Genomic DNA, 56159 nt, shown 5'->3' with positions numbered 1-56159 from the left:
CGCCGCAAGCGCCGCGCGTCGTTCATCGAAACCTTCGGCTGCGTGCAGATACGCGATGCCTTCCTCGGTGACGACGTGCGTGACATCGTCGCCGTAGATCATCACGGGCGCGATGGGCATGCCGCTCTTCGCCCCGACCGCGATGGCATCCAGCGACTCGACGATGGTCGGCTCGCCGCCTTTCTTGTAAGTCTCGGCGGTCTGCACGACGAGCTTGTGGCCGCGCGCGATCTGTGGATTCGGGCCGTCGTTCTTCAGCAGCTTGAGCCAGGCTTCGCTCGAATGGCGCCGGCCGCGCGGATCGTGTCCCATGTTCGGCGCGCCGCCGAAGCCCGCCAGGCGGCCGAGCGTGACGGTGGAGGAATTGGCGTCGGCGTCCATCTGCAAGGTCGAGCCGATGAACAGGTCCACGCCATACTGGCCCGCGAGCTGGCAGAACACGCGGTTCGAACGCAGGCTGCCGTCGCGACCGGTGAAGAATACGTCCGGGCGCGCCGCGATGTAATCCTCCATGCCCACTTCGCTGCCGAAGCAATGCACGCTCTGCACCCAGCCGGATTCGATCGCGGGGATCAGCGTCGGATGCGGGTTGAGCGCCCAGTGCGTGCAGATCTTGCCCTTCAGGCCGAGCGCTTCCCCATAAGTGGGCAGCAGCAGTTCGATCGCCGCGGTATCGAAGCCGATGCCGTGATTGAGCGCCGTCACGCCGTAGCGGTCGTAGATGCCGCGGATCGACATCATCGCCATCAGGATCTGCAATTCGCCGATATGACGCGGATCGCGCGTGAAGAGCGGCTCCACGGCAAAGGGCCGGTCCGCCTGCACGACGACATCCACCCACGAACCGGGAATATCGACGCGCGGCAGTTCATCGACGATTTCGTTCACCTGCGCCACCACGATGCCGTGCCGGAACGCGGCGGCCTCGACGATGGTCGGGGTGTCCTCGGTGTTCGCGCCCGTGTAGAGATTGCCGTGGCGGTCGGCCTGCACCGCGCACACCAGCGCGACCTGCGGCGTAAGGTCGATGAACATGCGCGCGTACAGCTCGATGTACGTATAGATCGCGCCGATCTCCAGCATGCCGTCCTCGAGCAATTGCGCCACGCGCAGGCTTTGCGGTCCGGCGAAGGCGAAGTCCACCTTGTGCGCGATGCCTTGCTCGAACAGCGCGAGATGTTCCGGACGGCTGATGCTCGAAATCAGGAGATGGATGTCGTGCACGCGCGCCGGGTCCAGTTTTGCAAAGGCGCGCGACAGGAAATCCGCCTGCTTCTGGTTGTTGCCTTCCAGCGCCACGCGGTCGCCGGTCACGATCAGCGCGCCCAGCGCATCGACGATATGCGCCGGATCGAGCACCGCGCCGTCCAGCCAGGGCTCGATCAGTTTCAGGCGGCGCGCCTTTTCCTGCGCGCGCGTGTTCCAGTTGCGGCTGTCGCGGGGAGCGTCAGCGGGGAGGGACGAATTCATCGGTCGGCCTTCGGAGTGAGCGTTCGGGAAGAGGCGCGGCGCTTTTTCTTCTTGTGGCTCAAGTGAGCGAGCGCTTGCGCATCGGCGAGAAAGCGGTAGATCAGGTCGCCCGTCGCGAGCAGATGGCGCGCGACCAGCGTCTGCGCCTGTTCGGTATCGCGGGCGGCGAGCGCGGCGAAGATCGCGCGATGTTCGGCATCCGACGCGTCCTTGTGGATCGGCAAGCCAAGCTTCAGGCGCAAGTAGCGTTCGCCGCGCCGGTGCATCTGCCCGATCAGCTCCATCAGCCGCGGCCGGTTGGCGGGCGCGTACAGGCTCATGTGGAACTGCTCGTTGCGCACCACGTAGAGCGCCGGGTCGGGCTCGCGTTCGGCGGCCTCCAGCAGACGCTGCGCTTCGGCCAGCGTCTCGGGCGTGTGATGTTCGATGGCAATGCCGATCGCCAGACTCTCCAGCGACGCCCTTATCTCATAGATCTCGCGCGCCTCGTCGGCGGATTGCAGGCTGACGGCCGCGCCGCGATTCGGCTCGATGGTCACCCAGCCCTCGCTTTCGAGCTGGCGGAACGCTTCGCGCACGGGAATTGCACTGACCGAGAACTGCCGCGCGATGGCGTCCTGACGCAGCGGTTCGCCCGGCAGCAACGCACCCTCGACGATGGCCGAACGCAGCGCATCCGCAATGTAGCGCGACGTGCTCTGGCGCGGTTCGAACTGCGCATCGCGGAACGACGCGGCAGGCTGGGAGCTTCCGGAAGCAGCGAGGTCGTTGGGCATGGCTAGGTGAAAGTGCGGACTTGTCGGAGGTCGATGTTCAAATATTATATATAAAAACGCGCACCGGTCTTCGGTGCTTTCCCTAGACGCCATAACAAGATTGCAAGATTGCGAAAGCGCGCGTCGTTCATCCTCGCTTGAGTTTCATCGGAGAGACATGGCCATGCCGACTACGCTGGATCGTGAGATAGGCGCCACGCGCGCCGCGAAGACACCGCTCAACCGTTCGCAGATCACGGGCTTCTGGGGCGCCTGGGCCGGCTGGACGCTCGACGGCATGGACTCGTTCATCTATGCGCTCGTGCTCGCGCCCGCGCTCACCGAACTGCTGCCGCGCTCGGGCTATGCCGCGACGCCGGCGAACGTCGGTCTCGCAGGCTCGATCCTGTTCGCGCTGTTCCTGGTGGGATGGGGACTGTCGTTCATCTGGGGGCCGCTCGCGGATCGCTTCGGACGCACCAAGGTGCTTGCCGCGACCATCTTCACGTTCGCGATCTTCACCGGGCTCGCCGCGACCGCGCACAACGTGTGGGAACTCGGCATCTATCGCTTCTTCGCGGGCGTGGGGATCGGCGGGGAGTGGGCGCTTGCCGGCACGTATGTCGCCGAGGCCTGGCCGGAAGATCGCCGCAAGATGGGCGCGGGCTATCTGCAAACCGGCTATTACGCGGGCTTCTTCCTCGCGGCGGCGCTGAACTATACGATCGGCGCGGCGTTCGGCTGGCGCGCGATGTTCCTGGTCGGCCTGTTCCCGGTGGTGATCTCGATCCTCGTGTTGCTGCGCGTGAAGGAAACCGACAAGTGGCAACACGCCGAAACGGCCCAGCCGCATGTGAAGCACGAGAGTTCGTTGAAGGCGATCTTCAACGCGCAGTACCGCAAGCGCACGATCGTCGCGGCGGTGCTGCTCACGGTGGCGATCATCGGCTTGTGGGCGGGCGCGGTGTATGAGCCGTCGGCGGTCATCCAGCTGGCGACGAAGGCCGGCATGGACAAACATGACGCGGCGCGCATGGCATCGATCGCGACGGGGCTGCTCTCCATCGGCACTATCGTCGGCTGTCTCGCGCTGCCGCCGATGGCCGAGAAGATCGGCCGCCGCAAGACGCTCGCGGTGTATTTCATCGGCATGGCGGCATCGATTGCGCTGGCCTTCGGCTGGGCGTTCTATCTGCCGAACGGACTGGTGCCGTTCATTGCGCTGCTGGTCGTGCTGGGCTTCTTCGGCGGCAATTTCGCGCTGTTTTCGCTGTGGCTGCCGGAGCAGTTCGAAACCCGCGTGCGGGCGACCGCCTTTGCGTTCTGCACATCGGTCGGACGCTTCATCGGCGCGATCGTCAACTTCGGCATTGGTGCGATGGTGCTCAACATGAAGACGCTCGGCGTGCCGATCGCGCTGACCGGCATCGTCTTCCTTGTCGGACTCGCCGTCATTCCGTTCGCGCCGGAAACAAAAGGGCAGGAACTGCCGAACTGAGAGAGCCGCGCTTCTGTGTCGAACGGCGGCCTGCCGATGCAGGGCCGCCGTTTTTTTCATCCCGCGCGCGTTTTTTCTTTCGTAAGGTTTTCGGCGGTAATAGGAGGTTACCAAGTCGAACACTTGCGTCGGCATCCGTCCGATATAGTCCGGTCAACACTACAAACAACTCGTCGAGGTAGGCTTCACATGAACAAGGTTTTGAAGGCTTCCGCGCTGGCCGGCGCCGTGTTGATCGGTGGCGTGACGTTGTCCGGCGCAGCCATGGCAGGGGTGTCCGTGGGCGTGAACATCGGGGTGCCCGCGCCTGTCTATGTCGCACCCGCGCCGGTCTATGCGCCGCCGCCGCCGCCGGTGGTCTACGCGCCGCCTCCGCCGCCCGTGTATGCGCAGCCGGCCATCGTGATCGGCTGGCATGGCGACCGTTACTGGGATGGCCGCCGCTACTGGAATCGAGGCGATTACTACCGCAACCACGGGCATGGATATGGCCACGGCTATGACCATGGCCATCACGGCTGGCACTGACCGGCTGGCGGGTCCCCGAGGAAGCCACCCCGCGCGGGTGGCTTTTTCATTTCTGTCAATGCCCGAAAGGGGGAAACGCTGTCAGTTGTTTGTTTGAAAGCAATTTTCACCCACGTGCAATGTAACAAAAGGTAAGCTTTCTCCTGACATTACGCCGGGACGCGCAACAACTTACAAAGCTGAAATATTGCATTGAAAGCCTTCCGTTATATTTCCCGGCAAGCGAACAAGCACAACAGCGAGGTCCGTTTGCACATGAAGATCAACTCGAAAACATTCTGGACGGGCGTGATGGCCGTCGCGGCCGTCGGCCTGATGAGCACGCATGCCGCGCGCGCGGATGTGCATGTCGGCGTGAACGTCGGCATTCCGGCGCCGGTGTATGTCGCGCCCACGCCGGTGTACGCGCCGCCGCCGCCTCCGGTCGTGTATCGGCCCGCTCCCGTGTATGCGCCGCCCGTGGTGATCGGCTGGCACGGCAGCCGCTACTGGGACGGCCGTCGCTACTGGAGCCGCAACGATTACTACCGCCATCATGGGCATGGCCGCGGGCCGCATCGTGGTCCGCCGCCGGGACATGGCTACGGACATGGGCACGGACATGGCGGGCCGCACGGACGGCATTAACATTAAGGCAGGTCGGACAGGCCACGGCCGTCCAAACAAAAAGCGCCGCCCGAATCTCCGGGCGGCGCTTTCGTTTGTACGGCACGCGTTGCGAGGGGAGCGCGTTACTCCGCGTCGGCGCCCATGCCGCCTACTACCGCATGGAAGCCCGCATCGACGTGCACGACTTCCGCGCTCACGCCCGCCGACAAATCCGACAGCAGGAATGCCGCGACATTGCCCACTTGCTCGGTCGTGACATTGCGCTTGAGCGGCGCATTTTCTTCGACGAAGTTCAGGATCTTGCCGAAGCCCTTGATGCCGCTTGCAGCGAGCGTCTTGATCGGGCCGGCCGAAATCGCGTTCACACGCACGCCCTTGCCGCCGAGCGACGGCGACGCCGCCATGTAGCGCACGCTCGCTTCGAGCGAGGCCTTCGCGAGACCCATCGTGTTGTAGTTCGGCAGCGCGCGCTCGGCGCCGAGGTACGACAGCGTGAGCAGCGACGAGCCGTCTTTCAGCAGCGGCAGCGCGGCCTTGGCGAGCGCCGGGAAGCTGTACGCGGAGATGTCGTGCGCGACGCGGAAGTTCTCGCGCGTGATGCCGTCGAGGAAGTCGCCGGCGATGGCCTCGCGCGGTGCAAAGCCGATGGAGTGCACGAGACCGTCGAGCGAGTCCCAGCGTTCCTTGAGCGCGCCGAACAGCGCGTCGATTTGCGCGTCGTCGCCGACGTCGCACGGGTAGATCATGTCGCTGCCGAACTCGGCGGCGAATTCAGTGATGCGCTCCTTGAAGCGCTCGCCGACGTAGGTGAACGCGAGTTCGGCGCCTTCGCGCTTGCAGGCCTCGGCGATGCCGTAGGCAATCGACCGGTTCGACAGCAGGCCTGTGAGCAGAATCCGTTTTCCAGCGAGAAAGCCCATGAATGCTCCTTCTATGAAGTCAGTGTCGCGCGGGCGGGCAGGCAGGGCCGCGCGCAGTCGCCGGCGGGCAGCCTTCGGGAGGACCCGATAAGGCAAGCCGGACGGCGCGTGATTTTGGGTAGAATTCTCTCACATCGCAACGCCCCGCCGAGGATTCCTGCGCCTGCGCGGAGTCGTCGGGCAGAGCGTTCAACTCCATCATCCATCGCGCCCAGAGACAACCCAGGCACATGACGACTCGCCCGACGATCCGCTCATCCAGCGTCTCACGCCTGGTTCTATCCGGGTGGCTGGCCGGATCGATTGCACTGGCGGCGAGTCCGGCCTTCGCGGTGCATGCCATCGCGCAATATGGCGAGCCCAAATATCCGGCGGGCTTCACGCATTTCGACTACGTCAACCCCGACGCCCCGCGCGACGGCACGCTGGTGCTCGCCAATCCGAACCGCCTGACGAGCTTCGACAAGTTCAATCCGTTCACGCTGCGCGGCAATCCCGCGCCGGGTCTGTCGCTGATGTTCGAAAGCCTGACAACAGGCAGTTCCGATGAAGTCGCGACCGCCTACGGCCTGCTCGCCGACGACATCTCGGTGGCGCCGGACGGCATGTCGACCACCTTCCACATCAATCCGAAGGCGCGCTTCTCGAACGGCGATCCGGTCACCGCCGAAGACGTCAAATTCTCGTTCGAGACGCTGAAGAGCCCGCTGGCTGCGCCGCAGTTCGCGGTGTATTTCGGGCAGATCGCGCGCGCGGTGATCGTCGATCCATTGACCATCCGCTTCGAGTTCAAGGCCGCGACGCGCGAAATGCCGCTGCTCGCGGGCGGCATTCCGGTGTTCTCGCGCAAGTGGGCGATGAAGCACGACGGCACGCGCGTTCCGTTCGACCAGATCGCGTTCCAGAAGCCGATCGGCAGCGGCCCGTATCTGATCGACCATTACGACAACGGCCGCACCATCTCGTACCGGCGCAATCCGGACTACTGGGGCGCGGCGCTGCCGGTGCGGGTCGGCACGAACAACTTCGCGCACATCGACTACAAGCTCTACGGCGATCCCACCGCGCGCCTCGAAGCCTTCAAGGCCGGCGAGTACGACGTGCTGGTCGAGTACATCGCGCGCAGCTGGGTGCGGCGCGACATCGGCAAGCGCTTCGACAACGGCGAACTGATCAAGCGCGAATTCCCGCAGCACAACGGCACCGGCATGCAAGGCTTCTTCATGAACACGCGCCGGCCGCTGTTCAAGGACGTGCGCGTGCGTCAGGCGCTGGATCTCGCGCTCGACTTCGAATGGCTCAACCGGCAACTCTTCTTCAACCAGTACCGGCGCATCGACAGCTTCTTCGTCAACACGGACCTGCAGGCGAAAGGCCTGCCGAGCGAAGGCGAGCTCGTCATCCTGAATCCGTTGAAGGCGCAACTGGACCCGTCGGTGTTCGGCCCGATGCCGCGCCAGCCGGACACCGATCCGCCCGGTTCGCTGCGCGCCAATCTCATCAAGGCGCGCGAGCTGCTGGCGCAGGCGGGCTGGACCTATCGCGACGGCGCGCTGCGCAACGCGAAAGGCGAGCCCTTCGTCTTCGAGATCCTCGACGATACCGGCGGCGGCGCGTCGATGGAGCCGGTCGCGGCCGCGTTCGGGCGCAATCTGCAGAAGCTCGGCATCACGATGAACTTCCGCACCGTGGATTACGCGCTGATCCAGAAGCGCCTCGATGCCTTCGACTTCGACATGACGAGCGTGCGCATGCCCGACGTGCAGGTGCCGGGCACGGAACAGGTGTCGCGCTTCGGCAGCCAGTCGGCGAACGAGCAGGGTTCGGACAATCTGGCGGGCGTGAAGTCGCCGGCCGTCGATGCCATCCTGCAGAAGGTGGTGTCCGCGCAGACGCGCGAGCAGCTGGTCGACGCCACCCACGCGCTCGATCGCGTGCTGATGAACGGCTACTATGTGGTGCCGCACTGGTACTCGGCGACGCATCGCGTGGCGTATCGCAACACGCTGGCGTATCCGTCGACCTTGCCGCTGTACTACAGCGCCGAGGAATGGATCATCTCGACGTGGTGGGCGCAGCACGCGCCCGCGGCGCCAACCCAATAGCCGATCTAGCCGAATAGGGCGCGCCATGTGGAGCTACATCCTTAAACGCATTCTGTTGATGATCCCGACGCTGCTTGGCGTGCTGACGCTGACCTTCGTCGTGATCCAGTTCGTGCCGGGCGGTCCGGTCGAGCAGGCAGTGCACGACCTGCGGCGCGGACAGTCCGAAGGGGGCGGCGGTGGTTTCGGATTGCGCACGCACACGGGCGTCGATGCGCAGCAGGTCGAGCAGTTGAAGAAGCTCTACGGCTTCGACAAGCCGCCGCTGCAGCGCTATGTGCTGATGCTCGGCAAGTTCGCGCGCTTCGATCTCGGCGACAGTTATTTCAGGCATCAGAGCGTGTGGTCGCTGATCGTGTCGAAGCTGCCGGTGTCGATCAGCATCGGCCTGTGGACCTTCTTCATCACCTATCTGATATCGGTGCCGCTCGGCATCGCGAAGGCGGTCAGGAACGGCTCGAAGTTCGATGTCGCGACGAGCCTGATCGTGCTGATCGGCTTTGCGATTCCAGGCTTCGTGCTCGGCGTGCTGCTGCTCGTGCTGTTCGGCGGAGGCACCTTCTGGCAGCTGTTCCCGCTGCGCAATCTCACCTCCGACAACTGGGCCACGCTGTCGCTCGGCGGCAAGATTCTCGATTATCTGTGGCACATCACGCTGCCGGTGACGGCCTCGGTGGTGGGCAGCTTCGCCATCGTCACGATGCTCACCAAGAACGCCTTCCTCGACGAGATCCGCAAGCAATACGTGCTGACCGCGCGCGCGAAGGGCCTTTCCGAGCGCCGCGTGCTGTGGAAGCACGTGTTCCGCAATGCGCTGCTGCCGTTGATCGTCGGCTTTCCAGCGGCGTTCATCGGCGCGTTCTTCACCGGCAGCCTGCTGATCGAGACGCTGTTCTCGCTCGACGGGCTCGGCCTGCTGTCCTATGAATCCGTGGTGCGGCGCGACTATCCGGTGGTGCTCGGCACGCTCTATCTCTTCACGCTGATCGGCCTCGCCACGAAGCTCATCTCGGACCTGTGCTACGTCTGGGTCGATCCACGCATTCAATTCGAACAACTGGAGCGCTGATTTGAATCGAGCCGCTTCATCCCGCTCCTCACGGCGCGACGCACACGGCAGCGACGCCCGGCCGCTCAGCTTCGAAAAATCCATTCCGCCCGGACGGCGCGTGTGGCAGCGCTTCAAGCGCAACCGGCTGGGCTACTGGAGCCTCGTCGTGTTCGTCGTGGCGTTCGTCATCAGCCTCGCCGGGCCGCTGTGGTCAAACGACAAGCCGCTCGTCGTGCGCTATCAGGGGCATCTGTACTTTCCGCTCGTAAAGACCTATGCGGAGACCACGTTCGGCGGCGACTTCCCCACGCCCGCCGATTATCTCGATCCCTACGTGCGCGACCGTTTCAGCGCGCCGGGCAACTTCGCGATCTATCCGCCGAATCACTACTACTACGACACGCTCAACTACTTCTCGAAGGGCTCGAATCCGGCGCCGCCGTCGCGCGAGAACTGGCTCGGCACCGACGACCGCGGCCGCGACGTGTTCGCGCGGCTCGTGTACGGCTTTCGCGTGTCGGTGCTGTTCGCGCTCGTGCTGACGGCGATCGGCACGCTGCTGGGCGTTGTCGCCGGCGCGGTGCAGGGGTATTTCGGCGGGCGGATCGACATCACGGGGCAGCGGCTCATCGAAGTCTGGAGCGCGTTGCCCGAGCTATACCTGCTCATCATCTTTGCGTCGATCTTCGAGCCGAGCCTGATCCTTTTGATCATCCTCTTGTCGCTGTTCGGCTGGATCGGTTTGTCGGACTACGTGCGCGCCGAGTTCCTGCGCAACCGCACGCAGGATTACGTGCGCGCCGCCCGCGCGATGGGCCTCTCGAACTGGCAGATCATCTGGCGCCACGTCTTGCCCAACAGTCTCACGCCGGTCATCACGTTCCTGCCGTTCCGCATGAGCGGCGCCATTCTCGCGCTGACGAGCCTCGACTTTCTCGGGCTGGGCGTGCCGTCGCCGACGCCATCGCTCGGTGAGTTGCTCGCGCAAGGCAAGGCCAATCTCGATGCCTGGTGGATCTCACTGTCCACCTTCGGCGTGCTGGTCGCGACGCTGCTCCTGCTGACCTTCATGGGCGATGCGCTGCGCAACGCGCTCGACACGCGTATCGCCGATGCCGTGAAAGCCGGAGGCGGGCAGTGAACGAACCGCTGTTGTCCATCAAAGACCTGCGCGTGCGTTTCGGCGACACGCTGGCCGTCGACGGCGTCAATCTCGAGATCCACGCGGGCGAACGCGTGGCGCTGGTCGGCGAATCGGGTTCGGGCAAGAGCGTCACGGCGCTGTCCATCCTGCGGCTGCTGCGCGAAGCCGAACTGTCCGGCTCGATCCGCTTCGCCGGCGAAGAGCTGCTCGACAAGAGCGAGCGCGCGATGCGCGGCCTGCGCGGCTCCGACATCGCGATGATCTTCCAGGAGCCGATGACGGCGCTCAATCCGCTCTACACGGTGGGCGACCAGATCGGCGAGACGATCCAGCTGCACGACGGCACCACGCCGCGCGAGGCGCGCCGCCGCGCGATCGCACTGCTCGCGCGCACCGGCATCACGGAGCCCGAGCGGCGCGTGGACAGCTATCCGCATCAGTTGTCGGGCGGCCAGCGCCAGCGGGTGATGATCGCGATGGCGCTCGCGTGCCGTCCACGCCTCCTGCTCGCCGACGAACCCACGACGGCCCTCGACGTGACGATTCGCGCGCAGATCGTTGAACTGCTGCTCGAACTGCAACGCGACGAAGCCCAGCAGCGCGGCATGGCGGTGCTGCTGATCACGCACGACCTGAATCTCGTCAGGCGCTTCGCGGAGCGTGTCGCGGTGATGGAGAAGGGCGTGCTGGTGGAGAGCGGCACGGTGGAAAGCATCTTCGCGTCGCCGCAGCATCCGTACACCCAGCGGCTGCTGGCCAGCAAGCCGAAGCGCAGCGTGCTGCCGGTGCTGCCGATCGCGCCCGTCCTGCTCGACGCGAAAAACGTCTCCGTCGCTTACCCGACGCGCCTGCCGGGCTTGCAAGGCTGGTTCCGGCGCGGCCGCTTCAAGGCCGTCGACGACGTCACGCTGACGGTGCGGCAGGGCGAGACGCTCGGGATCGTCGGGGAATCGGGCTCCGGCAAGTCCACCCTGGCGATGGCGCTGCTCGGCCTGCAACGCATCTCGCACGGCGCGGTGCAGTTCCAGGGCCGCGCGCTCAGCGAGTTCCAGGGGCGCGAGCAAACCGCGCTGCGCTCCAATCTGCAAGTGGTGTTTCAGGATCCGTTCAGCTCGCTGTCGCCGCGGCAGACCGTCGAGCGGATCGTCGGCGAGGGGCTGGCGCTGCATCGCCCGGAACTGGATGCCGCCGCGCGCCAGGCACGGGTGGTGGCGGTGTTGCGGGAAGTCGGAATGGAACGCTCGGCGCTCACGCGCTATCCGCACGAGTTCTCGGGTGGCCAGCGGCAGCGCATCGCGATCGCCCGCGCGCTGGTGCTCGAACCGAGCATCCTGATCCTCGACGAACCCACCAGCGCGCTCGACGTGTCGATCCAGACTCAAGTCCTGGCGCTGCTCGCCGACATTCAGAAGAAGCACAACCTGGGCTACGTCTTTATTAGCCACGACTTACAGGTGATCGGCGCGATGGCACATCGCGTCGCGGTGATGCGAAATGGTTTTATCGTGGAGTCGGGCGAGGTAGAGAAGATTTTTTCAAACCCCTCCGACGAATACACGCGAAAGCTTCTGAGCGCGGCCCTCGAATCCTAAAATCTTTCTTTTTCACCAATTGGGTGCCCGTCTCAATTGTATTTTTCTATTTCTTTTGACAGGTAAATACTTTGTGGCTAGTATCCTTCCAAACTTTCTGCTATCTCCCTGATTTAACAGCTTTTAATTGTAAAACCTACCGACCGATGCAGCCACTATCGTTGACTCAGACATGCGCGCGCGCCGCCGCGGGCATGTTGATCGGCCTCCTGATGACAGCAACTTCCGGCGCGTTCGCCGACGAAGTCAGCAGTAGCAGCCAGAATGCCGGCAACGGCCTTTTCTCCTCCAGATCCATCGATACCGCAAACACCGACGCCGCCAGCAGCCAGGGCGGCGCAAAGTCGTTTCTGTCGGGCATGGCGAGCAAGGCGGGCGACGTCGTCGTAGGCGCGCTCAACATGATCGGCGTGCGTTATCGCTGGGGCGGCAATTCGCCGGATTCCGGTCTCGATTGCAGCGGCTTCGTCCGCTACGTGTTTCAGGACACGCTCGGCATGACGCTGCCGCGCCGCGCCGAGGAAATGAGCCGCGTCGGCGAGAAGGTCCGCGTGTCGGATCTGAAACCCGGCGATCTCGTGTTCTTCAACACGATGCGCCGCTCGTTCTCGCACGTGGGTATCTACATCGGTGACAACAAGTTCGTGCACTCGCCGTCCACCGGCAGCACGATCCGCGTCGACGACATGGAAGACGGCTACTGGGAGAAGCGTTTCCAGGGCGCGCGCCGGATCGACAACGCGCAAATCGGCGACGGTTCCGAATTGCGCCAGCGCGTGAGCGCGAGCATCGGCGGATATTGATTGCCGCTGTGAAGGAAAATCGAAAGCCTGCCTCCTGACCGGACGCAGGCTTTTTGTTTTTGGCGGCCTTGAGATTCAGCGAACGGAACGCCTGATTGCACGCGCTTCGGAAAGCCGTTATAGTTTTTGAATGCGTTTTTTCCTGTTCCCCTTCCTGTCGGTCCAAGCTGGTGCGTCGCTACGCGCACTATCGCTACTAGCGCGCCTACCGCGCTGATCTTTCTCGCCTCCCGTCTGCTCGTCCTGTCAGGTTTTCGACGCCAGCGGTGGCGCGAACACCCGAATTCCCTTTTGCATTTCCGCGCGTCATTTCCAACACTTGAACACTCTCCCCACTGGAGCCCAACATGGCAGCAGACAAGTTGATCATCTTCGACACCACCTTGCGTGATGGCGAGCAGTCCCCCGGCGCGTCGATGACGAAGGAAGAGAAGATCCGCATCGCGAAGCAGCTGGAGCGCATGAAGGTGGACATCATCGAGGCGGGCTTCGCGGCCAGCTCGAACGGCGATTTCGACGCCATCCACACCATCGCCTCGCTCGTGAAGGACAGCACGGTCTGCTCGCTGGCCCGGGCCAACGACAAGGACATCCAGCGCGCCGCCGACGCCCTCAAGCCCGCCGGCCAGTTCCGCATTCACACGTTCATTGCCACGTCGGCGCTGCACATGGAGAAGAAGCTGCGCATGACGCCGGAGCAGGTCTACGACCAGGCGCGTCTCGCCGTGCGCTTCGCCCGCAAGTTCACCGACGACGTCGAGTTCTCGCCGGAAGACGGCAGCCGCTCGGACATCGACTATCTTTGCCGCGTCCTTGAAGCGGTCATCGATGAAGGCGCGCGCACCATCAACATCGCGGACACGGTCGGTTACGGCGTGCCCGAGCTCTACGGCAATCTCGTGAAGACGCTGCGCGAGCGCGTGCCCAATTCCGACAAGGCGGTCTGGTCGGTGCACTGCCACGACGACCTCGGCATGGCCGTCGCCAATTCGCTGGCCGGCGTGCAGATCGGCGGCGCGCGTCAGGTGGAATGCACGATAAACGGTCTCGGCGAGCGCGCGGGCAATACGTCGCTGGAAGAGATCGTGATGTCGGTCAAGACGCGCAAGGATTACTTCGGTCTGGATCTCGGCATCGACACGTCGCAGATCGTGCCGACCTCGAAGCTCGTTTCCCAGATCACCGGCTTCGTCGTGCAGCCGAACAAGGCGGTGGTCGGCGCGAACGCGTTCGCGCACGCGTCGGGCATCCACCAGGACGGCGTGCTGAAGGCGCGCGACACCTACGAAATCATGCGCGCGGAAGACGTGGGCTGGGCCGCGAACAAGATCGTGCTCGGCAAGCTCTCGGGCCGCAACGCGTTCAAGCAGCGTCTCGAAGAACTGGGCGTGCAGCTGGAGTCCGAAGGCGAAGTGAACGCCGCGTTCGCGCGCTTCAAGGAACTCGCGGACCGCAAGGCCGAGATCTTCGACGAAGACATCATGCAGATCGTCTCCGAGGAATCCGCCGAGGCGCAGGCCAAGGAGCATTTCCGCTTCGTGTCGCTGAAGCAGCATTCCGAGACGGGCGAGCAGCCGCAGGCAAAGGTCGTGTTCGCGGTGGAAGGCGCCGAGGTCACGGGCGAAGCGCGCGGCAACGGTCCGGTGGACGCGACACTGCACGCGATCGAATCGAAGGTGGACAGCGGCGCGGAACTCGTCCTGTATTCGGTCAACGCCATCACCACCGGCACGCAGGCGCAGGGTGAAGTGACGGTGCGTCTGTCGAAGAGCGGGCGCATCGTGAACGGCGTGGGCACGGATCCGGATATCGTCGCGGCGTCGGCGAAGGCTTATCTGGCTGCGTTGAACAAGCTGCACTCGAAGGTCGAGAAGCTCAACCCGCAGCTCTGATTCCGGCGCGTCTTGCAGACATGAAAAAGCCCTCGCGAGAGGGCTTTTTTCGTTGCTCGTGCGCAAACGGCAGGCGCTCAGAACATGTTGCGCCGGTCCGGATCGTGCAGCGGATCAGGCGTTTTCTGTGTCATGCGCAGGATGCCCTGATCGTCGAAATAGAAGTTGTACATCAGGTACCAGATGTTCGCCTCCATGTAGCGATAAGTCCAGACCTGGCGTTTCATCAACGGGAAGTACGAGGTTTCGACCGGCCGGCCGAAATTCAGCAGCACATCCGCCTTCGTCCAGGTGCCGATCTGCGCCTTGTAGAACTCGTTCTCGTCGAGCACCTGGCGCACGCTGACGATTTTCCCCGAACTGTCGATGTCGGCAGCCGTCGTGAACTCGCCGAGCGGCTGCGTCGGCCACATCAGGCGCTTGCCGCCGCTGGGCAGGTCGTAGACTTCGCGCGGCGGGCCGAGGCGCGCGGTGATCGTGGATGCATCCGCGCCCGCCTGATAGTTCTGCCACGGCTGGGCGCAGGCGGACAGCAGGAGCGCGGCGCCCGCGCCCGCCAACAGGGCGCGCAGGCGAAAGAGGGGATACGACATGGCAAGCCTCCGGCATGTGGAGATCCTCTCGATGGCGAGGATCGTTCATTCGATCTTTTCCGTGATTCTGACATGCGCGGACGCCGAATCACGCTCCGCGACGCTGCGGCATCCGGGCCGATCTGTCGGCAATGGCGCACCCGCGGCGCACTTGCGCGGCGCGGGCGCGGGGGCCTATGATCCGCGCTTTCAGCGAATGGGCGGCAGGCATGAAGAATCGAATCGGCGCGCGCGGGGCGCGATGGCTGTGCGTGGCGGCGTGGGTGATCGGGGCTCAGGCGGCAAGCGCCGCCGGCCCCGCGCCGATCAAGCTCGCGATGATCGAGGGCATGTCCGGGCCGTTCGCCAACGCCGGGGCGATGGTCGAGCGCAACCTGCAGTTCGGCGTCGAGCGGGTGAACGCGCAGGGCGGCGTCCAGCTCGCCGACGGCCGGCATCCGCTGCAACTGGTCGTGCTCGACGGCAAGGGCGGCAGCGAGGCGAGCCTGGTACAACTGCGCGCGGCGATCGACGACGGCATCGGTTTCGTGATGCAGGGCAACAGTTCGGCGGTGGCGGCGGCGCTGGTGGCGGCGATCGACCGGCAAAACGCGCGCGATCCGCAACATCGCGTGCTGTTCCTCAACTACTCCGCCGACGACCCCGCGCTCACCAACGACGCCTGCAGTTTCTGGCACTTCCGCTTCGACGCCCATGCGGGCATGCGCATGGACGCGCTCGCGGACGCGCTGAAGGACGATCGCGCGCTCAGGAAGGTGTATGTGCTGAACCAGGACTACAGCTTCGGTCATGACGTGAGCCGCGAGGCGCAGCGCGCCTTGAGGGAGCGCCGGCCGGATATCGCAATCGCGGGCGACGAGTTTCATCCGATCGGCCGCGTCAAGGATTTCGCGCCCTACATCGCGAAAATCCGCGCGAGCGGGGCGGACGCGGTCATCACCGGCAACTGGGGCAACGATCTCACGCTGCTCGTCAAGGCCGCGCGCGAACAAGGCCTCGACACCAAGTTCTACACTTTCTACGGCAACAGCCTGGGCGCGCCGGCCGCGCTCGGCGACGCCGGCGTGAAGCGTGTGATTGCGGTGGCGGACTGGCATCCGAACGTGGGCGGCGCGGCATCGGATGCGTACTACCGCGCGTTCCGCACGCGCTATCCCGCGGCCGCCGACGACTATCTGGTCGCCCGCATGCCGCTGATGGTGGAAATGCTGGCCGTCGCGATGAGACGCGCGGGCAGCGCCGATCCGCTGGCGGTGGCGCGTGCGCTGGAAGGCATGCAGTTCGACGGCGAGGGCTTCCATCCGTCGACGATGCGCGCCGCCGATCACCAGCTGATCCAGCCCCTGTATGTCATGGAGATGGACCGCGCCGGCACAGCGGGTGTGAAGCTGGACAACGAGGGCTCGGGCTACGGTTTCCGGACGCTGCTCGCCATCCCGGCTGACAAGACCGCCCAGCCGACCACCTGCCGTATGACACGCCCTGACCGGTGAGGGTCGTGGGCGGCGCGCGCCTGTGCTATACTCCGCGCTTCGCCTTCAGTCGGCCTTTCCGTACCAGCAGGCCAACATGAAGACGAAGCGAAACATGAAACCCGTAACCCCACGGCACGGCCTTTCTTCCGTGACCGCCTGTCTGTATCAAAGGAAAAGCAAATGTCCGTAGCAGAGATCAAGAAATCCGACATCGTCGCCGAATACGCGCGCGGCGCCAACGACACCGGCTCCCCCGAAGTGCAAGTCGCACTGCTCACGAGCCGCATCAACGAACTCACTTCCCACTTCAAATCGCACTCGAAGGATCACCACAGCCGCCGCGGTCTGCTGCGCATGGTGAGCCGTCGCCGCAAGCTGCTCGACTACCTGAAGGGCAAGGACGCGGACCGCTACCGCTCGCTGATCGAGAAGCTGGGTCTGCGCAAGTAATTGGCGCATATGTGGCTTCATAGCCGCCTTTGAAACAGAGTGCCTGTGTCAGTCCGCTGATACAGGCACTTTGTTTTTGTACGGTCTGGCGATGAAGTGGTGTTCGATCGCTTAACCGCGCGCGACACATCCAGGATGATTTCGGCAGTACACATGCTTTACCCGGATGCTCCATCCGGTTCGACACCCGGTCCGGCCTCGCGGCAGAGCTTTGTGTCATTCCAGCGCGGCACGCCGCGCGATCGAGGCGCGACGTACCGCGCTGGAATGGCATAACACACCTCTTACGCGCGGCTTGGGATCGTCCCGCCAGCGTCAAGGGACGCTGGCGCAACGTATAAGGAGTGGAAATGTTCAATAAGATCGTCAAGGAATTCAAGTGGGGCCAGCATAACGTCCGTCTCGAAACGGGCGAGATCGCCCGTCAGGCGAGCGGCGCCGTGATCGTCGACGTGGAAGACACCGTGGTGCTGGCCACCGTCGTCGGCGCGAAGAGCGCCAAGCCGGGTCAGGACTTCTTTCCGCTGACCGTCGATTACCTCGAGAAGACCTACGCTGCCGGCAAGATCCCGGGCGGCTTCTTCCGCCGCGAAGGCCGTCCGTCGGAAGGCGAAACGCTGATTTCGCGCCTGATCGACCGTCCGCTGCGCCCGCTCTTCCCGGAAGGTTTCTATAACGAAGTGCAGGTCGTGATCCACGTCCTGTCGCTGAACCCGGAAATCCCCGCCGACATCCCCGCGCTGATCGGCGCCTCCGCCGCGCTCGCCGTGTCGGGCCTGCCGTTCAACGGTCCGGTCGGCGCCGCGCGCGTCGCCTACATCAACAACGAGTACGTGCTGAACCCGACGCGCCCGCAGATGAAGGAATCGGCGCTGGACCTGGTGGTCGCGGGCACGGAACGCGCGGTGCTGATGGTCGAATCCGAAGCCCAGCAGCTGTCCGAAGAAGTCATGCTCGGCGCGGTGGTGTTCGGCCACGAGCAGATGCAGACGGCCATCGACGCCATTCACGAACTCGTGCGCGAAGGCGGCAAGCCGGAGTGGGACTGGGCGCCGGCGCCGAAGAACGAAGCGCTGATCGCGCGCGTCACCGAAATCGCGAAGCCGGAACTCGAAGCCGCTTACCAGCTGCGCGACAAGTCGGCGCGCTCGGCCAAGCTGAAGGAAGTGTACGCAGCGGCCTCGGCGAAACTGGAACAGGATGCCGCTGCAAGCGGCACGGTGGCGGCCGACAAGGCCACCGTCGGCAACGTGCTGTTCGACATCGAAGCGAAGATCGTCCGCACGCAGATCCTGAATGGCGAGCCGCGCATCGACGGCCGCGACACGCGCACCGTCCGTCCGATCGAAATCCGCACGGGCGTCCTGCCGCGCACGCACGGCTCGGCGCTGTTCACGCGCGGCGAGACCCAGGCGCTCGTCGTCGCGACGCTGGGCACGAAGGGCGACGAGCAGAACATCGACGCGCTCGAAGGCGAATACCGCGAGCGCTTCATGCTCCACTACAACATGCCGCCGTTCGCGACGGGCGAAACGGGCCGCGTCGGCTCGCCGAAGCGTCGTGAAATCGGCCACGGCCGTCTGGCCAAGCGCGCGCTGGTCGCGTGCCTGCCGGGGCCGGACGAGTTCGGCTATTCCATTCGCGTGGTGTCGGAAATCACGGAATCGAACGGTTCGTCGTCGATGGCTTCGGTGTGCGGCGGCTGCCTCGCGCTGATGGACGCCGGCGTGCCGATGAAGGCACACGTCGCGGGCATCGCGATGGGCCTGATCCTCGAGGACAACAAGTTCGCCGTGCTGACCGACATCCTCGGCGACGAAGATCACCTCGGCGACATGGACTTCAAGGTGGCCGGCACGGCGCAAGGCGTGACCGCGCTGCAGATGGACATCAAGATCCAGGGCATCACGAAGGAAATCATGCAGGTCGCGCTCGCGCAGGCGAAGGAAGGCCGCATGCACATCCTCGGCAAGATGACCGCGGCGGTGCCGAGCACGAACACGGAACTGTCGGACTACGCGCCGCGCATGATCACCATCAAGATCAATCCGGAGAAGATCCGCGACGTGATCGGCAAGGGCGGCTCGGTGATCCGCGCGCTGACGGAAGAAACCGGCACGACCATCGACATCTCCGACGACGGCGTCGTGACCATCGCGAGCACGTCGAGCGAAGGCATGGCCGAGGCGAAGAAGCGCATCGAGAACATCACGGCCGAAGTGGAAGTCGGCCAGATCTACGAAGGTCCGGTGCTCAAGCTGCTCGACTTCGGCGCGATCGTGAACATCCTGCCGGGCAAGGACGGTCTGCTGCACATCTCGGAGATCGTCAACGAGCGCGTGAAGGACATCAACGACTATCTGAAGGAAGGCCAGGTCGTGAAGGTCAAGGTCATCCAGACGGACGAGAAGGGCCGCGTGCGCCTGTCGGCGAAGGCTTTGCTGAACGAAGCCGCGCAACCCGCCCAACCCGCGGAACCGACGCAGCCGCAGCAGTAATGCGGTAATGTGTTGACGGCCGGCCGCATGCGCGAGCCGGCCGTTTTCTTGTCTGACGCGTGTCCGTGGCATGAGAGCGGATGCGCCGCCGGACTGGATCACAGTGTGACGTGCGAGTGCGGGAGTATCGATTGCTTCCGCGCGCACAGTGTCATCCGGTTCGAATCATTCCGAGCGCGATCACGGGTTCCAGGGGAGAGGTCATGAAAGCCATCGAAATCACCGAGTTTGGCGCGCCCGAAGTCTTGAAACTGGGCGAGCGGCCGCAGCCCGCGCCCGGCAAGAAGGAAGTGCTCATCAAGGTGTCGGCGTCGGGCGTGAACCGCCCGGATGTACTGCAGCGCAAGGGCGCGTATGCACCGCCGCCGGGCGCGTCGGACCTGCCGGGACTGGAAGTGGCGGGGGAGATCGTCGATGGCGACTTCGATCCAAAGCACAATCCGTTCGGTCTGAAGAAGGGTGATCGCGTGTGTGCGCTGCTCGCGGGCGGCGGTTATGCCGAATACGCGGTCGCGCCGCTCGAACAATGTCTGCCGGTGCCGGCGGGCTTGTCCGACATCGAGGCTGCGTCGCTGCCGGAAACCTTCTTCACCGTGTGGAGCAACGTGTTCGAGCGTGCGCATCTCGGCGCGGGCGAGAACGGCGAGGAAGAGACGCTGCTGGTGCAGGGCGGGTCAAGCGGGATCGGCGTAACGGCTATCCAGATTGCGAAGGCGCTCGGGTTTCGCGTATTCGCGACGGCCGGCACCGATGAAAAATGCCGCGCGTGCGAAGCGCTCGGCGCGGAGCGGGCGATCAACTACAAGACGGAAGATTTCGTCGAAGTGGTGAAGTCGCTGACCAACGACCGTGGCGTCGACGTGATTCTCGACATGGTGGCCGGCGACTATCTGCCGCGCGAACTCAAGGCGCTCGCCGACGGCGGCCGTGTCTGCGTAATCGCGCTGCTCGGCGGCTCGAAGGCGGAAATCAATCTGAACGACATCTTGCGGCGCCGGCTGGTCATCACCGGTTCGACGCTGCGGCCGCGTCCGGTCGCGTTCAAGGCGAAGCTCGCGGCGAAGTTGAAGGAACGCGTGTGGCCGGAGATCGAGGCGGGGCGCATCAAGCCGGTCATCCATCAGGTGTTTCCGGCCGCTGAAGCCGCGGCCGCGCACGCGCTGATGGAAAGCAGCACGCATGTCGGCAAGATCATGCTCGACTGGCGCGACGCTTCCTGAAGTGAGGTTCCGTAACGTGCCTAGGATGCAAGGCACTTTTGCCGGTTTGACCGGTTTCGTCGGATCACAGTAAAATCGCCTGTTTTATAAATGGTTTTCCATTTATAAAAGCTTTCTTCCAATTACAGACAGGGCGGCTGCTCCGCATCAAGCAGCAAGCCGCCGATCGACGAGACTTATGTCCACACAACGAGCGAAACTGGTGGTTGGCAACTGGAAGATGCACGGTCGCATCAGCGAGAACGCGGCCCTGCTGACCGAAGTCGCCGCCGGAGCATCGGCTTTGCAGAAGGACGTGCGCGTGGGCGTGTGCGTACCGTGCCCTTATCTCGCGCAATCGCAGGCGCTGCTGGGCGGATCCGTGGTGAAGTGGGGCGTGCAGGATGTGTCGGCGCATGCCGGCGGCGCCTACACCGGCGAAGTCGCTGCGGAAATGGCCGTGGATTTCGGCGTCACGTATGCAATCGTGGGTCATTCGGAGCGTCGCGCGTATCATCGCGAAAGCCCGGAACTCGTCGGCGCGAAAACGCTGCGCGCGCTCGAAGCGGGTCTCACGCCCATCGTCTGTGTCGGCGAAACGCTGGAAGAGCGCGAGTCGGGCGCGACCGAGCAGGTCATCGGTACGCAGCTGGACGCTGTGCTGGCGCTGCTGAGCGAAGAGCAGGCGGCGGGCATCGTGGTCGCTTATGAGCCGGTCTGGGCCATCGGCACCGGCAAGACCGCGCAGCCGGAACAGGCGCAGGCGGTTCATGCGTTCCTGCGTCGCAAGCTGCAGGAGAAGGGCGCAGCAGTGGCCAACGCGTTGCTGCTGTACGGCGGCAGCGTCAAGCCGGACAATGCGCGGGAATTGTTTGCACAAGGCGACATCGACGGCGGCCTGATCGGCGGCGCATCGTTGAAGTCGAAGGATTTTCTGGCGATCTGCCGGGCCGCGCAAACCGCCTTGCAATAAGGTGTTCGCAAGCGGTCAGCACGCAGGGCAGATCAGGGAAGCACATTGAGACACGCAAGTGTCACTGAAACATCAGGAATCGGGTGAGTTGAAATGCTGTATTTGAAGACATTGATTATCGTCGTCCAGTTATTGTCGGCGCTGGGCGTTATCGGACTGGTGCTGCTGCAGCACGGCAAGGGCGCCGACATGGGCGCGGCATTCGGCAGCGGTTCGTCGGGCAGCCTGTTCGGCGCAACCGGATCAGCGAATTTCCTTTCGCGTACGACGGCCGTCCTCGCCGCCGTGTTCTTCGTGACGACGCTGGCGCTGACCTATCTCGGCAGCTACAAGCCGCAGGCGTCCGCGGGTCTGCTGGGTGACGCACCGGTGGCCGCTTCGGCTGCGGTTCCGGCCTCGGGCGCGGCTTCCACGCCGGCTGCTTCGGGTGCTGCGCCTGCTGCCGCTTCGTCCGCGCCAGGCAACGACGTACCGAAATAATCGGCTCGAACGCCAAAACAAATTTCTCGCGAAATCTGCATTTTGTGCGTTGAACAATTCCGAAGGGCCAGTTATAATTCAAGTCTTGAAGCGATTCGCGGCAATTAAGAAGTAGTTTTCCCGGATTGCAGTACAGTGCCGACGTGGTGAAATTGGTAGACACGCTATCTTGAGGGGGTAGTGGCGAAAGCTGTGCGAGTTCGAGTCTCGCCGTCGGCACCAAAGTTATCCAATGCCAGCCGCATGCATCGCTTCGGCTGGCATTGTCACTTCTGGAGTACCCTTACGGTTCTGAAGCGGTGCTGCTCGCCGTGAGGCGACTGTCACAGTGTGCTGATATCGTGAGCGGTCCCAAGTGAATCCCCTGCCGGGTGGTTTGTCCCGGCTGAGGCGCTCAATCAATAACAGACCATCTCTACCGAACAGAGGATAGCCTTGAACCTCGCACCCTATTACCCCGTCTTCTTGTTTCTTCTGGTGGGCCTTGGTTTAGGTATAGCGTTGGTCAGCATTGGCAAGATCCTCGGTCCCAACAAGCCCGACACCGAAAAAAACGCGCCTTACGAGTGCGGCTTCGAAGCGTTCGAAGACGCGCGGATGAAGTTCGATGTGCGTTACTATCTCGTCGCAATTCTTTTCATCATTTTCGACCTTGAGACTGCGTTCCTGTTTCCGTGGGGTGTGTCCCTGCGCGAGATCGGCTGGCCGGGCTTCATCGCGATGATGATTTTCCTGCTCGAATTTTTGCTCGGCTTCGCCTACATCTGGAGAAAGGGCGGGCTCGACTGGGAATGACGGTTAGATCACCGGATTCATGGGCGGCTTTGGCTGGCAGCTCATCTGGAGTGGACAAGAAATGAGTATCGAAGGGGTCTTGAAGGAAGGCTTTGTCACCACCACGGCTGACAAGCTGATCAACTGGACGCGCACCGGCTCGCTGTGGCCGATGACGTTCGGCCTCGCCTGCTGCGCGGTCGAGATGATGCACGCGGGTGCGGCCCGCTATGACCTGGACCGCTTCGGCGTCGTGTTCCGCCCGAGTCCGCGTCAGTCCGACGTCATGATCGTCGCCGGGACGCTGTGCAACAAGATGGCGCCCGCGCTGCGCAAGGTGTACGACCAGATGGCCGAGCCGCGCTGGGTCATCTCCATGGGCTCGTGCGCGAACGGCGGCGGCTACTACCACTATTCGTATTCCGTCGTGCGCGGTTGCGACCGGATCGTGCCGGTGGATGTCTACGTCCCCGGCTGTCCTCCGACCGCCGAAGCGCTGGTCTACGGCGTGATCCAGTTGCAGGCGAAGATTCGCCGCACCAACACCATCGCCCGTAGTTAAGGGCCTGAGTCTCCCCAACTATGGCAAGCAAACTCGAGACCCTCAAAGCGAACCTCGAGACGGCGTTTGGCGGCCGTCTCCAGAGCATTACGGAGTCGCTCGGGCAAGTGACGATCGTCGTCAAGGCGCCGAACTATCTGGAAGTCTGCAAGCAGCTGCGCGATGATCCGTCGCTGCGCTTCGAGCAGCTCATGGACCTCTCCGGCGTGGACTATTCCACCTACGGCGACGGCGCCTACGACGGCCCGCGCTTCGCCGCCGTCAGCCATCTGCTTTCCGTTTCGAACAACTGGCGCGTGCGTGTGCGCGTGTTCGCCCCGGACGACGAAGTGCCCATCGTGCCTTCGGTGGTCGACATCTGGACCTCGGCGAACTGGTACGAGCGCGAAGCGTTCGACCTCTACGGCATCGTGTTCGAAGGCCACCCCGACCTGCGCCGCATCCTGACGGACTATGGCTTCATCGGTCATCCGTTCCGCAAGGACTTCCCGGTGTCCGGCTACGTGGAAATGCGCTACGACCCGGAAGAGAAGCGCGTGGTGTATCAGCCTGTGACGATCGAACCGCGCGAAATCACGCCGCGCGTGATTCGCGAAGATCGCTATGGCGGTCTGAAACATTAAGAGAACGCCATGGCAGAGATCAAGAACTACACGCTGAATTTCGGCCCGCAGCACCCGGCAGCGCACGGCGTGCTGCGCCTCGTGCTCGAACTCGACGGCGAAGTGATCCAGCGCGCGGACCCGCACATCGGTCTGCTGCATCGCGCGACCGAGAAGCTCGCCGAAACCAAGACCTTCATCCAGTCCGTGCCGTACATGGACCGTCTCGACTACGTGTCGATGATGGTCAACGAGCATGGCTATGTGATGGCGATCGAGAAGCTGCTGGGCATCGACGTCCCGGTGCGCGCCAAGTACATCCGCGTGCTGTTCGACGAAATCACGCGCGTGCTGAACCACCTGATGTGGATCGGCTCGCACGCGCTCGACGTCGGTGCGATGGCGGTGTTCCTGTACGCGTTCCGCGAGCGCGAAGACCTGATGGACGTCTACGAGGCGGTGTCCGGCGCGCGCATGCACGCGGCGTACTATCGCCCGGGCGGTGTCTATCGCGACCTGCCGGACGCGATGCCGCAATACAAGGCATCGAAGATCCGCAACGCGAAGGCCCTCGACAGGATGAACGAGAACCGCCAGGGCTCGTTGCTCGACTTCATCGAAGACTTCTTCAACCGTTTCCCGGGTTGCGTCGACGAGTACGAAACGCTCCTCACCGACAACCGCATCTGGAAGCAGCGTCTCGTGGGCATCGGCGTGGTGAGCCCGGAGCGCGCGCTGCAGATGGGCCTGTCCGGCGCGATGCTGCGCGGCTCGGGCATCGAGTGGGATCTGCGCAAGAAGCAGCCGTACGAAGTGTATGACCAGCTGGACTTCGACATTCCCGTCGGCGTGAACGGCGATTGCTACGACCGCTATCTGGTGCGCGTGGAAGAAATGCGCCAGTCGGTCCGCATCGCCAAACAGTGCATTGCGTGGCTGCGCAAGAATCCCGGCCCTGTGATGGTCGATAATCACAAGGTTGCGCCGCCGTCGCGCGTCGGCATGAAGAGCAACATGGAAGAGCTGATTCACCACTTCAAGCTCTTCACCGAAGGTTTCCACGTGCCGGAAGGCGAGACGTACGCGGCCGTGGAGCACCCGAAGGGCGAGTTCGGCATCTATCTGATCTCGGACGGCGCCAACAAGCCGTATCGTCTCAAGATTCGCGCGCCGGGCTATGCGCATCTCGCATCGCTCGACGAAATGGCGCGCGGCCACATGATCGCCGACGCCGTGACGATCATCGGTACGCAGGACATCGTGTTCGGCGAGATCGATCGCTGATCTCCCTTGCCGCGTGAGCGGCGCGCTCATCGAGCCGCCGCGCATGAAAACGCGAGTGCAATAACAGGAATCCGCGGGAACGCCAGGTCTGCCGCAACGTGAAGGGCGCGGCGGGTTTTCGTTCGGTAGGAATTGAAAGAGTCGTGTCTGAAAATGATCTCAGCTGAAGGCCTGAAAGAAATCGATCGCGCAGTCGCGAAATATCCCGCCGAGCAAAAGCAGTCGGCGGTGATGGCGGCGCTCGCGGTCGCCCAGGAAGAGCATGGTTGGCTCTCGCCCGAACTCATGCAGTTCGTGGCGGACTACCTGAGCATGCCGCCTGTCGCCGTGCAGGAAGTCGCGACGTTCTACACGATGTACGAGCTCAGGCCGGTCGGCAAGCACAAGGTCACGCTCTGCACGAACCTGCCTTGCCAGCTCGGGCCGGACGGCGGTTCCGACAGCGCGGCCGAGTATCTGAAGCAGAAGCTGGGAATCGATTTCGGCGAAACCACGGCCGACGGCAAGTTCACGCTGAAGGAAGGCGAGTGCTTCGGCGCGTGCGGCGACGCACCGGTGATGCTCGTGAACAACCATCGCATGTGCAGCTTCATGAGCCGCGAGAAGATCGACCAGTTGCTCGAGGAACTTTCGAAATGACGTCACTCCACGATCGGCACATCAAGCCGCTGATCCTCGCCGGCCTCAATGGCGAGAACTGGCATCTCGAAGACTACGTCGCGCGCGGCGGCTACAAGCAGCTGCGCCGCATCCTGGAAGAGAAGATCCCGCCGGAGCAGGTGATCGCCGACGTCAAGGCGTCGGGTCTGCGCGGCCGCGGCGGCGCGGGCTTCCCGACCGGCCTGAAGTGGAGCTTCATGCCGCGTCAGTTCCCGGGGCAGAAGTATCTCGTCTGCAATTCGGACGAAGGCGAGCCGGGCACGTTCAAGGACCGCGACATCCTGCGCTGGAACCCGCATTCGCTGATCGAAGGCATGGCCATCGGCGCGTACGCGATGGGCATCACGGTCGGCTACAACTACATTCACGGCGAGATCTTCGAGGTCTACCGCGTGTTCGAGGCCGCGCTGGAAGAAGCGCGCCAGGCCGGCTATCTCGGCGCGAACATCCTGGGCTCGGGCTTCTCGTTTGAACTGTATGCGCATCATGGCTATGGCGCGTACATCTGCGGCGAAGAAACCGCGCTGCTCGAATCGCTGGAAGGCAAGAAGGGCCAGCCGCGCTTCAAGCCGCCGTTCCCGGCGAGCTTCGGCGTGTATGGCAAGCCGACCACGATCAACAACACCGAGACCTTCGCGGCCGTGCCGTTCCTGCTGGAAATCGGCCCGCAGAATTACCTCGAGCTCGGCAAGCCGAACAATGGCGGCACGAAGATCTTCTCCGTCTCGGGCGACGTGAATCGTCCGGGCAACTACGAGATTCCGCTCGGCACGCCGTTCTCGAAGCTGATGGAACTGGCTGGCGGCGTGCGCGGCGAGAAGATCAAGGCGGTGATTCCGGGCGGATCGTCGGCGCCGGTGGTGCCGGGCGACATGATGCTCGCCACCGACATGGACTACGATTCCATCGCCAAGGCCGGCTCCATGCTGGGCTCGGGCGCGGTGATCGTGATGAACGAAACGCGCTGCATGGTGCGCTCGCTGCTGCGTCTGTCGTACTTCTACTATGAAGAGTCGTGCGGCCAGTGCACGCCGTGCCGCGAAGGCACCGGCTGGCTGTATCGCGTGGTGCATCGCATCGAGCACGGGCTGGGCCGCAAGGAAGATCTGGATCTGCTGAACTCGGTCGCCGAGAACATCATGGGCCGCACCATCTGCGCGCTGGGCGACGCAGCGGCGATGCCCGTGCGCGGCATGCTCAAGCACTTCTGGGACGAATTCGAATATCACGTCGAGCACAAGCACTGTGTTGTCGGCGGACATGCGCACGCGCCGTCCGAAGCGCTGACCGCGTAATCAGGCGCGCAGTCAGATGCGCGAGACAAGAGGTTGAGGACCATTCCCCATCATGGTTGAACTAGAAATTGACGGCAAGACGGTCGAGGTGCCCGAAGGCAGCATGGTGATCCAGGCTGCGCACAAGGTCGACACGTACATTCCTCACTTCTGCTATCACAAGAAGCTTTCGATCGCGGCGAACTGCCGTATGTGCCTGGTCGAGATCGAAAAGATGCCGAAGGCCGTGCCGGCCTGCGCGACGCCCGTGTCGAACGGCATGGTCGTGCGCACGACCTCCGACAAGGCCGTGAAAGCCCAGCAGTCGGTGATGGAATTCCTGCTGATCAACCACCCGCTCGACTGCCCGATCTGCGATCAGGGCGGCGAATGCCAGCTGCAGGATCTGGCCGTCGGTTACGGCAAGTCGCAGTCGCGCTACAGCGAAGAAAAGCGCGTGGTGTTCCACAAGAACGTCGGTCCGCTCATCTCGATGGAAGAGATGTCGCGCTGCATCCATTGCACGCGCTGCGTGCGCTTCGGCCAGGAAGTGGCCGGCGTGATGGAGCTCGGCATGCTGGGCCGCGGCGAGCATTCGGAAATCACGTCCTTCGTCGGCAAGACGGTGGACTCGGAACTGTCGGGCAACATGATCGACCTGTGCCCGGTCGGCGCGCTCACGAGCAAGCCGTTCCGCTACAGCGCGCGGACGTGGGAACTGTCGCGCCGCAAGTCGGTGAGCCCGCATGATTCCGTCGGCGCGAACCTGGTGGTGCAGGTGAAGAACAACCGCGTGATGCGCGTTCTGCCGATGGAAAACGAAGCCATCAACGAATGCTGGATCTCGGACAAGGACCGCTTCTCGTACGAAGGCCTGAACAGCGAAGAACGTCTCACCACGCCGATGCTCAAGCAAGGCGGCAACTGGATCGAAACCGACTGGCAGACCGCGCTCGAATACGTGGCGAAGGGCCTGAAGGGCATCCAGGCGGACCATGGCGCGAACGCCATCGCCGCACTGGCCACGCCGCACAGCACGGTCGAGGAACTGCACCTGCTGAAGGCGCTGGCTGAAGGCGTCGGTACGCCGAACGTGGACTTCCGTCTGCGTCAGCATGATTTCTCGGCGCCGGTCGGCGTCGGCGCACCGTGGCTCGGCACGAAAATCGCCGATCTGTCGTTGATCGACACGGCTTTCGTGATCGGCTCGTTCCTGCGCCGCGATCATCCGCTGTTCGCCGCGCGCCTGCGTCAGGCCGCGAAGAGCGGCGCGAAGATCACCTTCCTCAACGCCAGCAACGACGACTCGCTGATCCCGACCGCGCATCGCCTGGTCGCGGCGCCGTCGGCGTGGCTCGATCAACTTGCGGGCATCGCGGCAGCCGTGGCGGAAGCGCGCGGCGTCGCACTGCCGGACGCGTTCGCGGGCCGTGAAGTATCGGCGGCGGCGAAGGACGTGGCGGCATCGCTGTCGGCGGGCGAACAGCGCGTCGTGCTGCTGGGCAACGTGGCGGTCCAGCATCCGGACTTCGCACAGATCCAGGCGGCTGCGCAGTGGATCGCCGACAACACCGGCGCCACGCTCGGCTTCCTCACGGAAGGCGCGAACTCGGTCGGCGCGTATCTCGTCGATGCGGTGCCGGGCGAGGGCGGTCTCAATGCCCGCGAAGTGTTCGAACAGCCGCGCAAGGGCTACGTGCTGCTGCACGCCGAGCCGGAATTCGACACGGCCAATCCGGCGCAGGCCATTGCCGCGCTGAAGGCTGCGGAAATGGTTGTCGTGATGTCGCCGTTCAAGCACGGCATGGACTACGCAGACGTGCTGCTGCCGGTCGCGCCGCACACGGAAACCTCGGGCACCTTCGTCAACGCGGAAGGTACGGCCCAGTCGTTCAACGGCGTCGTGCGCGCGCTGGGCGACACGCGTCCGGGCTGGAAGGTTCTGCGCGTGCTGGGCACGATCCTGGGCCTGTCGGGCTTCGAATTCGATACGGCGGAAGAAGTGCGCGTCGCGGCGCTGGGTACGGGCGACCTGACCGCGCGTCTGTCGAACAAGACCTCGGTGGCGGCAACGCGTGCTGCGTCGAACGTCGCGCTGAACGGCAGCGGCCTGCAGCGTCTCGCCGATGTGCCGATCTATCACGCCGACGCACTCGTGCGCCGGGCCCCGTCGCTGCATCTGACGGCGGCTGCGCGTGACGCGAACGTCGCGGGCCTGCCGACCGCGCTGTTCGACAAGCTCGGCCTCAAGGACGGCGAAGCGGTGCGCATCAAGCAGGGCAACCTGTCGGTGACGCTGCCCGCGGTCCGCGATGCGAACCTGGCGGAATCGGTGGTCCGCGTGTCGGCGGGCACGACGGCTGGCGCCGCGCTCGGCGGCCTGTTCGGTGAACTGGTAGTGGAGAAGGCGTAAATGGGCTTGTTCGATACGATCAACGCAGGCGGCACGCAGCTTCTCGGCGTCGCATGGCCGACGGTGTGGGCGGTGGTCCGCATCCTGGTGGTTTCGGTGGTCATCCTGCTGTGCGTGGCGTACCTGATTCTCTGGGAACGCAAGCTCATCGGCTGGATGCACGTGCGTCTTGGCCCGAACCGTGTCGGTCCCGCCGGTCTGCTGCAGCCGATCGCGGACGTGCTGAAGCTTCTGCTGAAGGAAGTGATTCAGCCGACCGCCGCCAGCAAGTGGATCTACATGATCGCGCCGATCATGACCGTGGTGCCTGCGTTCGCGGTATGGGCGGTGATCCCGTTCCAGGCGAAGGCGGTGCTGGGCGACATCAACGCGGGTCTGCTGTACGTGATGGCGATCTCGTCGATCGGCGTGTACGGCGTGATCCTGGCGGGCTGGGCGTCGAACTCGAAGTACGCGTTCCTCGGCGCGATGCGCGCGGCGGCGCAGATGGTGTCCTACGAAATCTCGATGGGCTTCGCGCTCGTCGTGGTGCTGATGGTGGCCGGCACGCTGAACATGTCGGACATCGTGCACTCGCAGCAGCGCGGCATGTTCGCGGGCTGGGGCGTCAACTTCCTGTCGTGGAACTGGCTGCCGCTCCTGCCGATGTTCGTCGTGTACTTCATCTCGGGCATTGCTGAAACGAACCGTCACCCCTTCGACGTGGTGGAAGGCGAATCGGAAATCGTCGCGGGCCACATGATCGATTACTCCGGCATGGCGTTCGCGCTGTTCTTCCTGGCCGAGTACATCAACATGATCGTGATCTCGGCCATCGCGACGACGCTGTTCCTCGGCGGCTGGGATGCGCCGTTCGGCTTCCTGTCGTTCATTCCGGGCGTATTCTGGTTCGCCTTCAAGGTTTTCCTGCTGCTGTCGGTGTTCATCTGGGCGCGCGCGACGTTTCCGCGTTACCGCTACGACCAGATCATGCGTCTGGGTTGGAAGGTGTTCCTGCCGGTGTCGGTGATCTGGGTGGTCGTGGTCGGTTTCTGGATCATGTCGCCGCTCAACATCTGGAAGTAGTCGGACGAAGCCAGCAAAAGAGCGCAGGACAAGAGCGGACCAAATCATCATGAACGCAATTCAGAACTTCTTCAAAACCTTCTTCCTGACCGAGCTGCTGAAGGGTCTGGCGCTGACGGGCCGTTACACGTTCCAGCGCAAGATCACGGTGCAGTTCCCGGAAGAAAAGACCCCGATCTCGCCGCGTTTCCGCGGCCTGCACGCGCTGCGCCGTTATGAGAACGGCGAAGAGCGCTGCATCGCCTGCAAGCTGTGCGAAGCGGTCTGCCCGGCCATGGCGATCACGATCGAATCGGAAACGCGCGCGGACAATACGCGCCGCACGACGCGCTATGACATCGACCTGACCAAGTGCATCTTCTGCGGTTTCTGCGAAGAGAGCTGCCCGGTCGATTCAATCGTCGAGACGCACATCCTCGAGTATCACGGCGAGAAGCGCGGCGACCTGTACTTCACGAAGGACATGCTGCTCGCGGTCGGCGACCGTTACGAGAACGAGATTGCCGCGTCGAAGGCGGCGGACGCGCCGTATCGTTGATCAATTTGTTGCAAACGCAGTGGCTCGCAGTTGCTGTTCGGCACATGCGGCGTGCGCGCGGGGCGGACCGTCCCGGCGCCGACACACCATGCCTGATGATGGCCTAACGATGAACCGGTAATCATGGAATTCACAACCGTACTGTTCTATATCTTCGCGCTGCTGCTGGTCGTCTCCGCGCTGAAGGTGATCACCTCGCGCAACCCGGTGTCGTCCGCGCTGTTCCTCGTGCTCGCGTTCTTCAACGCGGCCGCGATCTGGATGCTGCTGCAGGCGGAATTCCTCGCGATCCTGCTGGTGCTCGTGTACGTGGGCGCGGTGATGGTGCTGTTCCTGTTCGTGGTGATGATGCTCGACATCAACATCGATGTCCTGCGCCGCGACTTCAAGCGCTTCGTGCCGCTCGCGAGCATCGTCGGCGCGATCATCGTGGTGGAAACCGCGCTGATCCTGTGGCACGGCTTCGGCGCGACCACCACGCCGCTGCGCGACGCATCCGCCGGCGCGGGCGTGTCGGGCGCCGCGGTGATGTCGAACACGCAGCTGATCGGCAAGGTCATCTACACCGACTACATCTTCGCCTTCGAAGTGGCGGGCCTCGTGCTGCTGGTCGCGATCATCGCGGCCATCTCGCTGACGATCCGCGACAAGAAGGACAAGAAGACGCAAACCGTCAGCCAGCAGGTCAAGGTGCGCGCGCAGGATCGCGTGCGCATCGTGAAGATGAAGTCCGAAACGGAGGCGCCCGATGCCGCCACGGAACCCGCGGTGACCGGCAACATTGGCGCGGGCGCGGTCGACAACAAGGGCTGAGCGGAAGGAGATAACCAGAAAATGTTGAGTCTTGCCCATTACCTCGTGCTCGGTGCGATCCTGTTTGCGATCAGCATCGTCGGCATCTTCCTGAACCGCCGCAACGTCATCATCATCCTGATGGCGATCGAACTGATGCTGCTCGCGGTGAACACCAATTTCGTCGCGTTCTCGCACTATCTCGGCGACGTGCACGGCCAGATCTTCGTGTTCTTCGTGCTGACCGTCGCCGCCGCCGAAGCTGCAATCGGCCTGGCGATTCTCGTGACCCTGTTCCGTAGCCTCGACACGATCAACGTCGAGGACCTCGATCAGCTCAAAGGTTAATTTCAGGCAAGGCTGTTATGTCCACGACACTCAATGAAAACCTCCTGCTCGCGGTTCCGCTGGCGCCGCTTGCCGGCTCGCTGATCGCAGGGCTGTTCGGGAAAGCGGTGGGGCGCAAGGGCGCGCACAGTGTGACCATTCTCGGCGTCTTCATTTCCCTCGTTCTGTCGGTGCTCGTCTTCAACGACGTGATGCACGGCGCGAGCTTCAACGCCACCATCTACGAGTGGATGAACGTCGGCCCATTGAAGATGGAAGTCGGCTTCCTGGTCGATTCGCTGACGGCCATGATGATGGTCATCGTGACCTTCGTCTCGCTGATGGTGCACATCTACACGATCGGCTACATGGCGGACGAGGAAGTGGGCTACGAGCGCTTCTTCTCGTACATCTCGCTGTTCACGTTCTCGATGCTGATGCTCGTGATGAGCAACAACTTCCTGCAGCTGTTCTTCGGCTGGGAAGCGGTGGGCCTGGTGTCGTACCTGCTGATCGGCTTCTACTTCACGCGTGAGAGCGCGATCTACGCCAACATGAAGGCGTTCATCGTGAACCGCGTGGGCGACTTCGGCTTCCTGCTGGGCATCGGCCTGCTGCTCGCGTTCTCGGGTTCGCTCAACTACGGCGAGGTCTTTGCGCAGAGCGACAAGCTCGCCACCCTGGCCTTCCCGGGCACGCACTGGGGCCTGCTGACGGTCGCCTGCATCTGCCTGTTCATCGGCGCGATGGGCAAGTCCGCGCAGTTCCCGCTGCACGTGTGGCTGCCGGATTCGATGGAAGGCCCGACGCCGATCTCCGCGCTGATTCACGCGGCAACCATGGTGACGGCCGGCATCTTCATGGTGACGCGCATGTCGCCGCTGTTCGAGCATTCGGACGCCGCGCTGTCGTTCGTCACGGTCATCGGCGCGATCACTGCGCTGTTCATGGGCTTCCTCGGCGTCGTGCAGAACGACATCAAGCGCGTGGTCGCGTATTCCACGCTGTCGCAGCTGGGCTACATGACGGTCGCGCTGGGCGTCTCGGCGTATCCGGTCGCGGTGTTCCACCTCGGCACGCACGCGTTCTTCAAGGCGCTGCTGTTCCTCGGCGCGGGTTCGGTCATCATCGGCATGCACCACGACCAGGACATGCGCAACATGGGCGGCCTCGCCAAGTACATGCCGGTCACGTGGATCACGTCGCTGATCGGGTCGCTGGCGCTGATCGGCACGCCGTTCTTCTCGGGCTTCTACTCGAAGGATTCGATCATCGAAGCCGTGAAGTACTCGCATCTGGCGGGCTCGGGCTTCGCGTACTTCGCGGTGGTGGCCAGCGTGTTCGTCACGTCGCTGTACTCGTTCCGCATGTATTTCATGGTGTTCCATGGTCCGGAGCGCTTCCGCGGTCCGAAGCATCCCGAATCGCCGATGGGCCAGGCCGAGGCGCATGGGCATGGTCATGACGATCATGGCCACGACGATCACGGCCATGGCCACGGTCCGCACATCCCGCACGAAAGCCCGTGGGTGGTGACGCTGCCGCTCATCCTGCTGGCGATCCCGTCGATCATCATCGGCGCGATCATGATCGGCCCGATGATCTACGGCGACTTCTTCTCGCACGGCGTGGTGTTCGACAAGGTGATCTTCATCGGCGAGAACCATGAAGGCCTGAAGGAAATGGCCGAAGAGTTCCACGGCTGGGTCGCGATGGCGATTCACGGCATCGTGACGCCGGGCCCGGTGTGGCTCGCGGCGCTGGGCGTGATCGTCGCGTGGTTCTTCTACATGAAGCGCCCGGACCTGCCGGCAGTCGTTGCGCGCACGTTCCGTCCGATCTACGTGCTGCTCGACAACAAGTATTACTGCGACAAGATCAACGAGGTCGTGTTCGCGAAGGGCGCGGTGGCACTGGGCCGCGGCCTGTGGAAAGAGGGCGATGTGGTCGTCATCGACGGCATCGTCAACGGCAGCGCGCGGTTCATGGGCTGGTTCGCCGGCGTGATCCGCTTCCTCCAATCCGGCTACATCTACCACTACGCGTTCGCCATGATTATCGGCATGTTGGGGCTCTTGACCCTGTTTGTGACGCTCGGCGGCAAATAAGGCGAGGGACTCCATGCACTCTTTTCCGATTCTCAGTGTCGCGATCTGGCTGCCGATCATCTTCGGTCTGCTGGTGCTCGCGGTAGGCAACGACCAGAACCCGGCGCCCGCGCGCTGGGTGGCGCTGATCGGCGCGGTGCTCGGGCTGATCGTCACGATCCCGCTCATCACCGGCTTCGACAATTCGACCGCCGCGCTTCAGTTCGTCGAGCAGGCGAACTGGATCGAACGTTTCAACATCACGTATCACCTGGGCGTGGACGGCATCTCGATGTGGTTCGTCGTCTTGACGGCGCTCATCACGGTGATCGTCGTGATCGCCGGCTGGGAAGTGATCACCGAGCGCGTGTCGCAGTACATGGCCGCGTTCCTGATTCTCTCGGGCATCATGATCGGCGTGTTCTCGACGGCGGACGGCCTGCTGTTCTACGTGTTCTTCGAGGCCACGCTGATTCCGATGTACATCATCATCGGCGTGTGGGGCGGCCCGAACCGCGTCTATGCGGCGTTCAAGTTCTTCCTGTACACGCTGGCCGGTTCGCTGCTGATGCTGGTCGCGCTGCTGTACCTGTACACGAAGACCGGCACGTTCGACCTCGCCACGTGGCACGCGGTGAAGCTCGACATGACGCCACAGGTGCTGTTGTTCATCGCGTTCTTCCTGGCTTTTGCCGTGAAGGTGCCGATGTTCCCGGTCCACACCTGGCTGCCGGACGCCCACGTGGAAGCGCCGACGGGCGGCTCGGTCGTGCTGGCGGCGATCATGCTGAAGCTGGGCGCCTACGGTTTCCTGCGCTTCTCGCTGCCGATCGCGCCGGATGCCAGCCACTTCCTCGCGCCGGTGGTGATCACGCTGTCGCTGATCGCGGTGATCTACATCGGCCTGGTCGCGATGGTGCAGGCCGACATGAAGAAGCTGGTCGCGTATTCGTCGATCGCGCACATGGGCTTCGTCACGCTCGGGTTCTTCATGTTCGGTCCGTCGAGCCAGCTCGGCGTGGAAGGCGCGATCATCCAGATGATCTCGCACGGCTTCGTGTCGGGCGCGATGTTCCTGTCCATCGGCGTGCTGTATGACCGCGTGCACTCGCGCCAGATCGCGGATTACGGCGGCGTCGTCAACACGATGCCGAAGTTCGCGGCGTTCGTGATGCTGTTCGCGATGGCCAACTGCGGCCTGCCGGGCACCTCGGGTTTCGTCGGCGAGTTCATGGTGATTCTGGCGGCGGTGAAGTACAACTTCTGGATCGCCTTCCTGGCCACCTTCACGCTGATCCTGGGCGCGGCCTACACGCTGTGGATGTACAAGCGCGTGTATTTCGGCGCGGTCGCGAACGACCACGTCGCCAAGCTCAAGGACATCAACAAGCGCGAATTCCTGATGCTGACCGTGCTCGCGGTGTTCACGCTTTACATGGGCCTGCATCCGAAGCCCTTCACCGACGTGATGCACGCGTCGGTGGCAAACCTGCTCTCCCACGTCGCGCAGTCCAAGCTGCCGCTGGCCCAGTAACGGCGTGCGGAGGAACTAATAGATCATGCAAAACGCCCCTATGAGCATTCTCTGGCCCGACGCGCTCCTGATGGCCGCGGTCGTCGTGGCCTGGCTGAACGATACGATCTTCGGACCGAAGAGCCGCGGCACCACGTATCTGATCGCGCTCGTCTCGACGATCGTGATCGGCGTGTGGTTCGCCTTCACGGCGCTTGACCCGACGCCGCATTACTTCTTCACGCGCATGTACATCGTCGATCCGTTCGCGAGCGCGATGAAAGCAGTGGTGTGCCTGGGCTACGCCGTATCGATCATCTATTCGAAGAAGTACCTCGAAGATCGCGACCTGTTCCGCGGCGACTTCTTCCTGCTCGGCCTGTTTTCGCTGCTGGGCCAGTGCGTGATGATCTCGGGCAACAACTTCCTGACGCTGTATCTCGGCCTTGAACTGATGTCGCTGTCGCTGTATGCGGTCATCGCGCTGCGCAAGGATGCGCCGCAGTCGAACGAGTCGGCCATGAAGTACTACGTGCTCGGCGCGCTCGCTTCCGGCTTCCTGCTCTACGGCATCTCGATGCTGTACGGCGCGACCGGTTCGCTCGAACTGAACGAAGTGCTGAAGGCAGTGGCGTCGGGTCATATCAACGACGCGGTCCTGCTGTTCGGCGTGATCTTCATCGTGGCAGGCGTGGCCTTCAAGATGGGCGCGGTGCCGTTCCACATGTGGGTGCCTGACGTCTACCAGGGCGCGCCGACGGCCATGACCATGCTCACCGGCGGCGGCCCGAAGGTCGCGGCGTTCGCGTGGGGCTTGCGCTTCCTTGTAATGGCGCTGCTGCCGCTCGCCGTGGACTGGCAGGAAATGCTGGTGATCCTCGCGGCGCTCTCGCTGATCGTGGGCAACATCACTGGTATCGTGCAGAAGAACATCAAGCGGATGCTGGCGTATTCGGCCATCTCGAACATGGGCTTCGTGCTGCTCGGCCTGCTGTCGGGGGTCGTCGACGGCAAGCTCACGGGCGCAGCCGGCGCGTACAGCTCGGCGATGTTCTACAGCATCATCTATCTGATCACGACGCTCGGTTCGTTCGGCGTGGTCATGCTGCTGGCGCGTCGCGACTTCGAAGCCGAGATGCTCGACGACTTCAAGGGTCTTAACCAGCGTAGCCCGGTCTTCGCGTTCGTCATGATGATCATGATGTTCTCGCTGGCAGGCATTCCGCCGACGGTCGGCTTCTATGCGAAGCTCGCCGTGCTCGAAGCCACGATGAACGCCGGCCTGACCTGGCTCGCCGTGCTGGCCGTGCTGACGTCCCTGGTGGGTGCGTTCTACTACCTGCGCGTCGTGAAGCTGATGTACTTCGATGCACCGCAAGACCACGCGCCCATCGTCTCGGGCGGCCTCAACCGTTCGCTGCTGACGTTGAACGGCCTCGCCGTGCTGGTGCTCGGCCTGGTGCCGGGTCCGCTGATGTCGGCTTGCCTGACGGCCATTTCGCATACGCTGTCGCTGTAATGTCGGCTGCGGGCTGGTTCATCGTGTTGTTGGCGTTCGTGTGCGCCAACCTGCCGTTCCTGAATCAGCGCCTCTTCGCCGTGGTGCCGCTGCCGCTCCCCGCAGCGGCGGCGCACAAGGCGGCGAAGAAGAGCGCGTGGATCCGGATCGGCGAGCTTGTGATTCTCTACTTCGTCGTCGGCGCGCTCGGCTTCATGCTCGAAGCGCGCGCCGGCAACCGTTTCGATCAGGGATGGCAGTTCTATGCCATCACCTTCAGTCTGTTCGTGGTGTTCGCTTTTCCGGGCTTCACGTACCAGTACCTCGTCAAACGCCGCTGACGGCTTCATGCCGTTAGCGGCCTGTTCGCTTCCAACGCACAGGTTTCCAGATGGCAGATCAACGTTCCTTTCCCGCCGGCGATGAAGGCCTTGTCGAGAAGAAGGTCGACAGCGTCACGCTCCACGAAGGCAAGTTCCTCACGCTCAAGCGCGATACCGTCGAATTGCCCGACGGCAAGCATGCGACGCGCGAGTTCGTCGAGCATCCCGGCGCGGTGATGATCCTGCCGGTCTTCGAGGACGGTCGCGTGCTGCTGGAACGGCAGTTTCGTTATCCGGTGGGACGCGTGCTGCTGGAGTTCCCGGCAGGCAAGCTCGATCCGAACGAAAGCGAGCTGAACTGCGCCAAGCGCGAACTTCAGGAAGAGACGGGTTATACGGCGCGCGAGTGGACCTTCCTGACGCGCATCCATCCGGTGATTTCGTACTCGACCGAGTTCATCGACATCTATCTGGCGCGCGGTCTCGTCGAGGGCGATGCCCGGCTCGACGAAGGCGAGTTCCTCGAAACCTTCATCGCCGATGAAGCGCAGCTGATGAACTGGGTGAAGGACGGCAGCATCAGCGACGTGAAGACGATCATCGGCGTGTTCTGGCTTGAGAAGATCCGCTCGGGTGCATGGCAGCCTCGAGAACCGGCGCAGGACTAAGTCTCGCATTCAACAGACACAGGCGGCCCGCAGGCCGCCTGTGTCGTTTCCGGCCGTGCAAGGCAGCGCGCTGGCCGACCGGATAGAATGAACGACCGGCCCGATCCGGATATGATTTTTCGATTCCACTGCGTTTTAGTACGTTCGTTCATAAAGTCCGTGAACTGAGCTACACTCCATGAAGCCCGAATAGCATGAAGGTCCTCGATTTAAAGTGCGCGCACGATCACCGGTTTGAAGGCTGGTTCGCCTCCACGGAGGAGTTCGAGTCGCAACTGGCGCGCAAGCTGGTCGCCTGCCCGGTGTGTTCGGCGACCGAAGTCAGCCGTATGCCGTCTGCGCCGCGTCTGAATCTGTCGTCGGCGCGGAGTGAGGCAACGCAGAAGGCAGCAAACGCGCCCGTTGCAACTGACGTACAAGCCCGCGCGCTGCAGTTCATGCGCGAGCTGATGTCGAAGACCGAGAACGTGGGCGAGCGGTTTGCCGAGGAAGCGCGGCGCATTCATTACAACGAGGCGCCGGCGCGCAACATTCGCGGCGTCACGACGCCTGAAGATGCGCACGCGTTGCTCGAAGAAGGAATCGACATATTGCCGTTGCCTGTTCCGGACGCACTGAAGGAGCCGCTGCAGTAAGCATCGCGCGCGGTGTTCTCCATCATGGCCCGGATGCGGGTCATGAACTTTGCAGCGGACCGGAGATGCGCGGAAGCGCCCACTCCGGCCGGGTTCTGCACAGGACCGGAGACAAGCGCGCATGGACCTCAGCTACTCGCCTTCCGACGACGCCTTTCGCGTCGACATCCGCACCTGGCTCAACGCCAACCTCCCGCGCACGCTGCGCGACAAAGTCCTCCATCACAAGCGCCTGACGCGCGATGACTACCTCAGCTGGCACAAGCTGCTTGGTGCGCGCGGCTGGTCGGCTGTCGCGTGGCCCACGGAATATGGCGGCCCCGGCTGGAGCGTGACCCAGCGCCATATCTGGGACGAAGAGTGCGCCCGGGCGGGCGCGCCTTCGGTGCTGCCGTTCGGCGTGTCGATGGTCGCGCCGGTGCTGATGAAGTTCGGGAGCGTCGAGCAGCGGTCTTACTATCTGCCGCGCATTCTCGACGGCACCGACTGGTGGTGCCAGGGCTATTCGGAACCCGGCGCGGGCTCGGACCTCGCTTCGCTGCGCACGCGCGCGGAACGGCGCGGCGATCACTACATCGTCAACGGCCAGAAGACCTGGACCACGCTCGCCCAGCACGCCGACATGATGTTCTGCCTCGTGCGCACCGACCCCGACGCGAAGAAGCAGGAAGGCATCTCGTTCCTGCTGATCGACATGAAGGCGCCGGGCGTGACGGTGCGCCCGATCATCACCCTCGACGAAGATCACGAAGTCAACGAGGTCTTTTTCGAGGACGTGCAGGTGCCGGTGACGAACCGCGTCGGCGAAGAAAACCGCGGCTGGACCTATGCGAAGTATCTGCTCGGTCACGAGCGGACGGGCATCGCGCGAGTGGGACAGTCGAAACGTGAATTGCAGTTCCTGAAGCGGCTGGCGCTCGATCGCACCCAAGGCGGGAAGCCGCTGCTGCATGATCCGTTGTTCGCCGCCAAGGTGGCCGCGCTCGAAATCGAGCTGATGGCGCTCGAAGTGACGGTGCAGCGCGTGGTGGCGAGCGAGGCGGGCGGGCAGGGGCCGGGGCCCGAGGCGTCGATGCTGAAGATCAAGGGCACGGAAGTGCAGCAGGCGCTGACGGAACTGATGGTCGAGGCCATCGGCCCGCAGGCAGCGGCCTTCGATCCCGCGTTTCTCGAAGGCGAACGCACCCACAGCCAAACCGGCGACGACGATGCCGCGCCGCTCGCCGCGTACTACTTCAACTTCCGCAAGACGTCGATCTACGGCGGTTCGAACGAGATTCAAAAGAACATCATCGCGCAGATGATCCTGGGACTCTGAGGAGCGGCGCATGGACTTCACTTTCAGCGACGAACAGCAGCAATTCCGCGATGCGCTGCGCCGCTATCTCGAGCGCGAATATCCGTTCGATGCGCGTCAGAAGGTCGTGGCATCGGCGGCGGGTGTCGATGACAGACACTGGCGCGCGTTCGCCGAACTGGGTGTGATCGCATTGCCGGTGCCCGAAGCGCAGGGCGGTTTCGATGGCAATCCTGTGGACATGCTCGTGGTCATGCAGGAGCTGGGACGTGCGCAAGTGGTCGAGCCTTACTGGGCCACGGCGGTCGGCATCGAGGCCTTGCGACTCGCCGCACGCGAAGACGATGCGGCAGCGGCGGCGTTGCTCGAACGCGCGGGTCGCGGCGAGATCAAGCTGGCGGTCGCGTTCAGCGAGCCGCATGCGCGCTATGACCTCTTCGACCTGCGCACGGAAGCCACGGCAGACGGCGACGCGTTCACGCTCGCCGGCACCAAGTCGATGGTGCAGCACGGCGCGCAGGCCGATCACTGGATCGTGCCGGCGCGGCTGGAGGGCGAAGTGGCGCTGTTCATCGTCGGGAAGGACGCGGCGAACGTGCGTGTGACCGAATACCGGACCATCGACGGCCAGCGCGCCGCGACTCTCGTCTTCGACCGGACGCCCGCCACGCGCCTCGGCAAGCGCGACACCGGCGCGGCAACGCTGCAGCGGATCGCCGATCACGCGTGCTTCCTGCTCTGCGCCGAAGCGCTCGGCGCGCTCGATGCGCTGCATCTCGCCACCGTCGCCTACAGCCGCGAGCGTCAGCAGTTCGGCATGCCGATCGGGCGCTTCCAGGCGTTGCAGCATCGCATGGTGGACATGCTGATCCATATCGAACAGGCGCGCTCCATCACCTACCTCGCGGCGGCGCATCTGCAAGACGACGATGCCGAGCGCCGCGCCCGGACCATCAGCGCCGCGAAGGCGCGCATCGGGCAGGCCGCGCGTTTCGTCGGCCAGCAGGCGGTGCAGTTGCACGGCGGCATGGGCGTGACCCACGAACTGCCGGCGGCACACTGGTTCAAGCGGCTCTCGATCATCGAGACGACGCTCGGCGATGTCGATCATCATCTCGCGCGCTTCGTTTCATTGCGCGCGTTCTCCATGACCGAAGACTGACGTGCAGCGAGGAGACACGCATGACATACGCTTATGAAGATTTCGAGACCGGCAGCGCGGTGGTCCTGAGCGCGCATACCTTCACGCGCGAGGAGATCGTCGGCTTTGCGGAGCGCTACGATCCGCAGCCGTTCCATCTGTCGGAAGAAGGGGGCGAGGCCTCGCACTTCGGCGGACTGGTCGCGAGCGGCTGGAACACCTGCGCTGCGATGATGGGCATCCTGGTGCGCGACATGGTCGGCGATTCGACTTCGATGGGCTCGCCCGGGCTCGACAACATTCGCTGGCTCAAGCCGGTGCGCGTCGGCGACACGGTGCGGCTGACGGTGCGCGTGCTCGACAAGCGCGTGTCGAAGAGCAAGCCGGACCGCGGCATCGTGCAGACGCGCTGGGAGGCGCACAACCAGCACGGCGAGCTCGTACTGACGGTCGATTCCGCCGCGCTCTTCGGCCTGCGCCAGCCGGCAGCCGACGCATGAGCGTCGCCTCGTTGAAGAGCGCGGCGGACGTGTTCGCCGCAGCGGGCAACGCGCGCTACGTGAGCGAATGGACGATGATCGATCAGGCGCGCGTGAACGGCTTCGCCGACGCCACCGACGATCATCAATGGATCCACGTTGACGTGGAGCGCGCCGCGCGTGAGTCGCCGTTCGGCAGCACGATCGCGCACGGCTTCCTGACGCTGTCGCTGGTGCCGATGTGGCTCGCCCAGTGCGTGCCGCTCGCCGCGCGCGTCAGCGTCAACTATGGGCTGAACCGCGTGCGTTTCATGTCGCCGGTGCGCGTGGGTTCCCGGCTGCGTGCGAGCTTCGAGGTAGAGCAGGCGAGCGCAGTCGAACCGGGCAGCGTGCAGGTGACGTGGCGCGTGACAGTGGAGTGCGAAGGCGCCGATAAACCCGCATGCGTCGCGGAATTCATCACGCGCCACGCGTTCTGACTACACGTACTTGCCGAACTCCAGCTTGGCGATGGCGTTGCGATGCACTTCGTCAGGACCGTCGGCGAGCCGCAAGGTGCGCGCCGTCGCATACGCGTAGGCGAGCGGAAAGTCGTCGCTGACGCCGCCCGCGCCATGCGCCTGGATGGCCCAGTCGATGACCTGACACGCCACGTTCGGCGCGACCACCTTGATCATCGCAATCTCGCCGCGCGCGCCCTTGTTGCCGACCGTGTCCATCATGAAGGCGGCCTTGAGCGTCAGCAGTCGCGCCTGCTCGATCATGGTGCGCGCCTCGGCGATGCGCTCCTGCGTCACGCCATGCTGGGCGATCGGCTTGCCGAAGGCCACGCGTTCGAGCGTGCGCTTCGTCATCAGTTCGAGCGCGCGTTCCGCCAGGCCGATCAGGCGCATGCAGTGATGAATGCGTCCGGGTCCGAGCCGTCCCTGCGCGATCTCGAAGCCGCGGCCTTCGCCCAGCAGCAGATTGGCGGCGGGCACGCGCACGCTTTGCAGCGTGATGTCCATGTGGCCGTGGGGCGCGTCGTCGTAGCCGAACACGTGCAGCGGCCGATGCACGGTCACGCCTTGCGAATCGGCGGGCACGAGGATCATCGACTGCTGCGCGTGTTTCGGCGCATCGGGATCGGTCTTGCCCATCACAATGTAGATCTTGCAGCGCGGATCGCCCGCGCCCGACGACCACCACTTGTGACCGTCGATCACATAGCTGTCGCCGTCGCGCACGATGCTGCACCGGATGTTCGTCGCATCCGACGAAGCCACTTCCGGCTCGGTCATCAGGAACGCCGAGCGCATCTCGCCGCGCAACAGCGGTTCCAGCCATTGGGCCTTCTGCGCGTCGGAACCGTAGCGCTCGATGGTTTCCATGTTGCCGGTATCGGGCGCGCTGCAATTGAACACTTCGGGCGCCCACGGCACGCGGCCCATGATCTCGCACAGCGGCGCGTATTCGAGATTCGTGAGACCGGCGCCGCGTCCGGACAACGGCAGGAACAGATTCCACAGACCCTCGGCGCGCGCGTGTTCCTTGAGGGATTCGATGAGACGCGTCGGCACCCATGCATTGCCCGCCGCGCGATTCGCCGCGACTTCGTCGGCATAGGCGCGTTCGTTCGGATGGATGTGCGCGTCGAAGAAGGCCAGCAACTTTTCGCGCAACGCTTGCACTTTGGGCGTGTAGTCGAAGTTCATCGATGGTGTCTCCCTTTAGTTCAGCGGCCGACTTTTTGCGCGTACTGCCAGGCGAGCTCCGCCATCGGCCGGGCGCGCTGACCTGCGTCGATGGCCTGCGCGCTCGCGGCGGTACCGTCGACGACGCGCTTCATGATGCCCTGCAGGATCGCGGCAATGCGGAACATGTTGTACGCGAGGTAGAAGTTCCAGTCGCCTTCGATCGCGAAACCCGTCCGCTGGCAGTAGCGCTGCACATAAGCGTCTTCGTCGGGAATGCCGAGCGCGGCCCAGTCGAGTCCCGCGATGCCGCGAAACTTCGACGGGTCCACGTGCCACGCCATGCAGTGATAGGCGAGATCGGCGAGCGGATCGCCGAGCGTCGAGAGTTCCCAGTCGAGCACCGCGAGCACGCGCGGTTCGGTCGGGTGAAAGATCAGGTTGTCGAGCCGGAAGTCGCCGTGCACGACACTCACACGTTGTTCTCCACCGTGCGGCACGTGCTGCGGCAGCCAGTCGATCAAACGGTTCATCGCGTCGATCTCGCCGGTCTGCGAAGCGAGATACTGCTTGCTCCAGCGGCCGATCTGCCGTTCGAAGTAGTTGCCCGGCTTGCCATAACCCGACAGTCCGGCGGCGTCGATATTCACCGTATGCAGCGCGGCGATCACGCGATTCATCTCGTTGTAGATCGCGGCGCGCGCCTCGCGCGACATACCGGGCAGCGACGGGTCCCACAACACGCGGCCTTCGACATGGGCCATCACATAGAACGCGCGGCCCATCACGCTTTCGTCCTCGCACAGCGCGAGCATGCGCGCGACGGGCACGTCGGTCGCGGCGAGGGCGTCCATCACGCGGTATTCGCGCTCAATCGCATGCGCCGACGGCAGCAGCTTCGCCGCGGGCCCGGGTTTCGCGCGCATCACGTAGCTGCGTGCGGGCGTGACGAGCTTGAAGGTGGGGTTGGACTGTCCACCGGCGAACTGCTCGACCGTCAGCGGGCCGTCGAAGCCCTCGACGTGCGCTGCGAGCCACGCGGCAAGCGTGCCGGTATCGAAGCGCTGCTGTTCCTGCACCGGACGCGTTCCTTCGAACGCGGAGTAATCGGATTGCTGGTGAGGTGCTTCGTCCTGCATCGTCTCCTCCGTGTTGCGCGGCGCCGTCAGTTCATGTCGCCGGCCTTGTAGCGGATGAATTGGGCGTAGAGCAGTTCCATCGTCGTGTTGCGCACGTCGGCGTGCAGCGGCGATGGCGGCGCGTGATTGATCGCGTGCACGACCCAGTCGCCGGCTTTCTCGCCGACATCGAGCGCGTTGATGCAGCCGGTCGCCTGCGACAGATGCCCGAAGAACGCGCGCCCGCCCGCCGTGATCGCGTGCGACAACAGCGCGCGATTGACGCCGCCGTGCAAGACGAGCAGCACCGTGTCCCACGTCGTGTCCGCGCGCAGCCGGGCGACGGCGGGCAGCGCCCGATCCAGCAACTGGCCGATGGTCTCGCCGCCGAGAAACTGCGTGTCTTCAGCCACGATGCCATCGAACACCGAGAGAAACGCACGCTCGATATCGGCGGTGGTCAGGTCCTTCAGTTTGCCGCCGCGAATCTCCTGCCAGTCGGGCCAGGTTTCGATATCGATCTGCTGGCCCGTTTCCGCGAGCACGCGTTGCGCCGTCTCGACCGTGCGCGGCAGCCCGCTCACGATCACCCGGTCGAAACGCACCTGCTGCGCGGCGAAGGCGCGGCCCGCCGCACGCGCTTCCTCGCGTCCGCGTTCGTTGAGCGGCACGCTCCCCGGATCGATCGCGCGGCCGCTGTCGTCGAAATAGGTGACGTCGCCGTGGCGCATCAGGAAGATGCGGCGCCGTCGAGGCAGCTCATAGTGGGCCATGGTTCAGCGATAATTCGGCTGGCGCTTGTCGAGGAACGCGGTGATGCCTTCGAGCGCGTCGCCGTGATGGAGCGCGTCGACGAAACTGTCGCGCTCCATGTCGAGATGCGCGGGCAGCCCCTGCGTCTCGGCAGCGCCGATCAGCGCCTTGATGCGCGCCAGCGCTTTCGGCGACACGCTGCCGAGATCGTCAGCCCAGGCGATGGCGGCATCGAGCGCAATGCCTTTCTTCGTCAGCCGGTTGACCACGCCGACTTCATGCAGCCGCACCGCGCCGATCGGCTTCGCTTCGAGCAGCACTTCGCTCGCGAGCGTGCGCGGCAACGCGCGCGCCAGGAACCACGATGCGCCGCCGTCCGGCGTCAGGCCGACGCGTGCATAGGACATGACGAAGCGCGCGTCGTCGGCGGCGACGATCAAGTCGCACGCGAGCGCCAGCGAAAAGCCCGCGCCGGCCGCCGCGCCTTCGACGGCCGCGATCACCGGCTTGGTCGAGGCGCGCAGCGCGCTGATCCATTCGGCCAGCAAGTCGATGCTTTCTGCCTGCACCGACGGATCCTGCGCGCGGTTTTCGAGCAGGCGGTTCAGATTGCCGCCCGCACAGAAGAAGTTGTCCGCGCCGGTCAGCACGATGGCGCGCACGCTTGCATCGCGCTCGGCTGCATTCAACGCTTCGATGCCCGCAGCGTACATGTCCGGATGCAGCGCGTTGCGCGCGCCCGGATTGGAGAGCTTCAGCACCAGCGTGGTGTCGCTGCCGGCCGGCCGGGATGTCAGTAGTTCGGCGCTCATCCGAGCTCCTCGATATGGGTAAGCGGAAGTCCAAGCTGGGCGCGCCGCGTGAGCCACGGAGAAGGGCGGTAACGCGGATCGCCCAGCACGCTGTGAATGTTGCGCAGGATCGTGAGCACGGTATGCGCGCCGAGCGTGTCGCCGAGTGCGAGCGGGCCGTGCGGATAGCCGAGGCCCAGCGTCACGGCGAGGTCGATGTCCTCGGGCGTCGCGATGCCCTGTTGCGCGATATCGCAACCGATGTTCACGATGGTCGCGACGACGCGTTGCGCGACGAAACCGGTCGAGTCGCGGATCACGCTGACCGGCACGCCGTCGACGGCGAACAGCGCGTGGGCGGCGTCGCGCATCGCGGGCGTGGTGGCGGGCGTCGTCATGACGGTGCGGCGCGCGACGGTGTCGAGCGGGAACAGCGTATCGACGGCGACGACGCGCGTGGCGTCGAGATGTTCATTGATGGCGGTGGTGGTGGCATCGACGCCGAGCGGCGTGACGACGATCAGCGAATCCGGCGCGGGCGTGTGGCCGGTGTCGAGATGCACCGAGCAATCGCAGCGGGCGATCAGCTTCAGCACCTGCTCGCGTCCGGCGGGCCACGCGCGGCTGATCCACACGCGGGTGGGCAGGCGCGTGGGCGCGGCGGCTTCGGGCGGCACGTCGGGCTTGCCATCGACATAACGGTAGAAGCCTTCGCCCGTCTTGCGTCCGACCAGGCCGCCGGCGAGCCGCGTGGCCGTGATCGGCGACGGCCGGAAGCGCGGCTCCTCGTAGAACTGGTGATAGATCGACTCCATCACCGGATGCGATACGTCGAGCGCGGTGAGGTCGAGCAGCTCGAACGGCCCGAGCCGGAAGCCGGCCTGCTCGCGCATGATGCGGTCGATGGTCGCGAAGCTCGCGACGCCTTCGCTCGCCACGCGCAGGCCTTCGGTGTTCATGCCGCGCCCGGCGTGATTGACGATGAAGCCCGGCATGTCCTTCGCGCGCACCGGCGTGTGGCCCATGCGGCGCGCGAGCGCCATCAGTGCATCGCCGGCCTGGGCGTCGCCGCGCAAGCCGTCGATCACTTCGACGACGCGCATCAGCGGGACCGGATTGAAGAAATGGAAGCCCGCGACGCGTTGTGGATGCGCGCAGCCCGCGGCGATCGCGGTAATGGACAGCGACGACGTGTTGGACGCCAGAATGCAGCGCTCGCCGACGACGGCTTCGAGGTCGCGGAACAGCCCGCGCTTGATGTCGAGATTCTCGACGATCGCCTCGATGACGGCGTCGCAGCCCGACAGTTCACTCGTGTCGTGGGCCTCGCGGATGCGGGCGAGCGCGGCGTGCGCATCGGCTTCCTTGAGCTTGCCCTTGGCGCTGAGGCGCGTGAAGGTATCGGACAGATAGGCGCGCGCGGCGGCGAGCGCCTGCGGATTCGTATCGTGCAGCAGCACGTTCAGGCCGCCGAGCGCGGCGATCTGCGCGATGCCGCGTCCCATCGCGCCGCTGCCGACGATGCCGAGCGTCTCGATGCGGTATTCGGATTGACTCATGATGCGGTTCGGCTCCTTCGGAAGTGGACCACACAGGCTCGCACGGCGCGGCGCCGGGCGAGCCGTTCAGCGGCGCGCGGCGGAGCGCGCGCTTTTTTTAGAGCCTGGCGAGCCGTTCGAGCGCGAGGGCGAGCGTTTCTTCCTTCTTGGCGAAGCAGAAGCGCACGACGCCCGACTCATGGCTCTCGTGATAGAACGCCGACACCGGAATCGCGGCCACGCCGATCTCGCTCGTGAGCCATTGCGCGAACTCGGCTTCGGGCAGGTCGCTGATCTTCGAATAATCGACGCACTGGAAATAGGTGCCGTCGCAAGGCAGCAGCGAGAAGCGCGAGTTCGCCAGACCCGCGCGGAAGAAGTCGCGCTTCTTCTGATAGAACGCGGGCAGTTCGAGGTACGGCTTCGGATCTTCGAGATAAGACGCGAGACCGATCTGCATCGGCGTGTTGACCGTGAACACGTTGAACTGATGCACCTTGCGGAATTCGGCGGTCAGTGCGGCGGGCGCCGCCACGTAGCCGATCTTCCAGCCCGTCACGTGAAAGGTCTTGCCGAAACTCGACACGACGAAGCTGCGCTTTGCCAGCTCCGGATAGCGCGAGACGCTTTCGTGCGGCGCGCCGTCGTAGACCATGTGCTCGTAGACCTCGTCGGACACGATCAGCACGCCGGTGCCGCGCACGATGTCTTCCAGCTTGCGCATGTCCTCGGCGCGCCAGACGCGGCCGGTCGGATTGTGCGGCGTGTTGATCATGAGCAGGCGCGTCTTCGGCGTGATCGCGGCGGCGATCTTGTCGAACGGCAGCGCGTAATCCGGCGCCTCCAGCGACACGAATACCGGCTTGCCGCCCGCGAGTTCGATCGACGGCACGTAGCTGTCGTACATCGGCTCGATCACGACCACTTCATCGCCGGGATGCACGCAGCACAGCACCGCTGTGAGCAGCGCCTGCGTCGCGCCCGCGGTCACCGTGATCTCGCGGTCTGCGTCGTAGGCGCGGCCATAGAGCGCTTCGATCTTGCGGGCGATCGCCTGGCGCAGCGGCGCGGCGCCTGCCATCGGCGGATATTGATTGTGACCCTGGCGCATCGCGTCGGCCACGGCATCGACGATGCGTGCGTCGCAATCGAAATCGGGGAAACCCTGACCGAGGTTCACCGCGCCTTTCTGCGTCGCAAGCGCGCTCATCACGGTGAAGATGGTCGTGCCCACGTTGGGCAGGCGCGACGGGAAGGCATCGGGTGAAGCGGGCGGCAGTTCGTGCGTGGCGTTCATGGTCATGTCGGCGGGTAGGTCGCGATATGGAATGCAGATGCGAGAAGCACGGTGAAGCGCGTGTGCACGCTATTTTAGTGCAGCATCAGTCTGTGTCAGCCGATGGCCGCGGCTGCTTCGAGTTCGTGGACGAACGGCTTCGGCTCCGCGATGCGAAAACCGAAATCGCGGGCGACGCGGCGCGCGAGCTTCAGCACCGCCCGATCCTTCGAGACGAGCCAGTGCGCACCGGACGCATGCGCGAGCTCGAGGAACTTCTGGTCGTCGCGATCCTTGCACTTGGGCAGCGGGGGCGCGTCTTCGGCCAGGTTCGTTTCGACGAGGGTCGTCAGGCGCGCGACCGTCGCGAGCGCCGCCGTTGCGTCCACGTTCATGCGCACGAACTGCGGATAATCCAGCACGTGCGTGAGTTCCCTGAGACAGCGCCGGTCGATCAGCGCTTCGAGCGTGCGGGCTTCGAGAGCCGCGTGGATCGGGCGCGTGGCGGGGTCGTCGAAAACGAGGAGGTCGATCCATACGTTTGAATCGAGCACGGCGCGCAGCGGCGACGGCTGCAATGACGGTGACGGCGGCGTTGACTGCGACGGCTGCGGCAGCGGCGCGGCGGAATGGTCCATTCGATACAATCTGGGGTTTATGCCTATGATCGCCGGCGGCGTGCCGGCGAGCCTCCATGATAATCGTTCTCTCGCCTGCCAAATCGCTCGACTACGAGACGCCGCCTCACGTCCGCAAATACACGCTGCCGCAATTCGTCGATGACGCCGCCGAACTGATTCACGGCCTGCGCAAGCTGTCGCCGCAGGAAATCGGCGGCATGATGGGCATCTCGGACCCGCTCGCCGCCCTGAATTTCCAGCGTTTCGCGGAGTGGTCGACCACCTTCGACACGCACAATTCGAAGCAGGCCGTGCTCGCCTTCAATGGCGACGTGTACGAAGGTTTTGCCGCCAAAAGCCTGTCGTCGAGCGACCTCGACTTCGCACAGAATCACGTGCGCGTGCTGTCGGGTCTCTACGGGCTCTTGCGGCCGCTCGACCTGCTGCAGCCGTACCGGCTCGAAATGGGTACGAAGTTTCCCAACGCACGTGGCAAGGATCTCTACGCGTTCTGGGGCGAACGCATCACGGCAGCGCTCAACGAGCAACTGCACAAGCAGCGCGGCGCGCGCGTGCTGGTGAATTGCGCATCGGGCGAGTATTTCAAGTCGGTCAAGCCGAAGCAACTCGTGGCGCCCGTGGTCTCGCCCGTGTTCGAGGACTGGAAGGGCGGCCGCTACAAGATCATCAGCTTTCATGCGAAGCGCGCGCGCGGCCTGATGGCGCGTTATGCGGTGGAGAACCGTATCGACGAGCCGGAAGCGCTCAAGGATTTCGACAGCGAAGGCTACGCGTTCGACGCGAAGGCATCGAACGATTCGACTTATGTGTTTCGCCGGCGCATCGCGGACTGAGCCCGACGCCCGCGATGACGCGAACACGACAGCCAAAGGACACCAAAAGGACACCAAAAGGACACCACCATGAGCATCTCCATTTCGAGCAACTTCGACGCAGGCGCAATCGACGTCCTGAACGCCGACGACCCCGCCGACATTCGTCTGCGCATCCGTCCGGATACGCAAGCGGACTTCGCGCAGTGGTTCTACTTCCGGGTGTCGGGCGCGCGCGGCGAGCGTCTCGTGATGACCTTCGAGAACGCGGCGCAGTGCGCGTTTCCGGAAGGCTGGCGCGACTACGAAGCGGTCGCGAGCTATGACCGCGTGAACTGGTTCCGCGTGTCGACGGAGTACGACGGAAAGGTGATGACGATCGATCACACGCCCGACTTCGACCGCATCTACTACGCGTATTTCGAGCCGTACAGCGAGGAGCGCCATTCCGAATTCTTGGGCGCGGTCCAGCAGATGCCGCTTGCGACGCTGACGGAGATCGGCAGCTCGGTGCAGGGCCGGCCGATGTCGATACTCTCGCTCGGCATCCCCGATTTCGGCGATGCGCCGCCGAAGAAGAACATCTGGATCATCGCGCGCCAGCATCCGGGCGAGACCATGGCCGAATGGTTCGTCGAAGGACTCGTCAAGCGGCTGGCGGGTTTCGGCGACTGGTCGGGCGATCCGGTGGCGCGCGCGCTGTTCGGGCGGGCCATCTTCCATATCGTGCCGAACATGAATCCCGACGGCAGCGTGCTCGGCAACCTGCGCACCAACGCGGCGGGCGCAAATCTGAATCGCGAATGGATGGAGCCGAGCGCCGAACGCAGTCCCGAAGTGCTGTCCGTGCGCGAGGCGATCGCGGAGATGGGTTGCGACATGTTCTTCGACATCCATGGCGACGAGGCCATTCCGTATGTGTTCGTCGCCGGGTCCGAGATGCTGCCGGGCTTCACCGAACGGCAGGCAGCGGAGCAGAAGGCCTTCGTGCAGTTCTTCAAGCAGGCGAGCCCGGATTTCCAGGACGTCCATGGCTATGAGGCGAGCAAGTATCAGACGGATGCGCTCAAGCTGGCGTCGAAGTACATCGGCAACGAGTACGGGTGTCTTTCACTGACGCTCGAGATGCCGTTCAAGGACAACGCCAATCTGCCGGACGAGAGTGTGGGCTGGAGTGGCGCGCGCAGCGCGGCGCTGGGCGCCTCGATGTTGCAGGCCATCCTGTGGCATGTGCAGGCGTTTGCGGGATAAGGTGTGTCTTTGGGTTCATGCGCAACAGGGCGTGGTCACATCGAGTGACCACGCCCTGTTCGTTTGACCTGGCTTCGCCTGCTGGCCGTGCAGCCTAGTGCTTCTTGCTGCTCTTTTTGGTCGACTTCGTCTTCGACGTGCTCTTCTTGCCCAATGACTTGGTCTTGGCGCCGTGCTTGGACTTGGTGCTGCGCGTGGCGTGCGATTGTGGACGCAGCGGCGGCACGGGATCGTTCCAGCCGAACGCCAGCAACTGGCTGCCGACGTACCCACAGCGGAACTTCAATGGCGTAGGGTTGCGCTCGTCGCTCTTCGGCATGCCCTGACCTTCGACCGTCACGACGTTGTCCACCTTGATGCGCTGCTTCTTCTCGTCGAACGAATCGTTCCACGGCTCGATGCCGGAGTGTGAAGAATCGAACGACTCGGGAGGAAACTCGACGTGGTCGAACGCAGTGGACGTGCTGGCGATGAAGTTGCCGTGCGCGGCGCAATCCGCCACCAGCGGATTGGCGTTGAAGTCGATGACGAAGTGGTGAATCAACTCGTTGCGTTCGTCGAGCGTATCGGCAAAGGCGGACACCCCGCATGCCAACGACACGCATACCGTCAACCGGCCGACGAGCCGCAGCAGTCGGCGCGGTGCGTAGTTACTATCCATCAGGTCAGGCGCTAAGAAGACACGGCCAAGTAAGATGCGCCGTGTGGGGAAGGAGTTCAATCTTATCGTACTTTGCGCGCGTTCCCATCGTGAGCGATCTGAAATGGAGCGAACCAGATCGTACGCAAGTGACCGCCAGGATGCCGCCGACAAGCTTCAGACGCGCTTCAGACGCGTGGACCGCGATCCAGCCGATAACGGCGCACGTCATACGTGGTTATCCAGGCGGGCTTGTAGACCGTGATGAGGATGGTGAGCAGGCCGGTGAAGAGAGCCTCGCCCGCACCGAGCAGGAAGGAGCCGCGCATGAACGCGGCCGGTACGACAAAAGGGCCGGTAGCCAGCGCCATCTCGAGCAGCACGGTGGCGCCACACGCGGCGGCGACCGCAGCGCCCGACGTGATGAAGCCGTGACCTGCAATGAACGTGAAGAGATTGCGCGGCAGCCATGCATTGCTCAGCCGATGAAGCAGCGTGGAGACGCCCACCGGCAACGCGCCGAACAGCAGATACGTGGTCGCGACATTGAGCCATGACGCGTCGAGCACGACTGCGGCGAGTCCGGTGGTTGCCGCCGTGCCGATCAGCGCGAGCCGCCAGTCAAACAACGTGACCATGAGGGTTGCGCCGAGCAGATGGATCACGGGACCGTCATCGAACCACGCGTTGCAGGCCCATAGCACCGTGACGGCGACGATGGTGCCGAGCCAGACGTGCTGTAGCGTGGCGTCCTGCAGACGCGTGAACGGACGTTGCAGGACGGCAAGCGCGAGCAGGCCAGCGGCGGCGACCCAGCTGCCAACCGTCAGCCACAGCGGTAGCGGTGTGTAGAAGAACCCCATGTCTTGCATATTACTCGTTGCGCGTGAAACGTGTGCGCAAAGGACGGACCCGTTTGCACGCTTTTTTCCTAGAACGGCGATCGCGGCTCCGCGGCCATGGGTAGTGAAGCCGGGTCGAGGTCGGTCAGCGAAGGATAACGTTTGCGCGAGCGCCGCAACGGAATGATGCCGGGCTCACCGGTCACGACGGGCAGGGGCTGCTCGTCGAGGTCACGCAGAATGGCGAGATGCGGATTCAGCACGCCGTTGTAGATGGCGACGGCCGCAGCGCGATTGCTTGCGCCCAGTTGCTGGAAGATGCTTGCAAGGTGGATCTTCACAGTGCCTTCGCTGATGCCCAGCGTCTTGGCGATCATCTTGTTGGTGCTTCCCATATGGACGCAGCGCATGATCTGCTGTTGCCGCGGCGACAAGGTGGGATGGTGCCGGACCTTGAGCAGCTGCTTCTCGACCACTTGCGCGCGCCGCGCCGCGATCTCGCGCGTGAGATCGGGATCGACGATATCGGCCGGGATGTAGTGACCGCCCACCAGCACCATCTCGAGCGCGCGCAGGATCAGCGCGGGGTCGAGCGCCCGCGGCACGATGCCCATGGCGCCGGCGTTCATCAGCGAGTACACGAGCCCTGCGCTGCAACGGTCGATCATCACGGCAGCGGGTACGCGCGGGACTTCGTCCAGGATGGACTGCAAGTCGTAGGCGCGCAGATCCGATGTCCAGTCGATCATGATCATGTCAGGGCTGGTGCGCAGCAGTAACGAACGAGCTTGTCTCCAGTCCTTCGCCTCATTGAACTGCGCTTGACGAGCGATACGGCGCAGCAAGGTTTTGAGGCCCGCGCGGCGTTCTGCGTCGGAACCGATGATATTGATATTCATGCTTGACCTCGTGTCAAAAGTGCCCCGCACGCGCCTCCGCGCCGGGATTGTTATCGCCCATATGGCAGGCGTTCCGGCAATATTGACAAATTCCGGGCCGTTCCGCGCCCTAGCCGAATGGCATAGGCGTAAATACAGAAAACCCCGCACAGGGCGGGGTTTGTTGAGTTCTGGCAGTGGCTTCGCGCGTTAGTGGAAGTGCGGCTGCGCGGGTTCGGCGTCCTCGGGCATCTCGGCGTGAACGATCTCGCCGAGCGGGTCTGCGTAGAGCGGCACGCCGCAGTCGTCGCAGAACTCGGGCTCGAAGCGCCCGGCATGACGGCGCACGTCCGTCACGCCTGCCTTCTTCAGCAACTCGACGATCTCCTCGACCGGGCCGTTCGCGCCTTCGAGTTCGGCGGTGTCGTCTTCCATGCCGAGTTCGCCGTTCTCGCGGCCATACAGCGGCCAGACCACGCCGTAGATCACGTCATTGCTGCCGCGGCGGGTGAAGCCGATGCGGTACTCGTCGATACGTCGCTCGCCGAACCCGGCGATGACCGCGCGCAGATCCTGCGGCGCCGTCCCGAGTGTGTCGAACAGATAGCGGACTGCGGTCCGTACGGTATGCGGGCGAACTTGCTCGTCGGCATCGCGGCAGGCGGAATAGTAGGCATCCGGCAGCAAGCACTCGAATTCGCAGCCTGGAAGAATGGCGGCGAAGCTCGGACCGCCTTGCGTCGTCCACTGTTCGAGGCATTGCCCCCGTTCGACGCGACTACCGTTTTCATCTTCCTGCCAGCGAAAGAACGCGGCGCCCGACGGCACCACGAGCAACGCGAGCAGGAAGCGCGGATCGGCCAGGATCGGAGAAGTTTCGGGAAGATCGGCGAGATTCAGCCGGATCGTCGCACCGCCCGTGGCGCCTTGCAGCAGTTGTTGCGCGAGCCGGGACGTGTCGACGTGATGACGCGGCAACTGGTCGATGCTGTACAGATAAGGCGCCAGGGCGACGCGCACGTCCGCGGCGAGGACATGCGCCTGCATTTGCGTGCGCAGGGCGTCGACGGCATCGCTCTTGAGCGCGCCCGACGGGATGGCATAACGCGTCCAGGCGAGCACCGGGGCGGCGATAAGGAGCGCTTCGTGAGGCGTGCCGTCGATGTCGATGGAGAACGACTCGCTGTGCGTCTCCGCCATGTCGGCGAGTGCGCCGTATGCGTCGGGATGGTTCTGCTGAAGGTGATCAAGCGCAGCATCGAGCGTGGTCTGATTGCCGTTGCGCACGAGCTTGGCGATGAGCGTGTCGAGGCGGGCTTCCCAGAAGCGATCCTCGACGCGGCTGCCGGACGCGAAGAGCGCGAGGGAGAGGCTGACGAGCTTGTCGGCGTCTGGGGGAATACGTTTGGCGATTCGCGAGCGCATATCGGTCTGGAAAGAGTTAGTGCGGTGAACCTTTGATTGTAGTCGCTCAGCCGTGGCTTTTACCGCTGGCCGTTTGGGCAACGCGGGGGCAGGGGCGAAGTGCCTGGCGGGAGATGCACGATTTTTTTCAATGCTGCCCTTGCGCTTCCCGATCCGGGTCACTAGAATTCCGTTCCTTCGCGATTCGATGAACGCGAAGGGAGCGGGAAAGACGGGTTGGACGTCGCGCTATGGGGCAGGTGGTTGAATGCACCGCGCGGTCAGCGAGAAAGGAAGTTCGAATTTCTTGTTGACAGACTTCAAAACGTTGTTCATAATCTCGTTTCTCTGCTGCTGATGCAGCGACGCAAGACGGAAGTGCAGTGGTTCTGTTCTGCGATGTGCTCTTTAAAAACTAACAGCCGATAAGTGTGGGCGCTTGATGCGGGTGCGGCCGGTTCCTTGAATCGGTAATAGCAAAAGTATCAAGAGTCTCACACGAAGTATCAGAGGAAGGTTTATCTGTCTTAGGACGGATTAATCATCGTCAGTACGTTGAGTGAGCGACCGGTTTC

At 63.9% G+C, this 56159-nt stretch carries 53 protein-coding genes and 1 tRNA gene (1 of these 54 cut by a window edge); 39 read left to right on the top strand and 15 right to left on the bottom strand.

Annotation, left to right across the window (positions count from 1 at the left end):
- Both mdcA and QCE69_RS08825 read right to left on the bottom strand, forming a co-directional pair.
- Positions 1-1470: the 5' portion of a malonate decarboxylase subunit alpha gene (gene mdcA, locus QCE69_RS08830; RefSeq protein ID WP_309930341.1), read on the bottom strand. It extends 207 nt beyond the left edge of the window; only the first 1470 of its 1677 coding nucleotides appear in the window; the start codon lies at positions 1468-1470; its stop codon lies beyond the left edge, outside the window.
- On the bottom strand, positions 1467-2246 hold the full coding sequence (locus QCE69_RS08825) for a GntR family transcriptional regulator (RefSeq protein ID WP_309916930.1): 780 nt from the start codon (positions 2244-2246) through the stop codon (positions 1467-1469). Before QCE69_RS08825 ends, mdcA begins: the two co-directional genes overlap by 4 nt.
- Before the next feature lie 163 nt (positions 2247-2409).
- Between QCE69_RS08825 and QCE69_RS08820 the strand changes: the two genes are divergently transcribed.
- The 3 genes from QCE69_RS08820 to QCE69_RS08810 all read left to right on the top strand — a co-directional run bounded on the left by QCE69_RS08820 (position 2410) and on the right by QCE69_RS08810 (position 4878).
- Positions 2410-3723: an MFS transporter gene (locus QCE69_RS08820; RefSeq protein ID WP_309919758.1), complete on the top strand. Its 1314-nt coding sequence runs from the start codon at positions 2410-2412 to the stop codon at positions 3721-3723.
- Between the two features lie 189 nt (positions 3724-3912).
- On the top strand, positions 3913-4251 hold the full coding sequence (locus tag QCE69_RS08815) for a hypothetical protein (protein ID WP_309930338.1): 339 nt from the start codon (positions 3913-3915) through the stop codon (positions 4249-4251).
- A 255-nt stretch (positions 4252-4506) separates the two neighbouring features.
- Complete coding sequence (locus QCE69_RS08810) at positions 4507-4878, top strand: hypothetical protein (RefSeq protein WP_309916924.1); 372 nt, start codon at positions 4507-4509, stop codon at positions 4876-4878.
- Between the two features lie 104 nt (positions 4879-4982).
- Here the strand turns inward: QCE69_RS08810 and fabI are convergent, their stop codons facing one another.
- Positions 4983-5780 carry an enoyl-ACP reductase FabI gene (fabI, locus tag QCE69_RS08805; RefSeq protein WP_309808755.1) on the bottom strand — a complete coding sequence of 266 codons (798 nt, stop codon included), beginning with the start codon at positions 5778-5780 and terminating at the stop codon, positions 4983-4985.
- A gap of 230 nt (positions 5781-6010) precedes the next feature.
- Between fabI and QCE69_RS08800 the strand changes: the two genes are divergently transcribed.
- The 6 genes from QCE69_RS08800 (at position 6011) to QCE69_RS08775 (ending at position 14367) form a co-directional block, all read left to right on the top strand.
- Positions 6011-7885: an extracellular solute-binding protein gene (locus QCE69_RS08800; RefSeq protein ID WP_309930336.1), complete on the top strand. Its 1875-nt coding sequence runs from the start codon at positions 6011-6013 to the stop codon at positions 7883-7885.
- A 25-nt stretch (positions 7886-7910) separates the two neighbouring features.
- Positions 7911-8954: a microcin C ABC transporter permease YejB gene (locus tag QCE69_RS08795; protein WP_309930334.1), complete on the top strand. Its 1044-nt coding sequence runs from the start codon at positions 7911-7913 to the stop codon at positions 8952-8954.
- 1 nt (position 8955) lies between these two features.
- Positions 8956-10077 carry an ABC transporter permease gene (locus QCE69_RS08790; RefSeq protein WP_309930332.1) on the top strand — a complete coding sequence of 374 codons (1122 nt, stop codon included), beginning with the start codon at positions 8956-8958 and terminating at the stop codon, positions 10075-10077.
- A complete protein-coding gene (locus tag QCE69_RS08785) occupies positions 10074-11672 on the top strand; it encodes a dipeptide ABC transporter ATP-binding protein (protein WP_309916916.1) in 1599 nt (532 codons plus the stop codon). Before QCE69_RS08790 ends, QCE69_RS08785 begins: the two co-directional genes overlap by 4 nt.
- Before the next feature lie 146 nt (positions 11673-11818).
- Positions 11819-12475 carry a C40 family peptidase gene (locus tag QCE69_RS08780; protein ID WP_309919755.1) on the top strand — a complete coding sequence of 219 codons (657 nt, stop codon included), beginning with the start codon at positions 11819-11821 and terminating at the stop codon, positions 12473-12475.
- A gap of 347 nt (positions 12476-12822) precedes the next feature.
- On the top strand, positions 12823-14367 hold the full coding sequence (locus tag QCE69_RS08775; protein ID WP_309808741.1) for a 2-isopropylmalate synthase: 1545 nt from the start codon (positions 12823-12825) through the stop codon (positions 14365-14367).
- Positions 14368-14444: 77 nt separating this feature from the next.
- Here QCE69_RS08775 and QCE69_RS08770 read toward each other — a convergent pair whose 3' ends face one another.
- Positions 14445-14960 (bottom strand): hypothetical protein, encoded by a 516-nt coding sequence (locus QCE69_RS08770; protein WP_309916913.1) that lies wholly within the window; start codon positions 14958-14960, stop codon positions 14445-14447.
- Positions 14961-15169: 209 nt separating this feature from the next.
- Here QCE69_RS08770 and QCE69_RS08765 point away from each other — a divergent pair, with 209 nt between their 5' ends.
- From QCE69_RS08765 to QCE69_RS08630, 28 genes are all read left to right on the top strand, one after another.
- A complete protein-coding gene (locus QCE69_RS08765) occupies positions 15170-16453 on the top strand; it encodes a branched-chain amino acid ABC transporter substrate-binding protein (protein ID WP_309916911.1) in 1284 nt (427 codons plus the stop codon).
- Positions 16454-16615: 162 nt separating this feature from the next.
- Positions 16616-16885 (top strand): 30S ribosomal protein S15, encoded by a 270-nt coding sequence (gene rpsO / locus QCE69_RS08760; protein ID WP_309808735.1) that lies wholly within the window; start codon positions 16616-16618, stop codon positions 16883-16885.
- Positions 16886-17229: 344 nt separating this feature from the next.
- The gene (gene pnp, locus QCE69_RS08755; protein ID WP_309916908.1) at positions 17230-19383 is read left to right on the top strand and encodes a polyribonucleotide nucleotidyltransferase; all 2154 of its coding nucleotides are present in this window, start codon (positions 17230-17232) and stop codon (positions 19381-19383) included.
- A gap of 203 nt (positions 19384-19586) precedes the next feature.
- Entirely contained in the window at positions 19587-20603 is a 1017-nt protein-coding gene (locus tag QCE69_RS08750; RefSeq protein ID WP_309916906.1) for an NAD(P)H-quinone oxidoreductase, read from the top strand.
- Between the two features lie 178 nt (positions 20604-20781).
- Positions 20782-21555: a triose-phosphate isomerase gene (tpiA, locus tag QCE69_RS08745; RefSeq protein WP_309930330.1), complete on the top strand. Its 774-nt coding sequence runs from the start codon at positions 20782-20784 to the stop codon at positions 21553-21555.
- A 93-nt stretch (positions 21556-21648) separates the two neighbouring features.
- A complete protein-coding gene (gene secG / locus QCE69_RS08740; RefSeq protein ID WP_309930329.1) occupies positions 21649-22035 on the top strand; it encodes a preprotein translocase subunit SecG in 387 nt (128 codons plus the stop codon).
- Positions 22036-22172: 137 nt separating this feature from the next.
- Positions 22173-22257, top strand: a tRNA-Leu gene (locus QCE69_RS08735).
- A 213-nt stretch (positions 22258-22470) separates the two neighbouring features.
- Positions 22471-22830, top strand: a complete 360-nt coding sequence (locus QCE69_RS08730) for an NADH-quinone oxidoreductase subunit A (protein WP_309808724.1) — start codon at positions 22471-22473, stop codon at positions 22828-22830.
- 61 nt (positions 22831-22891) lie between these two features.
- Positions 22892-23371, top strand: a complete 480-nt coding sequence (locus tag QCE69_RS08725; protein WP_076786425.1) for an NADH-quinone oxidoreductase subunit B family protein — start codon at positions 22892-22894, stop codon at positions 23369-23371.
- 20 nt (positions 23372-23391) lie between these two features.
- A complete protein-coding gene (locus QCE69_RS08720) occupies positions 23392-23994 on the top strand; it encodes an NADH-quinone oxidoreductase subunit C (protein ID WP_309916897.1) in 603 nt (200 codons plus the stop codon).
- 9 nt (positions 23995-24003) lie between these two features.
- Positions 24004-25257: an NADH-quinone oxidoreductase subunit D gene (locus QCE69_RS08715; protein WP_309808716.1), complete on the top strand. Its 1254-nt coding sequence runs from the start codon at positions 24004-24006 to the stop codon at positions 25255-25257.
- Between the two features lie 153 nt (positions 25258-25410).
- Positions 25411-25896, top strand: coding sequence for an NADH-quinone oxidoreductase subunit NuoE (gene nuoE, locus QCE69_RS08710; protein WP_309916891.1), 486 nt, complete (start codon positions 25411-25413; stop codon positions 25894-25896).
- On the top strand, positions 25893-27212 hold the full coding sequence (nuoF, locus tag QCE69_RS08705; RefSeq protein WP_309808713.1) for an NADH-quinone oxidoreductase subunit NuoF: 1320 nt from the start codon (positions 25893-25895) through the stop codon (positions 27210-27212). Before nuoE ends, nuoF begins: the two co-directional genes overlap by 4 nt.
- Before the next feature lie 52 nt (positions 27213-27264).
- Complete coding sequence (gene nuoG, locus QCE69_RS08700) at positions 27265-29604, top strand: NADH-quinone oxidoreductase subunit NuoG (RefSeq protein WP_309808711.1); 2340 nt, start codon at positions 27265-27267, stop codon at positions 29602-29604.
- The gene (gene nuoH / locus QCE69_RS08695) at positions 29605-30669 is read left to right on the top strand and encodes an NADH-quinone oxidoreductase subunit NuoH (RefSeq protein WP_309808709.1); all 1065 of its coding nucleotides are present in this window, start codon (positions 29605-29607) and stop codon (positions 30667-30669) included.
- A gap of 49 nt (positions 30670-30718) precedes the next feature.
- On the top strand, positions 30719-31207 hold the full coding sequence (nuoI, locus tag QCE69_RS08690; protein WP_016345650.1) for an NADH-quinone oxidoreductase subunit NuoI: 489 nt from the start codon (positions 30719-30721) through the stop codon (positions 31205-31207).
- Positions 31208-31330: 123 nt separating this feature from the next.
- Positions 31331-32020: an NADH-quinone oxidoreductase subunit J gene (locus QCE69_RS08685; RefSeq protein WP_309916885.1), complete on the top strand. Its 690-nt coding sequence runs from the start codon at positions 31331-31333 to the stop codon at positions 32018-32020.
- Between the two features lie 21 nt (positions 32021-32041).
- Positions 32042-32347, top strand: a complete 306-nt coding sequence (gene nuoK / locus QCE69_RS08680; protein ID WP_007588140.1) for an NADH-quinone oxidoreductase subunit NuoK — start codon at positions 32042-32044, stop codon at positions 32345-32347.
- Between the two features lie 17 nt (positions 32348-32364).
- Positions 32365-34434, top strand: a complete 2070-nt coding sequence (gene nuoL / locus QCE69_RS08675) for an NADH-quinone oxidoreductase subunit L (protein ID WP_309930326.1) — start codon at positions 32365-32367, stop codon at positions 34432-34434.
- A 13-nt stretch (positions 34435-34447) separates the two neighbouring features.
- Positions 34448-35947, top strand: a complete 1500-nt coding sequence (locus QCE69_RS08670) for an NADH-quinone oxidoreductase subunit M (RefSeq protein WP_309808703.1) — start codon at positions 34448-34450, stop codon at positions 35945-35947.
- 25 nt (positions 35948-35972) lie between these two features.
- Positions 35973-37445, top strand: coding sequence for an NADH-quinone oxidoreductase subunit NuoN (gene nuoN, locus QCE69_RS08665; protein WP_309808701.1), 1473 nt, complete (start codon positions 35973-35975; stop codon positions 37443-37445).
- Positions 37445-37765, top strand: a complete 321-nt coding sequence (locus QCE69_RS08660; RefSeq protein ID WP_309916879.1) for a DUF2818 family protein — start codon at positions 37445-37447, stop codon at positions 37763-37765. The genes nuoN and QCE69_RS08660 overlap by 1 nt, the downstream gene beginning before the upstream one ends.
- Before the next feature lie 50 nt (positions 37766-37815).
- The gene (locus QCE69_RS08655; protein ID WP_309930325.1) at positions 37816-38415 is read left to right on the top strand and encodes an NUDIX hydrolase; all 600 of its coding nucleotides are present in this window, start codon (positions 37816-37818) and stop codon (positions 38413-38415) included.
- 194 nt (positions 38416-38609) lie between these two features.
- Positions 38610-39050, top strand: a complete 441-nt coding sequence (locus QCE69_RS08650) for a DUF1178 family protein (RefSeq protein ID WP_309930324.1) — start codon at positions 38610-38612, stop codon at positions 39048-39050.
- Between the two features lie 121 nt (positions 39051-39171).
- Complete coding sequence (locus QCE69_RS08645) at positions 39172-40368, top strand: acyl-CoA dehydrogenase family protein (RefSeq protein WP_309930322.1); 1197 nt, start codon at positions 39172-39174, stop codon at positions 40366-40368.
- 10 nt (positions 40369-40378) lie between these two features.
- The gene (locus QCE69_RS08640) at positions 40379-41509 is read left to right on the top strand and encodes an acyl-CoA dehydrogenase (RefSeq protein WP_309930320.1); all 1131 of its coding nucleotides are present in this window, start codon (positions 40379-40381) and stop codon (positions 41507-41509) included.
- A 20-nt stretch (positions 41510-41529) separates the two neighbouring features.
- Entirely contained in the window at positions 41530-41988 is a 459-nt protein-coding gene (locus tag QCE69_RS08635) for a MaoC family dehydratase (RefSeq protein WP_309930318.1), read from the top strand.
- Complete coding sequence (locus QCE69_RS08630) at positions 41985-42446, top strand: MaoC family dehydratase (protein WP_309930317.1); 462 nt, start codon at positions 41985-41987, stop codon at positions 42444-42446. The genes QCE69_RS08635 and QCE69_RS08630 overlap by 4 nt, the downstream gene beginning before the upstream one ends.
- Here QCE69_RS08630 and QCE69_RS08625 read toward each other — a convergent pair whose 3' ends face one another.
- The 7 genes from QCE69_RS08625 to QCE69_RS08595 form a co-directional block, all read right to left on the bottom strand.
- A complete protein-coding gene (locus QCE69_RS08625; RefSeq protein WP_309930316.1) occupies positions 42447-43661 on the bottom strand; it encodes an acyl-CoA dehydrogenase family protein in 1215 nt (404 codons plus the stop codon).
- A 20-nt stretch (positions 43662-43681) separates the two neighbouring features.
- A complete protein-coding gene (locus QCE69_RS08620; RefSeq protein WP_309930314.1) occupies positions 43682-44779 on the bottom strand; it encodes a phosphotransferase in 1098 nt (365 codons plus the stop codon).
- Positions 44780-44805: 26 nt separating this feature from the next.
- Positions 44806-45531 (bottom strand): histidine phosphatase family protein, encoded by a 726-nt coding sequence (locus tag QCE69_RS08615; protein WP_309930313.1) that lies wholly within the window; start codon positions 45529-45531, stop codon positions 44806-44808.
- A gap of 3 nt (positions 45532-45534) precedes the next feature.
- Entirely contained in the window at positions 45535-46323 is a 789-nt protein-coding gene (locus QCE69_RS08610) for an oxepin-CoA hydrolase, alternative type (protein ID WP_309916850.1), read from the bottom strand.
- Positions 46320-47861 carry a 3-hydroxyacyl-CoA dehydrogenase gene (locus QCE69_RS08605; RefSeq protein WP_309916848.1) on the bottom strand — a complete coding sequence of 514 codons (1542 nt, stop codon included), beginning with the start codon at positions 47859-47861 and terminating at the stop codon, positions 46320-46322. Before QCE69_RS08605 ends, QCE69_RS08610 begins: the two co-directional genes overlap by 4 nt.
- Before the next feature lie 97 nt (positions 47862-47958).
- A complete protein-coding gene (locus QCE69_RS08600) occupies positions 47959-49137 on the bottom strand; it encodes a pyridoxal phosphate-dependent aminotransferase (RefSeq protein WP_309916845.1) in 1179 nt (392 codons plus the stop codon).
- 95 nt (positions 49138-49232) lie between these two features.
- Positions 49233-49754: a putative toxin-antitoxin system toxin component, PIN family gene (locus tag QCE69_RS08595; RefSeq protein ID WP_309930311.1), complete on the bottom strand. Its 522-nt coding sequence runs from the start codon at positions 49752-49754 to the stop codon at positions 49233-49235.
- Positions 49755-49810: 56 nt separating this feature from the next.
- Here QCE69_RS08595 and yaaA point away from each other — a divergent pair, with 56 nt between their 5' ends.
- Together yaaA and QCE69_RS08585 are read left to right on the top strand one after the other, a co-directional pair.
- Entirely contained in the window at positions 49811-50590 is a 780-nt protein-coding gene (gene yaaA, locus QCE69_RS08590) for a peroxide stress protein YaaA (protein WP_309930310.1), read from the top strand.
- Between the two features lie 69 nt (positions 50591-50659).
- Positions 50660-51820 carry a M14-type cytosolic carboxypeptidase gene (locus tag QCE69_RS08585; RefSeq protein WP_309930308.1) on the top strand — a complete coding sequence of 387 codons (1161 nt, stop codon included), beginning with the start codon at positions 50660-50662 and terminating at the stop codon, positions 51818-51820.
- A 94-nt stretch (positions 51821-51914) separates the two neighbouring features.
- Here QCE69_RS08585 and QCE69_RS08580 read toward each other — a convergent pair whose 3' ends face one another.
- From QCE69_RS08580 to QCE69_RS08565, 4 genes are all read right to left on the bottom strand, one after another.
- Positions 51915-52481 (bottom strand): BspC domain-containing protein, encoded by a 567-nt coding sequence (locus QCE69_RS08580; RefSeq protein ID WP_309930307.1) that lies wholly within the window; start codon positions 52479-52481, stop codon positions 51915-51917.
- Between the two features lie 167 nt (positions 52482-52648).
- Complete coding sequence (locus tag QCE69_RS08575; protein ID WP_309808665.1) at positions 52649-53323, bottom strand: energy-coupling factor ABC transporter permease; 675 nt, start codon at positions 53321-53323, stop codon at positions 52649-52651.
- A gap of 68 nt (positions 53324-53391) precedes the next feature.
- Entirely contained in the window at positions 53392-54201 is an 810-nt protein-coding gene (locus QCE69_RS08570) for a response regulator transcription factor (RefSeq protein WP_309916835.1), read from the bottom strand.
- A gap of 189 nt (positions 54202-54390) precedes the next feature.
- The gene (locus QCE69_RS08565; RefSeq protein ID WP_309930305.1) at positions 54391-55605 is read right to left on the bottom strand and encodes a DUF2863 family protein; all 1215 of its coding nucleotides are present in this window, start codon (positions 55603-55605) and stop codon (positions 54391-54393) included.
- Positions 55606-56159: the final 554 nt, after the last annotated feature.

The organism is Caballeronia sp. LZ032 (assembly GCF_031451315.1).
Lineage (GTDB): Bacteria > Pseudomonadota > Gammaproteobacteria > Burkholderiales > Burkholderiaceae > Caballeronia.
The sequence above is the reverse complement of the archived record's forward strand: the minus strand, read 5'-3'. Positions and strand labels throughout refer to the sequence as shown.

What these genes read in the sequence shown, in the direction of transcription:
- QCE69_RS08825 (WP_309916930.1), bottom strand. Translation starts at nt 2,246, where the DNA reads ATGCCCAACGACCTCGCTGCTTCCGGAAGCTCCCAGCCTGCCGCGTCG.
- QCE69_RS08820 (WP_309919758.1), top strand. Translation starts at nt 2,410, where the DNA reads ATGCCGACTACGCTGGATCGTGAGATAGGCGCCACGCGCGCCGCGAAG.
- QCE69_RS08815 (WP_309930338.1), top strand. Translation starts at nt 3,913, where the DNA reads ATGAACAAGGTTTTGAAGGCTTCCGCGCTGGCCGGCGCCGTGTTGATC.
- QCE69_RS08810 (WP_309916924.1), top strand. Translation starts at nt 4,507, where the DNA reads ATGAAGATCAACTCGAAAACATTCTGGACGGGCGTGATGGCCGTCGCG.
- fabI (WP_309808755.1), bottom strand. Translation starts at nt 5,780, where the DNA reads ATGGGCTTTCTCGCTGGAAAACGGATTCTGCTCACAGGCCTGCTGTCG.
- QCE69_RS08800 (WP_309930336.1), top strand. Translation starts at nt 6,011, where the DNA reads ATGACGACTCGCCCGACGATCCGCTCATCCAGCGTCTCACGCCTGGTT.
- QCE69_RS08795 (WP_309930334.1), top strand. Translation starts at nt 7,911, where the DNA reads ATGTGGAGCTACATCCTTAAACGCATTCTGTTGATGATCCCGACGCTG.
- QCE69_RS08780 (WP_309919755.1), top strand. Translation starts at nt 11,819, where the DNA reads ATGCAGCCACTATCGTTGACTCAGACATGCGCGCGCGCCGCCGCGGGC.
- QCE69_RS08775 (WP_309808741.1), top strand. Translation starts at nt 12,823, where the DNA reads ATGGCAGCAGACAAGTTGATCATCTTCGACACCACCTTGCGTGATGGC.
- QCE69_RS08770 (WP_309916913.1), bottom strand. Translation starts at nt 14,960, where the DNA reads ATGTCGTATCCCCTCTTTCGCCTGCGCGCCCTGTTGGCGGGCGCGGGC.
- QCE69_RS08765 (WP_309916911.1), top strand. Translation starts at nt 15,170, where the DNA reads ATGAAGAATCGAATCGGCGCGCGCGGGGCGCGATGGCTGTGCGTGGCG.
- rpsO (WP_309808735.1), top strand. Translation starts at nt 16,616, where the DNA reads ATGTCCGTAGCAGAGATCAAGAAATCCGACATCGTCGCCGAATACGCG.
- QCE69_RS08750 (WP_309916906.1), top strand. Translation starts at nt 19,587, where the DNA reads ATGAAAGCCATCGAAATCACCGAGTTTGGCGCGCCCGAAGTCTTGAAA.
- tpiA (WP_309930330.1), top strand. Translation starts at nt 20,782, where the DNA reads ATGTCCACACAACGAGCGAAACTGGTGGTTGGCAACTGGAAGATGCAC.
- secG (WP_309930329.1), top strand. Translation starts at nt 21,649, where the DNA reads ATGCTGTATTTGAAGACATTGATTATCGTCGTCCAGTTATTGTCGGCG.
- QCE69_RS08725 (WP_076786425.1), top strand. Translation starts at nt 22,892, where the DNA reads ATGAGTATCGAAGGGGTCTTGAAGGAAGGCTTTGTCACCACCACGGCT.
- QCE69_RS08720 (WP_309916897.1), top strand. Translation starts at nt 23,392, where the DNA reads ATGGCAAGCAAACTCGAGACCCTCAAAGCGAACCTCGAGACGGCGTTT.
- QCE69_RS08715 (WP_309808716.1), top strand. Translation starts at nt 24,004, where the DNA reads ATGGCAGAGATCAAGAACTACACGCTGAATTTCGGCCCGCAGCACCCG.
- nuoE (WP_309916891.1), top strand. Translation starts at nt 25,411, where the DNA reads ATGATCTCAGCTGAAGGCCTGAAAGAAATCGATCGCGCAGTCGCGAAA.
- nuoF (WP_309808713.1), top strand. Translation starts at nt 25,893, where the DNA reads ATGACGTCACTCCACGATCGGCACATCAAGCCGCTGATCCTCGCCGGC.
- nuoG (WP_309808711.1), top strand. Translation starts at nt 27,265, where the DNA reads ATGGTTGAACTAGAAATTGACGGCAAGACGGTCGAGGTGCCCGAAGGC.
- nuoH (WP_309808709.1), top strand. Translation starts at nt 29,605, where the DNA reads ATGGGCTTGTTCGATACGATCAACGCAGGCGGCACGCAGCTTCTCGGC.
- nuoI (WP_016345650.1), top strand. Translation starts at nt 30,719, where the DNA reads ATGAACGCAATTCAGAACTTCTTCAAAACCTTCTTCCTGACCGAGCTG.
- QCE69_RS08685 (WP_309916885.1), top strand. Translation starts at nt 31,331, where the DNA reads ATGGAATTCACAACCGTACTGTTCTATATCTTCGCGCTGCTGCTGGTC.
- nuoK (WP_007588140.1), top strand. Translation starts at nt 32,042, where the DNA reads ATGTTGAGTCTTGCCCATTACCTCGTGCTCGGTGCGATCCTGTTTGCG.
- nuoL (WP_309930326.1), top strand. Translation starts at nt 32,365, where the DNA reads ATGTCCACGACACTCAATGAAAACCTCCTGCTCGCGGTTCCGCTGGCG.
- QCE69_RS08670 (WP_309808703.1), top strand. Translation starts at nt 34,448, where the DNA reads ATGCACTCTTTTCCGATTCTCAGTGTCGCGATCTGGCTGCCGATCATC.
- nuoN (WP_309808701.1), top strand. Translation starts at nt 35,973, where the DNA reads ATGCAAAACGCCCCTATGAGCATTCTCTGGCCCGACGCGCTCCTGATG.
- QCE69_RS08660 (WP_309916879.1), top strand. Translation starts at nt 37,445, where the DNA reads ATGTCGGCTGCGGGCTGGTTCATCGTGTTGTTGGCGTTCGTGTGCGCC.
- QCE69_RS08655 (WP_309930325.1), top strand. Translation starts at nt 37,816, where the DNA reads ATGGCAGATCAACGTTCCTTTCCCGCCGGCGATGAAGGCCTTGTCGAG.
- QCE69_RS08650 (WP_309930324.1), top strand. Translation starts at nt 38,610, where the DNA reads ATGAAGGTCCTCGATTTAAAGTGCGCGCACGATCACCGGTTTGAAGGC.
- QCE69_RS08645 (WP_309930322.1), top strand. Translation starts at nt 39,172, where the DNA reads ATGGACCTCAGCTACTCGCCTTCCGACGACGCCTTTCGCGTCGACATC.
- QCE69_RS08640 (WP_309930320.1), top strand. Translation starts at nt 40,379, where the DNA reads ATGGACTTCACTTTCAGCGACGAACAGCAGCAATTCCGCGATGCGCTG.
- QCE69_RS08635 (WP_309930318.1), top strand. Translation starts at nt 41,530, where the DNA reads ATGACATACGCTTATGAAGATTTCGAGACCGGCAGCGCGGTGGTCCTG.
- QCE69_RS08630 (WP_309930317.1), top strand. Translation starts at nt 41,985, where the DNA reads ATGAGCGTCGCCTCGTTGAAGAGCGCGGCGGACGTGTTCGCCGCAGCG.
- QCE69_RS08625 (WP_309930316.1), bottom strand. Translation starts at nt 43,661, where the DNA reads ATGAACTTCGACTACACGCCCAAAGTGCAAGCGTTGCGCGAAAAGTTG.
- QCE69_RS08620 (WP_309930314.1), bottom strand. Translation starts at nt 44,779, where the DNA reads ATGCAGGACGAAGCACCTCACCAGCAATCCGATTACTCCGCGTTCGAA.
- QCE69_RS08615 (WP_309930313.1), bottom strand. Translation starts at nt 45,531, where the DNA reads ATGGCCCACTATGAGCTGCCTCGACGGCGCCGCATCTTCCTGATGCGC.
- QCE69_RS08610 (WP_309916850.1), bottom strand. Translation starts at nt 46,323, where the DNA reads ATGAGCGCCGAACTACTGACATCCCGGCCGGCCGGCAGCGACACCACG.
- QCE69_RS08605 (WP_309916848.1), bottom strand. Translation starts at nt 47,861, where the DNA reads ATGAGTCAATCCGAATACCGCATCGAGACGCTCGGCATCGTCGGCAGC.
- QCE69_RS08600 (WP_309916845.1), bottom strand. Translation starts at nt 49,137, where the DNA reads ATGAACGCCACGCACGAACTGCCGCCCGCTTCACCCGATGCCTTCCCG.
- QCE69_RS08595 (WP_309930311.1), bottom strand. Translation starts at nt 49,754, where the DNA reads ATGGACCATTCCGCCGCGCCGCTGCCGCAGCCGTCGCAGTCAACGCCG.
- yaaA (WP_309930310.1), top strand. Translation starts at nt 49,811, where the DNA reads ATGATAATCGTTCTCTCGCCTGCCAAATCGCTCGACTACGAGACGCCG.
- QCE69_RS08585 (WP_309930308.1), top strand. Translation starts at nt 50,660, where the DNA reads ATGAGCATCTCCATTTCGAGCAACTTCGACGCAGGCGCAATCGACGTC.
- QCE69_RS08580 (WP_309930307.1), bottom strand. Translation starts at nt 52,481, where the DNA reads ATGGATAGTAACTACGCACCGCGCCGACTGCTGCGGCTCGTCGGCCGG.
- QCE69_RS08575 (WP_309808665.1), bottom strand. Translation starts at nt 53,323, where the DNA reads ATGGGGTTCTTCTACACACCGCTACCGCTGTGGCTGACGGTTGGCAGC.
- QCE69_RS08570 (WP_309916835.1), bottom strand. Translation starts at nt 54,201, where the DNA reads ATGAATATCAATATCATCGGTTCCGACGCAGAACGCCGCGCGGGCCTC.
- QCE69_RS08565 (WP_309930305.1), bottom strand. Translation starts at nt 55,605, where the DNA reads ATGCGCTCGCGAATCGCCAAACGTATTCCCCCAGACGCCGACAAGCTC.